Source organism: Arthrobacter zhaoxinii (assembly GCF_025244925.1).
In the GTDB taxonomy this organism is placed as follows: domain Bacteria; phylum Actinomycetota; class Actinomycetes; order Actinomycetales; family Micrococcaceae; genus Arthrobacter_B; species Arthrobacter_B zhaoxinii.
On record NZ_CP104275.1, the window covers coordinates 2,965,198 to 3,022,363 of the forward strand.

Below are 57,166 nucleotides of genomic sequence, written 5' to 3' on the forward strand. Positions count from 1 at the left end.
TGACTCAGGACGGCGGGCAGCCGCACGCTCCGGAAGCCCTGGCAGAGTCCCGGGAGCCCGCGGACGCCGGCCCGGACAAGGACCCGACCCCGGCACCGGCCCCCGATGCTGAGAAGGAACAGCCCACTCAGGACCCAGAACCGCACCCCCTGCATGGCATCGACGCGGCAGCTCCCATGACGGATGTCCCTGCCCCGCCCCCTGCCGACACCGACATTCCCCGGGAGCCGGAGGCCGCCACGGCCGCCGCGCCCAGCGGCGAAACGCGCCGGTCCCGCCGGCTGGCGGAAAGCCGGCGTGCAGCCGGAGCATCAGCAGCCTCCTCTCCCGGCACAGCCGCGGACAACGCCGCCGCCGGTCCCCGCAGCGACCGCAGGGACGCCGCGCCCGGCGCTACAGCAGCAGACCCTGCAGCCGCCGGCCGCAAAAGCGGGCGCAACACCCGGCTCCTGCTGGTGCTCGGCGGCGTTGTACTGGCCGCCGTCATCGCCATTCTGCTTTTCGTGTTTGTCTTCAACGGCAAGGAAGAAGGCGTCATTTCGGAGGACGTCAGCCCGTTGGAGCTGGAATCCGGAGCGTGCCTGCAGGACTGGGATGACGTGAACTCCAGCGCTACGGTCGTCACCTGCGACACACCGCACAATGCACAGCTGGTCGCCACCGAAAGCCTGCCCGAGGACGCGGACTTCCCCGGCACGGAGGCCCTGGAAGAGCAGGTCAATGAGGTCTGCGCCGCGGTGGACTACACCGACGCCGCCGCCGACCTCCCGGACCTGACACTCACCAAGTCCCTTCCGACGGAGCAGACGTGGGCCACCGGGGACCGCCGGGTCGACTGCTTTGTCTTCGCCCCCGAGGACCAGGAGCTCACTGAGTCGCTGGTACAGGAGTAAGCGCAGTCGACCATACAAAGGCGCGCGGCGGACATCATCCGCCGCGCGCCTTTTGACGTCCGGGCCTAGGCGACCGCTGCCACTGTCAGGCCGGGCTCGGCCACCAGCCCGTCGCCGTCCAGACCGTCTGCGGTCCGGTCCACCAGTACGGTGTCGCCGTCGCTGATCTTCCCGGCCAGGATGCCGCGGGCCAGCTGGTCGCCGATCTCCCGCTGCACCAGGCGGCGCAGCGGCCGCGCACCGTAGGCCGGATCATAGCCGGTCAGTCCCAGCCATTCCCGCGCCGCGTCGGTCACGTCCAGCACCAGCCGGCGCTCATGCAGCCGGCTCGCCAGGGCACGCACCTGAATGTCCACGATCCGGGTCAGGTCCTCCAGGCTCAGCGGATCAAACAGGATCACGTCGTCGAGCCGGTTGAGGAACTCCGGCTTGAAGTTCGCGTTGACCATGGACATCACCGATTCGCGCTTCTGCTCCTCGGTGAGTCCCGGGTCCACCAGGAACTGGGAACCAAGGTTGGACGTCAGGATCAGGATGACGTTGCGGAAATCCACTGTCCTGCCCTGGCCGTCGGTCAGCCGGCCGTCGTCGAGCACCTGAAGCAGGATGTCGAAGACATCCGGGTGCGCCTTTTCCACTTCATCGAGCAGGATCACCGAGTAGGGGCGGCGGCGTACCGCTTCGGTCAGCTGGCCGCCCTCTTCATATCCCACATATCCGGGAGGAGCACCGACCAGACGGGAGACCGCGTGCTTCTCGGAATACTCGCTCATATCGATGCGGACCATGGCACGCTCGTCGTCGAAGAGGAAGTCCGCCAGGGCCTTCGCGAGCTCGGTCTTGCCGACGCCGGTGGGCCCCAGGAACAGGAAGGAACCGGTGGGGCGGTCCGGATCGCTGACACCGGCCCGTGAGCGGCGGACGGCGTCGGAGACCGCGGCCACGGCCTTGCTCTGCCCGATCAGCCGGGAGCCGATGGCTTCCTCCATGTCCAGCAGTTTCTGGGATTCGCCCTGCAGCATGCGTCCGGAGGGGATGCCCGTCCAGGCGGAGACCACTTCCGCAATGTCGTCCGCGGTGACTTCCTCGGAGACCATCAGTTCCCGGGCTTCTTCGCCGAAGTTGCTCTCCTCGGCCTGCTGGGCGGCCTCCAGTTCCTTCTGCAGGGCCGGTATCTCGCCGTACAGGATGCGGGAGGCTTCGGTGAGGTCGCCGTCGCGCTGGAATTTCTCCGCCTCGCTGCGCCGCTCGTCAATCTGGGCCTTGATGTCGCCAACCCGGTTGAGCCCTGCCTTCTCGGCCTCCCACCGGGCGTTAAGCGCCGCCAGCTGCTCCTTCTTATTGGCCATGTCCTCGCGCAGCACGGCCAGCCGCTCCATCGAAGCCTCGTCCGATTCGTTGGCCAGTGCGAGTTCCTCCATGGTGAGCCGGTCCACGGCACGCCGGAGCTCGTCAATCTCTTCAGGGGCGGAATCGATCTCCATCCGCAGCCTGGACGCGGCCTCGTCGACCAGGTCAATTGCCTTGTCCGGCAGCTGGCGTCCGGTGATGTAGCGGTTGGACAGCGTGGCGGCGGCTACCAGTGCCGAGTCGGCAATGGCGACCTTGTGGTGCGCCTCGTAGCGCTCCTTCAGGCCGCGCAGGATGCCGATGGTGTCCGGGACGCTGGGTTCACCCACGTACACCTGCTGGAAACGCCGCTCCAGGGCGGCGTCCTTCTCGATGTTTTGGCGGTACTCGTCCAGGGTGGTGGCGCCGATCAGCCGGAGTTCCCCGCGTGCCAGCATCGGTTTGAGCATGTTGCCGGCGTCCATGGATCCTTCGGCGGCACCGGCACCCACAACGGTGTGCAGCTCATCGATGAAGGTGACAATCTGCCCTTCGGCGCTGGAGATTTCCTCCAGGACTGCCTTGAAGCGCTCTTCAAACTCACCGCGATATTTGGCTCCGGCAACCATGGACCCGAGATCCAGGGACAGCAGGGTCTTGCCGTTGAGGCTTTCCGGCACATCCCCCGCAACAATGCGCTGGGCGAGTCCCTCGACGACGGCGGTCTTGCCCACGCCGGGCTCGCCGATCAGCACGGGGTTGTTCTTGGTACGGCGGCTGAGCACCTGGATGACACGGCGGATTTCAGCGTCCCGGCCGATGACCGGGTCCAGCTTGCCCGAGCGGGCCATTTCCGTCAGGTCCGTACTGAATTTCTCCAGGGCCTGGAAGGTGTTCTCCGGATCAGCATTGGTCACTTTACGGTCTCCTCGTACTGATGGAAGCTCTGCGCTGAGGGCGTCATGCCTGGCGTTGTTGTCGCGGAGCGCTTTTCCTGCCGGCCCGTTGTCGAGGGACAACCCGAGCAGGAGGTGCTCCGTGGACACAAAGGCATCCCCCAGCTTCTCCGCTTCCTGCTGCGCCGCGTTGATGACCTGCAGCAGCGGACGGGAAAACTGCGGCTGCGCCACCGAGGAACCCGAGGAAGAGGGCAGCTGGTGGATGGCAGTGCTGGCCGCTGCACTGACGGTATCCACGTTGACGCCGGCTGCCTTGAGGAGTGCGACGGCGACTCCCTGCCGCTGGTCCATCAACGCCTTCAGCAGGTGTGCCGGTTCGATCTGCGGATTGCCCGCGGTGTTGGCGTTCATGGCCGCAGCCGAAAGCGCTTCCTGGCTCTTGTTCGTGAATTTAGTGTCCACGGGAACTCCTCAAAGACCTCAGCGAAGAATGCTTCAGTAAACAAAGTTGAGTCTAGTCAGCTCAACTTTTGAAGTAAAGTTGCCTCCGCGGGATCGGGCGTCCTAGGGAGTGTGCTCCTGATCGAAGTCGTCGGCGGTTCTGCGCCACCGTTCGTTGCGCGCCTCGAAGAGCTGTGCCAGCTCCCCGCCGGACTCGATTTCGAACCGGATGCCGGGCGGCTCTTCGGGGATGCTGCCCGCCAGGTATTCCTCCAGGACATCGAGGAAGTACTCCCACCCGGCGCCGCCGGTCCAGAGGCCGGCGCCCGGGGCGGCCGATACGGCAAACCCTTTCCGGACCGAGGCGTAGCGCAGCTCGAACCGGGTATATCCGTCCTCCCCGGTCAGATGGAACTCCACTTCGGCCGTTGTGTATCCTTCCCGGGCCCAGGACACGGTAAGGAGCCGGGGGCCGTCGCAGCGCAGAATCGCGCCGTGGGATCCATCCGGAAGGCTGTAGTTCCCGCCGCGCCGCAGATCCCCTTCCGGCAGCGCCACCCATTGGCCAAGGCGCTCCGGGTCCGCGACGGCAGACCAAACGTCTCCGATAGGAAAGGGAATATCCCGGGCCAGCACAATCATCAGCGCGTGGCCCGCCTGGATTTGCCGGCGGCCGTAGGACCGCACCGTTTTCTCAAGAATCATGTCCAGATCGGACATTTGCCCACTCCTGCCGTAGAACAACCGGCAACCGATCCGGTCCTCCAGCGGTCAAGGCGACCGTTCCGGCCGTCGGCAGGATGCCGGGGGAAGCGAGTTGTAGTCAAGCGCCATTTCCTGGCCGTTTCCCAAACCGTAGCAGGGAAACCAGGCCGTGCACAGGGTCGGCAAGCGGGGCCGCACAACGGCCTGCGCACCGCCGGAACGGGCATTCCACCTGTCCGAAGCCGTCAAAGCGGTAGCCTGTGCGGATGGGGAAAAACCGTACGTCCGTTTCCGTCCTTGCCGTGGCCGCCCTGGCGCTGACCCTGGTGTCCTGCTCGCCCGACAAACCGGCTCCGGATGATGCTGCCGCCGCCCTCGCTAAGGGCCTGAGCCAGCTGGACGTTTCCGCATCGGCCTTCACAGCGGGCTCACCCGACCAGGTGAACACCGAGTTGGCGGAGATGCTCGCAGACATGGGGCCGCTCCGTCCCTCCGTCACGGTGGCCGGCATCGATGAGGACTCCGAGGACGAGGACGCCGCCACTGCCCGTCTGGCCTACGACTGGGATGTGAACAGTGATTCGCAGCCGGACTGGTCCTATGAGAGCACTGCCCAGCTGCGCCGCGGCGAGGACGATCAGTGGCTCGTCGAGTGGGCGCCGTCCGTACTGGTCAGCTCCCTGGTCGACGGCGACCGGCTGGTCCGCACCACAACCTCCGGCGAACGCGCGGATATCCTGGACCGCAACGGAGTGCCGTTGATGAGTTCGAAGCCGGTGCTGCGCATCGGCATCAACAAGCCGGACCTCGCCGAGGAGCAGCTGGCCTCTTCGGCAGCGGCAATGGCCAGCCTGACGGGGCTGGATCCCGCCGAATATACTGCCCGGGTCCAGGCAGCCGGACCCGAAGCCTTTGTCGAGGCGATTGTCCAGCGCGAGGAGGCGGAGGGCCCGGCAACCGTCGCCGATGTCGACGCCATCCCCGGAGGACTGGCCCTCCCCGCCCAGCGGATCCTGGCTCCCACCCGCGGGTTCGCCCGCGCCCTCCTCGGCACGGTGGGCGAGGCCACGGCCGAGCTCATCGAGGAATCCGAAGGCCGGCTGTCCCCCGGTGACCAGACCGGTCTCGCCGGACTCCAGAAACAGTACGATCCGCAGTTGCAGGGCGCACCCGGAGTCACCGTCACCGTCGAAAACGCTGCCGGAACCAACGGCACCGCACTGACGAGCATCGACCCGCAGGGCGGCACAGCCCTGCAGACAACACTGGATCCGAAGCTGCAGCTACTGGCGGAGGACGTCCTGGAACAGGAGCCCTCCGCCTCCGCCATCGTGGCCATCCAGCCCTCCACCGGCGAGATCCTGACCGTGGCCAACGGCCCGGGCAGCGAGGGCCAGCAGACCGCGCTCCTCGGCCAGTACCCGCCCGGTTCCACCTTCAAGACGGCCACCGCCCTGGCCATGCTCCGCAGCGGCAGCGCACCGGGCAGTACGGTTGAGTGCCCTTCGGAACTCAACGTTGACGGCCGGAAGTTCACCAACGTGCCGGGTTACCCGGCCGCGGCCACCGGCAGCATCCCGCTACGCACCGCCTTCGCGAACTCCTGCAATACGGCCTTCCTGAATGCCCGGGACACCGTCTCGCAGCAAAGCCTCTCGGAAGCCGCCGCTGACCTGGGCATCGGCGTCGAGGCAGCCATCGGCACGGACGCCTTCCTGGGTTCCGTCCCGGCCGAGGCCGAAGGCACCGCCCACGCGGCCTCGCTGATCGGACAGGGCGAGGTCCTGGTGTCTCCGCTGGCCATGGCCGTTGCCGGCGCCTCGATCAGCAAGGGCGAGCGCGTATCGCCCACGCTGGTCCGGGAGGCCGCCGAAGGTCCGGAAGCCGCGCCGACGACGACGCCCGGCGCGGATGCGAAGACGCCCTCCTCCGGCAACCTCACCAAGGAGGAAGCGGCCTCCCTGCAGGAGATGATGCGCGCCGTCGTCGCCGAGGGCGGAGTGCAGATGCTGCTCGATGTGCCGGGGGACCCCGTGCTGGCGAAGACCGGGACCGCTGAATTCGGCAGCCAGACTCCGCCGGAAACCCACGCGTGGGTCCTGGCGATCCAGGGTGACCTGGCAGTTGCCGTGTTCGTGGAGCAGGGCGAGCGGGGTTCCACCTCAGGCGGTCCGCTGATGAAGGCCTTCCTCGAAGGTGCCCGGGGCTAGCCGGTGCAGGCCCTGGTCAGGAGGGCCACTGCTGCTGCGGAGCCACCCGCCCCTGGTAGCCGGGCTGCCGGTAGGCATTGCCGGCGTACGGGGTGATCTGCCAGGTGTCCGTCGGGACAATGACCTTGCCCAGCGGCATCAGCGAAATGGGCAGCATCTTCAGATTGGCAATGCCCAGCGGGATTCCGACGATGCTCACGAACATGGGGATGGCCGTGAGGATATGGCCGACCGCGATCCAGATGCCGGCCAGCAGCAGCCAGACGATGTTTCCCAGCAGGCTGAGGGGTCCGGTGAAGCCGCCCCGGTCCACCACCGTCCGCCCGAACGGCCAGAGCGCATAATTGGCGATGCGGAAGGACGCGATGCCGAACGGGATCGTGACGATCAGCAGGCAGCAGAGAACCCCTGCCAGCGCGTACCCAAGGGCAAGCCAGATGCCGCCGAACAAAAGCCAGATGACGTTCAGGATCGCTTTCATGGCTCCATTGTTCTCCACCGGGCACTGATAAGCCACGGCTTCGATGCCTGCATACCCGCCCGCCTGCTCCTGCCCTAGACTGGCGCCATGCCGATCAGCGATGAGACCACAGCAGACCACCTGACCTCCAGCCAGTGCTGGGCATACGTCCGGCAGGCCCGGTTCGCCCGGCTGGCCGTGGTGGTCGACGGGCACCCCGAGATATTTCCGGTCAATTTTGCCGTGGATCACGGCACGGTGGTGTTCCGGACCGCGGCGGGCACCAAGCTGTCCGGCGCCCTCTCCGGCAACCCGGTTGCCTTCGAAATCGACGGTTACGACGACAGCCTTTCATCGGCCTGGAGCGTGGTGCTGAAGGGCGGCGCCACCCTGCTGGAGGACTACGCGGAGATCATGGACTCGGAGGATCTCGCATTGTTCCCCTGGCAGGCCGGCGCCAAGAACGCGTTTGTCCGCATCGAACCGGAGGTCACGGCCGGCCGCCGGTTCCTCATCTCCAACGCAGCACGGCGGAATGTGCTGCGCGGCATGGGTCTTTACACCGAATAGGGCCACCACTGACAGCACAAAAAAGAGGCACCGCATCAACAGTGGATGCGGTGCCTCTTTTCGCTGAGCTAAGGCTTAGCGGGAACGGCGTTCGTTCGATGCCGGCGCGGTGGCGCGGCGGGGACCGGCTGCACGTGCCGGGCGGCCGGAGGCTGCACCGCCTGAACGCTGGCCTGCACCGGCGCCCTCGGCGCGCTGGCCGGTGGCCGGGCGGCGGTTGCGTCCGGATGCGGTGGCAGCCGAGGCGCTGTTGCGGCGGCCGTCGGCGGACCGTGCCGGACGCTGCGTACGCACGTCGTCGACGGCGCGGTCATTGCGCTCGTTGCGTTCGCTGCGTTCCATGCGGTCGGGACGTTCCGCCGACACGCGGCCGCGTCCGCCTGTGCCGCCGCGTCCGCCGGCGCGGGGTGCACCGGTGGAGCGGGCTGCACGCTTGCGCTGGGCATTGGCGCCGGTGGAGCGGCCGCCGCCCTGCTGCGGGGACTTGGCTGCAAGCTGCGCGGCGCGGACGTGCGGTTCCACAACGGCCGCGCGTTCGCCGACAAGCTTGGCGATGGACGGCGAATTGTGGCTGACCTTCTCGATGGAAACGTCGACGCCGGCAGCCTTCATCAGCTTCGACACCTCGCTCTTCTGCTCCGGGAGGGTCAGCGTCACCACGGTTCCGCTGGAGCCGGCGCGGGCCGTACGGCCTGAACGGTGCAGGTAGGCCTTGTGCTCCGTGGGCGGATCAATGTGGACCACGAGTTCAACGTCATCCACGTGGACGCCGCGGGCGGCGACGTCGGTGGCTACCAGGACGCGGACGTCGCCGGAAGCGAACTCCGCCAGGTTGCGGTCACGGGCATTCTGGGACAGGTTGCCGTGCAGGTCCACCGTGGGGATGCCGTTGTCCGTGAGGAACTGGGCCATCTTGCGGGCGTGGTGCTTGGTGCGCATGAACATGATGCGGCGGCCCTGGCCACCGGCCAGTTCCTTGACCAGCAGCTTCTTGGCCGTCTGGTCCTGGACCAGCAGCACGTGGTGCTCCATGGTGGACACCGCTGCCTGCGGCTCATCCACGGAGTGCGTCAGCGGGTTCGACAGGTAACGGCGGACCAGCTTGTCCACGCCGTTGTCCAGGGTGGCGGAGAACAGCATCCGCTGGCCCTTTTCCGGAGTGCGGTCCAGCAGGCGCTGGACAACCGGCAGGAAGCCGAGGTCTGCCATGTGGTCGGCCTCGTCCAGCACGGTGATCTCGACGGACTCGAGGCTGATGACCTTCTGCTTCATCAGGTCTTCGAGGCGGCCGGGGCAGGCGATGACGATGTCGACGCCGGCCTTGAGTGCCTTTTCCTGACGCTGCTGGGACACGCCGCCGTAGATCACGGTGGTGTTCAGGCCAAGCTCCTTGGCCAGGGGCTCAATGACGTTGTTGATCTGCGTGGCCAGCTCGCGGGTCGGCGCCAGGACCAGGCCCAGCGGGCGGTTCGGGCGGCGGCGGTAAGCGGCTTCATTCTCGGCCAGACGGGCAACGAGGGGAAGGGAGAACGCCAGCGTCTTGCCGGAACCGGTGCGGCCGCGGCCCAGGACGTCGCGGCCCTTAAGGGTGTCCGGGAGGGTTTCCACCTGGATGGGGAAGGCCTCGTCAATTCCGGCAGCGGCGAGGGAGGAAACAAGTGCCTTGGGCACACCAAGGGCAGCAAAAGTGGTCATTAAAGACAGGCAACTTTCGGTAAGAGGCCCCCGACGCCGTTTGGGCCGAGGGTTCGCCGAAGAAAAGTCAGACAGTGTCTACCGCACTGAAGCGGGACAAAAGAAAGCGTTCATCGACGCAGGCTGGACTGCTTACACACACTGTTCCACCCGCGGTTATTAGCCGGGATGGACAATGGCAGGACCAACATCTGCCTCCAGTTTACCGTAATGCGGAAACTTTCCTAATCGGGGGCGGGGGCTGCGGTGAAATCCGGACCCGCGGCAGCCGATAGCATTAACAATAATGACTACTGAACCAGCCCTGCCCGATGCCGCCGAGAGCCGGTCCGCCGACGTCGGCACAGACACCGGCTCAGAGCCGAATTTCCGCTCCCCGGTGTCCTTCGTCCGCCGCGGTTCACGTCTGCAGGGGCGCCGCCAGCAGGCGTGGGACGAGCTTTCGGACCGCTTCGTGATCGACGTGCCCCGCGATGAGGCCGACACCTCGGTATCCCCCGACTACGTGTTCGACGCCGCCGCCGAGTTCGGCCGCACCGCTCCCCTCGTCGTCGAAATCGGCTCGGGCCTCGGCGAAGCAGTTGCGCACGCCGCGGAGCAGAACCCGGACAAGGACTTCCTGGCCGTGGAGGTCTATCTCCCCGGCCTGGCGCAGACCCTGCAGCGGATCGGACAGAAGGGCCTGACGAATATCCGCGTGGTGCAGGCCAACGCGCCGGAGGTGCTGAGCACCATGCTCCCCGCCGGTTCCGTGGACGAGGTCTGGGTGTTCTTCCCCGACCCCTGGCACAAGACGCGCCACCACAAACGCCGCCTGGTCAAGGATTCCTTCGCCGAACTGGTGGCCCGGGTGCTGGTGCCCGGCGGCATCTGGCGTCTGGCCACCGATTGGTCCGACTACGCCGTGCAGATGCGCGAAGTCCTGGACGCGTCCGCACTGTTCCGCAACCTGCACGACGGCGAGCGTGCCGGTGAGGACAGCCCGCTCACCCGGGTGCACCGGGAGGGGCTCGAAAACAAGGCCCCGGACGACGACGTCGATGCCCGCGGGGGCTGGGCGCCCAGGTTTGAAGGCCGGACACTGACCAGCTTCGAAAACAAGGCCCACGAGGCCGGCCGGCTGATTTTCGACCTTGCTTACCGGAGGAACTGAACAAAATGACTGAACCGAACGACGCCCGTGTCGGCCTCTACATCGACTTCGACAACATCGTCATCTCGCGCTACCAGCAGTTGCACGGCCGCAATGCGTTCCAGCGCGACGGCATCCGCAATTTCGACAAGACGAACCGGGAGGCCGACCCGGAGGTTGCCGCCAAGCTCACGGCTGCCACGGTGGATTTCAACGCCATCATCGATTTTGCCGCGTCCTTCGGCACCCTGGTGGTCAACCGCGCCTACGCGGACTGGTCCGTGCCCGTCAACGCGAGCTACCAGCGCCAGCTGATGTCCCGTGCGGTGGACCTGACCCAGCTGTTCACCACCACCACGCGCGGCACCAAGAACGGCGCTGACATCCGGCTCGCCGTGGACGTGGTCGAAGACCTCTTCCGGCTGCCGGACCTGACCCACGTCATCATCGTGGCCGGCGACAGCGACTACATTGCCCTCGCACAGAAGTCCAAGCGCCTCGGCCGCTTTGTGGTCGGCATCGGCGTTGCCGGCTCGACCAGCACCTCCCTCGCCGCCGCCTGCGACGAATTCGAGGACTACGACTCCCTGCCCGGCATCGTGGCTGCCGCTGCTGCCCCGGCTGCGGCCGATTCGTCGGCCGAGAAGCGGCCGGCACCGACGGATTCGCAGCCCGATCCGGCCCCGGCCCGCAGGCTCACCACCGTTCCCATGTTCTCGCACACCGGCCAGGCTGCGTTCGACGAGCCGGAACCGGCCGACGACGTCGACCCGGGGGTGGTCGCGACCGAACTCCTCGTGCGGGCGCTGCAGATCGGCCATGCCAAGGGCGACGCCGACGAGTGGCTCAACACGGGCACGGTGAAGAACCAGATGCGCCGGATGGATCCGGCCTTCAACGAGAAGCCGCTGGGCTTCCGGTCATTCACCGACTTCCTCTCCTCCCACGGCGATCTCGTGGAGCTTGACGACGACGGTCCGCAGCGGCTCATCCGCCTCCGCCCGGAAGCCAAAGCCCGGCGTTGAGCTCAGAATCCCCCGAGTCCCTGCCGCAGGATCCCGCAGCCGTCGAGGAGCTGTGGGACCGCCGCTACGCCGGCAGCGACGGGTTGTGGAGCGGCCAGCCCAATGCCGTCCTGGTCAGCGAGACCCGGGGCCTCCCGCCCGGACGCGCCTTGGACGTCGGCTGCGGAGAGGGAGCCGACGCCCTGTGGCTGGCCCAACAGGGCTGGGACGTCACTGCACTGGACGTCTCCGGAGTCGCCCTCGCCCGGGCCGCCCGCCAGGCCAAACTGCGTTCGGTCCAGGTGAACTGGGTCCATGCCGGCTTGGTCGAGGCTGATCTTTCGCCGGCGTCCTTTGCCTTGGTTTCGGCGCAGTACCCCGTTCTCCTGCGGACCGACGGGAACGAAGCGGAACGTGCGCTGCTCCGAGCCGTCGCGCCCGGCGGGATTCTCCTATGGGTACACCATCCGCCGCCCACGGCGGAGGAAGCAGCGGCCCGTGGAATTGACCTCCGGGACTACGTGGGCCTTGCCGATGTGGCCGCACTGCTCGATGACGATTGGCGGATAGAGGTGGACGAGACCCGTCCGCGGCACGTTTCCGCCGGCGCCGGGGCGCACCACAAGGAGGATGTGGTGCTGCGGGCACGGCGCCTGCGCTGACGGCCCTCTGCAGGTCAGCCCCGTCAACATCAGCCGTGCTCATTGACAGCTGCATTACGTGACCGCAAGCATGTTGCCCGGCGCGGATGTACGTACAGCACTCAATGGGAGGGCACCATGGCCGGCCGGATTTCCATCGACCTTTATATGACGCTTGACGGCGTCGCCCAGGCTCCGGGCGGCCCGGAGGAAGACCTGGAGGGAGGCTTCGCCTTCGGCGGCTGGCAGGCTCCCCTGCTGGATGAAACCATCGGTGCGCAGGTGGACGAGGCCATCTCCTCCATGGACGCGCTGCTGCTGGGGAGGAAGACGTACGACATCTTCGCCGCCTACTGGCCCCACCAGCTGGACGGCGAGAATTCCGGCATTGCCCGCAAGTTCGATGCCGTCCCCAAATACGTCGCGTCCCGGGGAGCCCCGGATCTGGACCGGTGGCGGGACTCGCACCTCCTCGACGGGGACCTGGCGGCGGCACTGGCAGGTTTACGGCAGCGGCACCGGGAAATCCACGTCATCGGGAGCATCGAGTTCTGCCGCACCCTGGTCGCGGAGGGTATGTTCGATTCCCTGAATCTGTGGGTGAATCCGGTGGTTGTCGGCCCGGGAAAACGCCTGTTCCCTCCGGACGGCCCGCCCGCGGAACTGACGCTGCTCGGGGCACCGATAACTTCGGGAAAAGGTGCGGTACTGCTGCGCTACGGCTGGGCGGGACCGACGCCCGGAACCGGACTCGTCGGGGCCTGAGCCTTCCCGCTGCCGCAGTTATAGGTTCCCGCTGCGGCGAAGGGTGACAGGGTCGCCGATCCGCAGCATCCCTGTCCGCAGGACATGAGCCTGCAGACCGAATTCCGTAGAGTGGTGCCGGCCGAGAAGCGTCAGGGCCTTGGTCTCGGCCGGGACACCGGCCTGCGCCTGGTCGATCATCACGCAGCGCGGCATCCCCTCCCCCAGACGCAGAATAACCCCGCCTCCGAGGACCAGCTCGGCACCGACCCAGTCGTCCTCGCAGAATGCCGGCTGGGAACCGGTGTCGATGACGATGTTGGCGCGGAAGCGGCGGTCATCCACCGCACCACCGGCCATTGCCTCGAGGGCAGCCAGTGAGGATGTTGTCACCAGGTGCAGTGGCGTCTCGTCGTGGTGTCCGACAGCGGTTTCGGGCCGCAGTGTCAGTTCCCGGCCGAAAGCTGCGCTCAGCGCCCGGGAAGCGGCCGGATCATCCGCACGGTAGCTGAGACCGTCGGGGCTCAGCAGCAGCGGTGGTGCAGCGTCGGTGTCCATGCCGTTGTCCTCAACAACCGAGGACCACTGCATCAGGCCGGGCACGGGGCGGAAGCGACGGGTCCGCTTGCCGCTGGCGATGCCGCCGTCGTCGGTGTAGACGGCCCACCGGCGGTCATGCAGCAGCCCCCTGTCGGTCACAGCGGAGGTGCGCAGCGCCTGGCCGGCGGTCGACTTGACCGGATAGCGGTACAGCGCTTGAACATTACCTACCGGCGTTTCCTGCATTCCGGCATTGTGCCACAGGGGGAACTGCGTTGCCCGGAACCCCTGTGACGGCGGGTGCCTTATAGGGACTGGATGTAGCCGTCGTCGGCGTAGTCCCGTTCTGCGGACTTGCCGGCGGGAAGCGCGCGCAGCCGGCTCCGGCGTTCCATCAGCGAGACCAGGCCCAGCTGCTGCACGGCGGTGGCGGCCGCGGGCGGGCGCTGTCCACGGCTGAGGGTGACGACGTCGCCGGCCAGTCCTGCGGCGAAGACGCGGCTGCGGTCAGAGGAGCGCCGCTGCGCTTCGTCGAGTTGCGTGGAAAGCTCCGCTACCCGCTGGCGCAGGCCGGTGACCTGGTTCTGCAGCTCCATGATCCGCTTGATGCCCTCGAGGGAAACGCCCTCCTGGGAGAGCTTCTGGACCTCGCGCAGCAGTTCAATGTCGCGCTGGGAGTAACGGCGTGAGCGGCCGGGCGCCCGGCTGGGGCGCACAATCCCGAGCCGGTCGTACTGCCGGAGGGTCTGCGGATGCATTTCCGCGAGCTCAGCGGCAACGGAGATCACGAAAATAGGCGCATTGACGTCTATGCCCATTGTTCCTCCTTTACTGCTGTTGAAATGGTAACCCTGTCATAACCCTCCGGCCGGCGGAACCGGTGGGCTAGAGCCGTGCCTTGGCTGCCAACGCGATCCGGGGATCCTCGCCCTTGGTGGCGTCGGCAAACGCTTCCACGGCTTCCCGGGCATCCTTGCTCAGGTGCGAAGGTACGGCAACATCGATGGTCACCAGCAGGTCTCCGTTGCCCTTGGAGGTGTGCACGCCCCGCCCCTTGACCCGCAGGGTGCGGCCGGACGGCGTTCCCGCGGGGACTTTGAGCCGGACGGTGTCCGAGGTCAGCGTAGGCACCTCAATGGTGGCGCCCAGGGCGGCCTCCGGGAACGAGACCGGGACGTGGATCCGGATGTTGTTGCCCTCACGGGCGAAGAAGTCGTGCGGCGTGACGTGGACGGTGACCATCAGGTCCCCCGCACCCGCGGCACCGGGCTGGCCCTTGCCGCGCACCCGGATCTTCTGCCCGTCCTTGACCCCGGCAGGTACACGGACCTCAACCACTTCGCCGTTGGGTTCGCGCAGGCCGATCACGGTTCCGTTAATGGAACCGGCAAAGGAAATGGTGGTGCTGGCGGTACGGTCTGCACCCTTGGTGGGGGGCGGGGCGCCGAAGCCGCCGCCGCCGAATCCCCCGCCGCCGCCGAAGAGGTCGGCGAATTCGGGCGGGATGTTGCTGCCGCCGGCGTTGAAGGTAGTCCGCCGGCTGCCGCCGCGGGCGGTCTGGCCGAACAGGTCCCCGAAGATGTCCTCGAAGCCCGCTCCTCCGGCCCCGCCGCCGCCCGGCGCGCCGCCGGCTGTGAACCGTGCGCCGCTTCCCATGGCGCGGATGGCGTCATACTGCTGGCGTTCCTCCGCGTCGGAGAGGACCGAATAGGCCTCCGAGAGGTCCTTGAACATCCGCTCGGAGTTGGCGTCGCCCTGGTTCTGGTCGGGATGGTACTTCCGCGCCAGTTTGCGGTACGCCTTCTTGATGTCCGCGTCGGACGCATCCTTGGGAACACCCAGAATCTTGTAAAAGTCCTTATCGACCCAATCCTGACTAGCCAATTGGTGTCCCTTCCTCATGTGCCGATCCCGCTGCGTTGCCGTGGAAACACGGCTGCCGGGCCTGCTTGCCCCTGCTGCGGGACCTGCCGATGGAAAAATGTCCGGGGCCGCTGTGCTGCGGCCCCGGACACGGTATAGCTACTGTTCCGGTACCGAAACAATCACCTGCGCCGCACGCAGGACCCGCTCACCGGACTTGTAGCCGGCCCGCAGGATCTGCGTGACTGTATCGAACGTGACGTCCGCACTCTGCTGCTGGATGAGTGCCTCGTGGATGTTCGGATCGAACTCCACGCCGGTCTCATCGATGCGGCTGAGCCCGTACGTCTTCAGCGAGTTCTCCAGCTTGGCAGCGATCGCAGCGAAGGGTCCCTCCGCCAGGTCGCCGTGCTGGCGTGCCGCGTCGATGTCGTCCAGAACAGGCATCAGTGAGTTCAGCACACCGATGACTGCCATGTCCCGTGCGACGTCGCGGTCGCGTTCCACCCGCTTGCGGTAGTTCACGTACTCGGCCTGCAGGCGCAGCAGGTCGTTGCGCAGTTCCGCTGCCTCCGGTGAACCGGACGCGGCAGGCTGGGCCGGCACGTCGGCGTTGTTCAGGATCTGCTCCGCCTGGGAGAGTGCATCTCCGTCGGCCCCGGCGGCCGGGGCGGAAGCCGAAGCTTCCTCCCCTGCCGCGGCACCGTTGGCGGAATCCGCGGTCTCGCCCGAGCCGGGAGTGTCCTGGCCGTTTACAGGCTCTTCACCTTCGGGAGTGTTCCCGTGCTCGTTTTCCGCCGCCACGATTACTTCTTTTCTTCGTCGTCGACAACTTCGGCGTCAACGATGTCTTCGTCACCGGCGGCGCTGCCTGCAGCAGCACCGTCAGCCGGAGCACCGTCAGCAGCACCGGGGGCGCCTTCGGCACCGGCGGCGGAGGCGGAGGCGTAGATAGCTTCGCCCAGCTTGGTCTGGGAAGCCTGCAGCTTCTCAAACGCAGTCTTGACCTCGTCGTCGTTGTCCGTGCCCTCGAGCGCCTTCTTCAGCGCGTCGACGTCGGACTTGACCTCGGTCTTGACGTTGTCCGGCAGCTTGTCGTCATTGTCGGTGAGGAGCTTGTCCACCGAGTAGGCGAGCTGCTCGGCCGAGTTGCGGATGTCTGCTGCCTCGCGGCGCTTCTTGTCCTCGGCGGCGTGCTCTTCGGCTTCACGGACCATGCGGTCGATGTCTTCCTTGTTCAGGGAAGAACCGCCGGTGATGGTCATGGACTGCTCGGCGCCGGTGCCCTTGTCCTTGGCGGACACGTGCACAATGCCGTTGGCGTCGATGTCGAACGTGACCTCGATCTGCGGAACGCCGCGCGGAGCCGGAGCAATACCGGTCAGCTCGAACGTGCCCAGCGGCTTGTTGTCGCGGGTGAACTCACGCTCGCCCTGGAAGACCTGGATGGCCACGGACGGCTGGTTGTCATCCGCGGTGGTGAAGGTCTCGCTGCGCTTGGTCGGGATGGCCGTGTTGCGCTCGATCAGCTTGGTCATCACACCGCCCTTGGTTTCAATGCCGAGGGACAGCGGGGTGACGTCGATGAGCAGGACGTCCTTGCGCTCGCCCTTCAGCACACCGGCCTGCAGGGCTGCGCCAACGGCTACAACCTCGTCCGGGTTCACGCCCTTGTTCGGCTCCTGGCCGCCGGCCAGTTCCTTCACCAGTTCGGAGACGGCAGGCATGCGGGTGGAACCGCCCACGAGGATGATGTGGTCGATGTCGGAAACCTTGATGCCGGCTTCGCTGATGACATCCTGGAACGGCTTCTTGGTGCGGTCCAGCAGGTCCTTGGTCAGGTCCTGGAACTTGGCGCGCGACAGGTGCTCGTCCAGGTGGACCGGGCCTTCGGGGGTGACCGAGAGGTACTGCAGGGAGATGTTGGTGGAGGTGGCCGAGGAGAGTTCCTTCTTGGCCTGCTCCGCTGCTTCCTTCAGGCGCTGCAGGGCGATCTTGTCCTTGGACAGATCCGCACCCTTGGCCTTGGCCTGGCTCAGCAGGTAATCGACAATCCGCTGGTCCCAGTCGTCGCCGCCGAGGCGGTTGTCACCGGCCGTGGAGCGGACCTGGATGGTGGAGAATTCGTCTTCGTCCTTGCCGACTTCCAGCAGGGAGACGTCGAAGGTGCCGCCGCCGAGGTCGAAGACGAGGATGAGCTCGTCTTCCTTGCCCTTGTCCAGGCCGTAGGCCAGGGCAGCTGCGGTGGGCTCGTTGACGATGCGCAGCACGTTCAGGCCGGCAATCTCGCCGGCTTCCTTGGTGGCCTGGCGCTCGGCATCGTTGAAGTAGGCGGGAACGGTGACCACGGCGTCCGTGACCTTCTCACCGAGGTAGGCCTCGGCGTCGTTCTTCAGCTTCATCAGGATGCGGGCGGAGATTTCCTGGGCGGTGTACTTCTTGCCGTCCACGTCTACGTTCCAGTCGGTGCCCATGTGGCGCTTGACGGAAGCGATGGTGCGGTCAATGTTGTTGACTGCCTGGCGCTTGGCGATCTCGCCGACCAGGACTTCGCCGGACTTGGCGAAGGCTACGACGGACGGAGTGGTGCGGCCGCCTTCGGCGTTGGCGATAACCGTGGGCTCGCCGCCTTCCAGAACCGAAACAACCGAGTTGGTAGTACCGAGGTCAATACCTACTGCACGTGACATATTTGCTTCCTCTTTCCTTGGAAAACCCGCATCCCGTGGCTTCGCCGCCTTGCCTGACCAGTAGGCCGGCTCCGCGGACTGCCATGGAGAGCGATTGAGCGTTCTACACTCAACTTTACTCGGCAGTATTTCTTTGTCAACAAACTTGAGCCACCAACGCTCAACTTTGACCCGGGCAGCTGCGGAACACGGCCGCCGCCGTTTCCCGCTCTCCGGCCCGGCGGGCGGTAGGGTCCTGCCATGGCTTCCGAAACCTATTCCCACGGCCATCACCGCAGCGTGGTGGATGCCCATGCCGTCCGCACCGCGCAGGACTGCGCTGCGTATCTGCTGCCGGAGCTGACGTCCGGGATGAGCGTGCTCGACGTCGGCTGCGGACCGGGCAGCATCACCGCCGACTTTGCGGCGCTCGTGGCTCCGGGACCGGTGGTGGGCCTGGATTCCTCGGAAGACGTCCTTGTCTCCGCCCGGTCCCGGGCGGCCGGACGGGGTCTGGCCAATGCCTCCTTTACCGCCGGCAATGTCTACGACCTCGACTTCCCGGACGAAACCTTCGACATTGTCCACGCCCACCAGGTGCTCCAGCACCTGATGGATCCGGTGGCCGCGCTGCGGGAAATGCGCCGGGTTGCCAGGCCGGGCGGGCTGGTGGCGGTGCGCGACGCCGATTTCTCCGGCATGATCTGGCATCCGCCCACGCCGGAGCTGGCTCAATGGATGGCGGTCTACCAGGAGATAGCCCGCGGGAATTCCGCCGAGCCCGATGCCGGCAGGCACCTGCTCGGATGGGCACTCGAGGCCGGCTTCACCGACATCGCCCCGTCCTCGTCCAACTGGCTCTACGCAGCGCCGGAAGAGCGGCGCCGGCACGCGGACTCCTGGTCCGAACGCGTACTGCACTCCGCCTTCGCCGAACAGGCGCAGGAGCGCGGGCTGGCGGACCGGCAGCTGCTGGAACGGCTTGCCGCGGGCTGGAAGGAGTGGGCCGCAGCCCCGGACGGCTGGTTCCTGATTCCCTGCGGGGAGCTGCTTCTTCGGGCCTGACCCTTTCTGGCTAGGGTTAAGGAATGTTCCGAATCCTGACCGCGTGTACGGGCGGCATCCCCGATGCCCGCTAAACCCGGCGCGCCCCTGCTCATTGCGGTGGACGGCTTCTCCGGCGCCGGCAAAACGACCCTGGCCACCGGGATTGCCGCTGCCCTGGCCCGCTGCGGCTCCGTGCGGCTGTTCCATCTGGAGGACGTCTATCCCGGCTGGGACGGACTGGAATCGGGAATGACCTACTACCGCGAGGAGATCCTGCGGCCGCTCGCCGAAGGACGCTCCGCCCGGTGGCAGGCCTGGGACTGGAACGCCGGCCGCTGCGGCCGCTGGCACACCACGGAACCTGCCGACGTCGTGGTCTTCGAAGGCGTAGGTGCCGCGCACCGCGGGGCCCGTGCCCTGCTGGACACCACGGTCTGGGTGGAGGGTGAGGAAAACGTCCGGCGCCGCTGCGCGCTGGACCGTGACGGGGGAACCTACGCACCGCACTGGGAGCGCTGGGCGGCGCAGGAACGCCGCTGGGCTGCCGACGACGACGCCGCCTCCGCCGCGGATCTCACCGTGCGTCTGGTGGGTCCGGGGACAGACGCCGCGGCCGCACTGAAGACCGTCCTGGCGCGGCTGCAGCCCGAACGGCCGCCGACGGATGTGCGGGCTGAGTAAGGAAACCTACTGCAGGGTCGCGGTCAGCCGGGCCACGTTGTCGATGTACCGCTGCCACACCGGCCGGCCCACCCAGTTCTCCAGGATGAGTTCCTTGGACAGCGCCCGGTAGGTGTCTTCGATGCGGCGCATCTGCTCGACGATGGTGCCGTCAAACATCATGACCGACACTTCCAGGTTCAGCGAGAAGGAGCGCATGTCCATGTTGCTGGACCCGAGGACGGCCACCTCGTTGTCGATGGTGAAGTGCTTGGCGTGCAGCACCAGCGGCTTGGGGTACTGGTAGATCCGGACTCCGGCCCGCAGCAGCGCCTCGTAGTAGGAGCGCTGCGCGTGGTCCACCAGGAACTGGTCCCCTTTTTCGGACACAAACAGTTCCACTTCGACCCCGCGCTGCGCCGCCGTCGTGACGGCATAGAGCAGGGTGTCATCAGGGACGAAGTACGGGCTGGTGATGGAGATGCGGTCGCTGGCCGAGTAGATAAGGGAGGCGAAGAGGCGCAGGTTGTTTTCGGTGCTGAACCCGGGACCGCTGGGCACCACCTGGCAGGTCACGTTGCCCGGATCGAAGGACCAGTCGTACAGGTTCAGTTCCCGTTCCAGGTTTTCGTCCGTCTCCGCGTTCCAGTCGGTGGCGAAAACAACGTTGAGTTCATCCACCACCGCTCCTTCCACCCGGGCCATCAGCTCCACCCATTTCCGGCCCGACCGGCGGTTCCGTCGTTTGTTGTACCCCGGCTCCACCAGGTTCTGCGAACCGGTGAAGCCGACTGCTCCGTCCACCACCAGGATCTTGCGGTGGTTGCGCAGGTCCGGCCGGCGCCAGCGCCCGCGGAAGGGATTGACCGGCAGCATCCGACGCCACTGGATGTCGCTGCCGCGCAGTTCGGCCAGCAGCTTCCGGTAGCCGGGGATGCGGATCGTGCCGATGTGGTCAAACAGGAGCCGGACCGTGACGCCGCGTCCGGCTGCGTCACTCAGGGCACGGAAGAAGTCCCGGGTGACGGCGTCGTAGCCCATGATGTAAAACTCCACGTGGACGTACCGTTTGGCGCTCTTCACCGCCTCGGTCATCTCTGAAATGGACTCGGTGTAGTCCCGCTGCAGGTCAACCTTGTTGCCGTCCATGGTGGGAAACGAGCCCAGCCGGCGGTTAAGCTGCGCGGCATTCAAGACCCACTCGGGGCCGTCGTAGTTGGTGCCCTCGGCTTCCAGCTCGTTGGTGTTCTCGCGGACCAGGCGGCTGATTTCGGCCTGCCGCTTCACCCGGTGCTCGGAAAGCCGGCTGTTACCGAAGAACGAAAAGAGGATGATGCCCGGGATCGGCAGGAAGAAAATGCACAACAGCCAGGCCATCGCCGTCGTGGGACGGCGGTTGCCGGGGACCACGCCCAGGGCGATGATCCGGATCGCGTAATCCACCGTGGTCAGCACCACGGCTGTCCACCCGGAAAGATCAAAACCGGTCAGAGACCACCACACACCCTTGCTCCTCCCGATGCCGCCTTCAAGACAGCCTATCGGTCCTGCGGCAGGTGCCGTGCCTGCGCGGCTACGCTGGGCCCATGACTGTTCTGGTTTTCCTGGATTCCGCCTTCCCCGACGGGCGTCCGGCCGATGCCGGCGTGCCCCAGCTGATGATCAATGACCTGGGGGTGACGCGCGGAGACGGCATCTTCGAATCCCTGCTGGCCGTGGACTCGGTGCCCCGCAAGCCGGATGCCCACCTGGACCGGCTGGCATCCTCCGCACAGCTGCTGGAACTGGACATTCCCCCGCGGGAGGCCTGGGAACGTGCCATCGCCACTGCGCTGGCACTGCATGCAGAAGCTGAGGCCGACGACGCCGGCCACGCCGGCCGCGCAGCGGTGAAACTTGTGGTGACCCGCGGCGTTGAGGGTGCCGCCGCACCCACCGCGTGGGTGCAGGTGACCGTTGCCCCCGATGCCGCGGCGCAGCGCGAGGCGGGCATCAAGGTCCTGCTCCTGGACCGCGGTTACGACAGCCTGTCCGCCGCCCGCGCGCCGTGGCTGCTGCTCGGCGCCAAGACGTTGTCCTACGCCGTGAACATGGCGGCCCTCCGCTACGCACGGCAGCACGGTGCCGACGACGCCATCTTCACCTCCTCCGACGGCAAGGTGCTCGAGGGACCCACGTCCACGGTGGTGCTCGCCCGCGAACGGAACGGCGTCCGCACCCTGCTGACCCCCGAACGCAGGAGCGGCATCCTGGCCGGAACCACGCAGGATGCCCTGTTCAAGGCCGCCGAGGCAGCCGGCTGGGAACTGGGGTACGGGCCGCTGGTGCCCGAGGACCTGTTCGCCGCCGACGGCGTCTGGCTGGTCTCCAGCATCCGGCTGCTGGTGCCGGTGCGCTCCATCGACGGCCGCGAGCTGCCGTTCTCCGCGGCACTGAACAGCGAACTGGCCCGGCTGGCGGACGCGGCCCTCTAACCCGGCGGGAGACTCGTCCCGGGAAGGCCTCAGGTCAGGATGAAGTTGAACGTCCCGGCCGCCGCCGCGGCTGCCACAGCCGCGGCCGAGACAACCACCCCCGCCGCCAAAACGATGCCGTCGATGCTGCTGAAGGTCGAGGTCCGTGCCCAGGTGCGCTCCGCTGCTCCGAAGCCGCGCGCTTCCATCGCCGTCGCGAGCCGGGTGGCCCGGCGGATCGCCTGGACCAGCAGCGCCAGGGACTGCCCGGCGAAACCCCGGAGACGGGCCGCTCCCCCGGCGTCGGGTCCGGCGCCGCGGGCGTGACGGGCCAGGCCGATGGTGCGCCATTCCTCCACGAGCAGTCCCACCAGGCGCATGGCGGCCAACGCCCCGAGCACAAAGCGGTGCGGCAGGCGCAGCTTCTGTGCCAGGGCATCGGCCAGGTCGGTGGGGTCGGTGGTGGTCAGCAGGTAGATTCCCGGCAGGGCAATCGCCAGGCCGCGCAGCCCGATGGCGATGCCCGCGCCCACTGACCCGGAGGTGAACATCAGCGGGCCTGCGTCCAACAGCACCGTTCCGGTCTTTTCCGCCAGCAGCGCAGTGCCCCACGCGCCAATCAGTGCCGCGGCCAGCAGCGGCCAGATCCGCCGCACCAGCGTAGACACCCGGATGTGCAGCAGCGGCAGCAGGGCCAGTTCGGCGGTGAGGACGACGGCGGCGCTCACCCAGTCCACCGTGATCAGCACCGCCAGTGTCAGGAGTATCGCCGAGGCGAGCTTGGACAGCGGGTTGGCACGGGCGAGGAAAGTCCCTGCGGGACGGGCAGGCGCCCCGGCCACCGCGGCGCTCACTGCCGCACCTGCGCATTGCGTGCCGTACCCGCACCGTCGGCAGGACCGGCCGGAGCCGCGCCGTCGGCGGGAGTACCGGCAGCGGCTGCCAGCACCCCGTCCGCCGCCCGCAGGTTCCGGGAGGCGAGGGCCTCGATAAACTCGGCGTCGTGCGTAACGGAAACCACGCAGCACCCCTCGGCCAGCTGCCCGCGCAGCAGTGCCACGAGTTCCGCCCAGGTCCGGGCATCCTGCCCGAAGGTCGGTTCATCCAGCAGCAGGATGGACGGTTCCGTGGCCAGCATGGTGGCTACGGACAGCCGCCGCTTCTCCCCGCCCGAGAGCGTGAACGGGTTGGCTTCGAGCAGCCCGTCCAGCCGGAGCCGTTCGGCCAGCAGCTGCACCTTGGCCAGCACCTGCCCGTCCGTGTCCTGCTTCAGCCGCCGGGGCCCGAACGCGAGCTCATCCCGCACGGTGTTGGTCAGGAACTGGTGTTCGGGTTCCTGGAAGACGGTGCCGATGCGGCCCACAAGCTGTGCCGAGGTCCAGCGGCCCGGTTCCGGGCGGGCGGTTCCGGCCAGCGCCGGCGCTGCGGCCAGGGTGCCTTTCCGCGGCCGGAGCAGTCCGCCCAGGGTCAGGGCAAGCGTGGACTTGCCGGCTCCGTTGGGTCCCGTGATGCCGACGGCGGTTCCGGCGGCCAGGGCCAGGTCTGCTCCGGACAGCACGGCGGGACCGCGGCCGGAACGGGCAACGGCCAGTCCCCGGGCCTCCAGCAGCAGGGGGCCGGCTGCGGGAGGGGTCCAGGGGCCGCCCGGGATTTCCGGGGCGGTACCGGGAAGCCAGACGCCGGATTCGGCCAGGGTGCTCCGGTGCCCCGGATCCCCCAGTACCTGTTCCGGCGGACCGTCCGCGAGGACCCCTCCTCCGGCGGCAAGGACCACTACCCGGTCCACGACGCCGGCCCAGACATCCACCCGGTGCTCAACCACAATCAGCGTGGCACCCGTGCGGTCGAGCACCCGGGTCACGGCGTCGCGGATTTCGCCCACACCGTCCGGGTCCAGATTGGCGGTGGGCTCGTCGAGCAGCAGCAGGCCCGGCTCCATGGCCATGACGGATGCCAGCGCCAGGCGCTGCTTCTGCCCGCCCGAGAGCGCGGCCGTGGAGCGGTCCAGCGGAACCTCCAGTCCGACGTCGGCCAGTGCCGAACGCACCCGCGGCCAGATCTCCTCGGCCGGGACCGCGAGGTTCTCCGCACCGAACGCCACTTCGTCCCCTACCCGGGACAGGACGGTCTGGGACTCCGGATCCTGCAGGACCAGCCCGGTCCTGCCGCGGGCAGCCGGGTCCGCCGGGTGGACGCCGTCGAGCGTTAGCGTCCCGTGTTCCTCCCCGCCGGTGTCCGGGCCCAGCACACCGGCCAGGGCGTGCAGGAGCGTGGACTTTCCGGCGCCCGACGCTCCCAGCAGCAGGACGCGCTCGCCAGGGGAAATAGCCAGGTCAAGCCCGGACACCGCCGGGCCGGTCCGTCCCCCGTGCCGCCAACCCCACCCCTGCGCCGCCACCGCAGCCGGGCCCGAACGCCGCCGGGATTCCGGGAACCCGTCCGGGAGCGGGGCAGCGGACTCTGAAGCAGGCGGGCGGCTACGGCCGCCCTTCCTGCGGAAAAGCACCGTCACGCCGTACCTGTCCGGCCCGACGCGAACGGTGCAAGGGCACCCGTCCGGGCCAGGGCACGGACCGCCAGCCAGGACAGCCCGCCGGCAATAACCGCGCCGGAGACGCAGGTGAGCAGGACGTACAGCAGCTGCCACTGCGCTGCCCACTCCACGTTGTACAGGATGTTTTCGCTGAGGCCGAGGAACAGGCCGGAGCCCAGCCCGGCCAGCAGTGCCACGGGAAGGGAGAACCGCCGGTACAGGAACAGCAGGAACACCAGTTCGGCGCCCAGGCCCTGCAGGAAGCCCGAAAGCAGGACGGAGAGGCCGAACTGCGTGCCCAGCACGCCCGACACGGCCGCGGCCAGCATTTCGCAGTAGATCGCTGCACCGGGTTTGCGGATGACGAGCCCGCCCAGCACCCCGGCAATCAGCCAGCCGCCGGTGTAGAGCCCGGCGAGCGGCGGAAACACCGCGGTGAGTGCGCTGATCCCGGCATACCCCAGGGACCAGGCCCAGAAGATGACGCCCACAGCCACGGCAAGGACGGAAGCGACAACTATGTCCACCACCCGCCAGGAACGCCGTGAAGCTGCAGGCCGGGTGCGGCGGAGTGCCGCGGATTGGTCTTTCATGAATGTCCTCCTGATGTCAGGAGGGGAGGGTGATGCTGCACCGGTAAACCGGCACCCTTCCCCGTGGACCGTTGCCGGTCAACGGGGAATGTCCCTGAGCTCTCGACTCCCTTCGCCGGTACTAACCGGATCAGGTTCGAGGGTCTGCGGATATCCGCACTCTCAGCGCCTTATCCTTTGCGGTCCGAAGACCTGCTGCGGGACGGCGCTCCCCTGTCGTATGTTTGCGATTCCACTCTACACACGCACCCCGGATCCGGCGACGGGCAAACCGGTACCGTAGGGTTAGGAAAAACGCCCGAAGCTAGGAGTATTCATGAACCTGATCCTCAAACTGCTTGGAACCGGAGCGAGCATCCTCTCCGGTATCGTCGCCGCCAAGGTGCTGGACTTCGCCTGGACCAAGGCCACCGGCAACGAGCCGCCCAAGGACGCCGAAGGCAGCCTGGAGAACAGCCTCCGTTCCGCCGTGGCCTTCGCCGTGGTTTCCGGTGCCGTCAGCCAGGTCATCCGCGTGCTGACCAACCGCGGCACGCAGCGCGCCATTCAGCGCTACCAGAAGACGCCGGAAATCGTCTAAGCCTTCGATTTTCCTGCCTCCGCCCCCGGGTGGAGGAGCTGCGCTCAGCCCTCGGGGTTTTTCCCCCGGCGCTGGGCGTCGCTGTTTAACGCGTCCCCCGCGGTTCCGCGGGCACGCAGCAGCTCGTCGTCGTCGAGCTCCCCGGTGTAGCCGTGCCGCGGATCATCGTCCACGCGCGGATCATCGTCTTCGTCTTCCAGGGCATCCTCTTCGGCTTCCCGGAGCAGGCGCTGGGCACGTTCGACGACGTCGTCGAGCTCGTCGATGATCAGCAGCTCGGGCCGCAGGTGCTTGGTCCGGTAGCCGGCGCGGCCGACCATGTGGGCGGAGACGGGGGCCGTCAGGAGCATGAAGATCCACACCACGGCCAGGACCGGCAGCAGCTTCCAGCTCCGGAATTCCACGGCCATCGCCAGCAGGAACAGCAGCAGCCCGAGAACCTGGGGCTTGGTGGCTGCGTGCATGCGGCTGAGCAGGTCCGGGAACCGGATCAGGCCGATGGCCGCGGCCAGGGACATCAGGGCACCGCCGAGCATCAGCACGGCCGTGATCACGTCATAAACGGTTTCTTCCACGGTCCTACCGCCTGTCCGTCACGAAGCGGGCAACCGTCACGGACCCGATGAAGCCGATGAGGGAAATGGCAACCAGCAGGGCCAGATAGTCCAGGTTGCGGTAAACGATCATGTCCGTCATCAGGGCGGCACCCACAATCGCCAGCAGTACGTCCGAGGCCAGCACCCGGTCAAGGATCGAGGGGCCGCGGGCAATCCGGTAAATGGCACCGGCACCGGCCACGGCCAGCATGACGGACACCGCCACCACTACTGCGCCCATCATGCCCGGCCTCCAATCTTTCGTTCCCGTGTCTGCACGGTTTCGGCACGCAGTGCGGCCAGCTCCTCTTTGGTTCCCAGCGTCCGGATCAGCCAGGCCTCCGCATCCAGCGCATCGGCCCGCACCTTTTCCGCCTGCTCCGCCGTGGACACGTTCAGTGCGTGCAGATACAGGGTCGAGGTGGAACGGTCGACGTCGACAATCAGCGAGCCCGGAATCAGCGACAGTACGTGGCCGGTGGCAGTGACCAGCAGGTCCGACCTGCTGCGCAGCTTCACCCCGATCACTCCGTTGCGGATCCGCGGACCGCGGAAGACCGCCAGCCAGAACACGTGGAAGCTGGCCTGTACCAGCTGCCAGAGGAAGCGTCCGGCGAAGATCATCCCGTAGAACGGGTTGAACCTGCCGCTGAGTTCCACGGGCGGGAGGTAGAAGATGTTCGCTACGAAGAACGCGATCACTGCCCCGAAGACCAGGTTGCCGGCACTGAAGTCCTGCCACAGCGCTCCCCACAGGAACACCAGCCAGATCAGCAGGGGCAGCTCCTGCAGCAGGGGAACGCGGGAGCGGTTACGCATGCGTGCTTCCTTGGTCACTGGGCTGCCCCCTCGCCTAGGACGGCCTCAATGTAAGGGGTGCGGTCCAGCAGGTCCCGTGCGGTTCCATCGCTAAGCGCAAACAGCGGTCCGGCGGCCACTGTCAGGGCAACGCCCAAGGCCACCAGGCCCACCGTCGGGTACACCATGGTCCGCGGCAGCAGATCCACGGAGTCCCGTCCGGAGAACCGGCCGGTGGAATGCTCGGTGACATTCTCCGAGCTGCGCAGGCTGGAGCCGTCCGCACTCGTTGCCAGCAGGATCGGATCCGGGTGCACGGCATCCTCGGGGGTCCGCCAGAAGGCCCGGTTCCAGACCCGTGCCATGACCAGCAGGGTCAGCAGGCTGGTGGCTGCACCGGCACCCACCAGAACGTAGGCCAGCGGGGTGCCGAGCCCCACACCGGCCTGCATGAGGCCGAGCTTGCCCAGGAAGCCGGAGAACGGCGGGATGCCGGCCAGGTTGATGGCCGGAATGAAGTACAGCACGGCCAGCAGGGGTGACAGCCGGGCCAGCCCGCCGAGCCGGTCCATGTTTGCCGTGCCCCCGCGGCGTTCGATCAGACCCGTGACCAGGAACAACGAGGTCTGCACCGTAATGTGGTGCACCACGTAGAACACGGTGGAACCGATGCCCGCCACGGAGGCCACCGCGAGGCCGAACACCATGTAGCCGATGTGGCTGACCAGGGTGAAGGAGAGCATTCGTTTGATATCGGTCTGGGCCAGGGCACCCAGAATGCCCACCAGCATGGTCAGTCCCGCCACCACCATCAGCAGGGTATTGATCCGGTCTCCGGGGAAGAGCAGGGTTTCGGTGCGGACCATGGCGTAGACACCCACCTTGGTCAGCAGGCCGGCGAACACTGCAGTGACCGGGGCCGGCGCGGTGGGATAGGAGTCGGGCAGCCAGAATGACAGCGGGAAGATCGCGGCCTTGATGCCGAATGCCACCAGCAGCATCAGGTGCAGCATCAACTGTGTCGCCGGGTCCAGGTCACCGAGTTTCAGCGCCAGGTCCGCCATGTTCACCGTGCCGGTGGCCGCGTAGATCATCGCGATGGAAATCAGGAACAGCAGCGAGGACACCACGCTGACCACCACGTAGGTCACACCTGCCCGGATCCGCGGCGTGGTGCCGCCCAGGGTCATCAGCACGTAACTGGCGGTCAGCAGAATCTCGAAGCCGACATACAGGTTGAACAGATCCCCGGCAAGGAAGGCGTTGGACACCCCGGCCACCAGGATCAGGTAGGTGGGGTGGAAGATGGAAATCGGTCCGTCTTCGTCGCCGTCGGCCATACCCTGGCCGGCGGCGTAAATCAGGACGGAGAGGCTGATCGCTGACGAGACCACCAGCATCAGCGCGGAGAACTGGTCCACCACCATGGTGATGCCGAACGGCGGAAGCCAGGCGCCCAGGTTCACGGCCTGCGCACCGGATTCCCAGACAGACCCCAGCAGGATGACTTCCAGCATCAGGGTGACGCTGAGGATGCTGATGCTCACTACCCGCTGGGAGCGCTGGTGGCGGATCAGGATGAACGCGAGGGCGGCACCGAAGACCGGGAGCACCACCGCCAGCGGAGCAAGGCTGGCTGTGTTCATCGGGTCACCTCCGGTTCGTTTGGTGTGTTGCCGCGCTGGGAGCCGGGAGCCTCTTCGGCTTCCTCCGGCGGTGTGAATTCCGTGGTGTCCTCCGGAACGTCTGCGTCATCTTCGGCATCGAAGCTGCTCTGGCTTGCTACCCGGCGGTCCTCGAGGTCGTCCTGGACCTCGTCCTGCCGGCCCAGGATCCAGGACCGGTAGATGATGCCGAGCATAAAGGCGGTGACCGAGAAGGAAATCACGATCGAGGTCAGGATGAACGCCTGCGGGAGCGGATCGTTGTAGGCATCCGCGGCGATGTCCTTGTTGAAGATCGGCGCCAGCCCGGCAGGTCCGCCCGTGGCCAGGAGCAGGATGTTCGTGGCGTTGGTCAGCATGGCCAGGCCAAGCACCACCCGGGTCAGGCTTCGCTCAAGCAGCAGATAGATGCCGGCCGCGTACAGGCACCCCATCACCAGGAGGAGGGTGAGGTTCACAGTCACCGGGCCACCTCTTCCTCTTCGGGACGGGAGCCGGCCTCGGGGCTGGTCGCAATATCCAGGATCTGGGGTTCCTCCACAATGCTGTCGTCTTCGGCGTCGGCGTCGTCATCGGCGTCGGCCTCGCTGCGCTCGTCGATCTCGGAACCCAGGCTGCGCAGGACATCCAGCACCAGTCCCACGACCACCAGGTAGACGCCGATGTCGAAGATCGTGGAGGTGACGAATTTGATTTCCCCGAAGACCGGCCAGGTGAACTTCAGGATGGCGCTCTGCAGGATCTGCCCGCCGAAGAACAGCGGTGCCGCGGCCGACAGGGCGATGACGCCCAAGCCGCCGCCCAGGAGCGTGCCTGCGCTGACCGGGCTGGCCTCTGCCAGCTCGAAACGCCCGCCGGCCAGATAGCGGATGGTCAGTGCAAGTCCCGCCATCAGCCCGCCGGCGAAGCCGCCGCCCGGCAGGTTGTGGCCGGCAATCAGCAGGTAGACCGAGAACAGGATCACGGAGTGGAACAGCAGCCGGGTAATCACCTCGAAGATGATGGACCGGCGCTCGGGTGCCAGCGTCCGGCCGGCCACCAGCCAGGCGTCACGGCCGGCGCTGGAGAATTTCCGGGCCAGGGCGAGGGTGGCCTGGCGGCGGCCGGTGGGGGCAAACCGCTCCTGTCCCCGATCCACGGAACCGGTGGCCACTCCTTCGGCCCGGCGCCGCTTGTCGCCGCGTCCGCGGACGAAGATCAGGGAGGCAAGACCCGTGGCCGCGATGGCGAGCACGGTGATTTCACCAAACGTGTCCCAGGCGCGGATGTCCACCAGGGTGACGTTGACAATGTTGGAGCCGCCGCCGCCCTCGTAGGCCAGCTGCGGGAAATCGAGGGAGACGGGGGCGGCCACGCGGGAGGCCATGGCGGTCATGGCAAACACAACCATGCTGGCGCCGAAGGCGATGCCGAGCAGGGCCCTCAGCAGCCGGTGGCGCTTGGGTTCACGCTTCCACAGCCGGGCCGGCAGGGACCGCAGTGCCAGCACGAACGCCACCAGCACAATGGTCTCGACGAGCATCTGCGTCAGGGCGAGGTCCGGGGCACCCTGCAGGGCGAAGATCAGGGCGATGCCGTAGCCGCTGACCGAAACCATCAGCACGGCGAGGAAGCGCTTGGTGGCGCGGGCGGCGGCCACGGCACCCAGGACTACAGCTGCGCCGATCACGGCCTGCAGCGGGGTGTCGAACCAGCGGAAGCTTTCCGGCAACGGAGCGGACCGGAGGAACAGTGCCGTCAACGGGGTCACTATCGCCATGGCCAGGATGACGAACAGGTAGAACGTCAGTGAGCCGCGCTGCGTCCGGCCGGTGATCCACACGGCGACGTCGTCGAGCACGCCGATGCTGCCGCGGTAGGACCGTTCTGCGTCGAGCGGGAAGGCGACGGTCCGCTGGAAGGACTCCACCCGGCGGCGCAGCAGGAACAGGGCGGCACCGGCGACGAGGGTAAGCACGGTCAGGCCGAGAGCCGGCGTCAGGCCGTGCCACAGAGCCAGGTGCGTGGGCTTACCCTCCGCCGGGAAAAGGTCTGCATAGGAAGCGATCACCGAATCCAGCGGCGCAGGCCAGAGCCCGAAGGCGACGGTCGCCGCGGCAAGGATGGCCGGAGCTGCCAGGAAGGACCAGGAAACGGACTTGAAGGGAGTGGCTTTGCAGCCTTCCTTGGCAGCGAAGGCGCCCCAGACGAAGCGGGCACTGTAGGCAAAGGTAAGGATGGACCCGGTCACTACGCCGGCCAGCAGGGCCCAGGCAGCGAAGGTGCCCTGCTGCTCGCCGTAATGCACGAAGGTCTCGTAGACGGATTCCTTCGCCACAAAGCCCAGCAGCGGGGGCACGCCGGCCATGGACGCTGCACCGATCACGGCGACGACGGCGAGTTTCGGTGCTGCGCGGAAGATTCCGGACAGTTTGCGGATGTCACGGGTGCCGGCCTGGTGGTCAATGATTCCAACCACCAGGAACAGCGTGGCCTTGAAGAACCCGTGGGCCAGGAGCAGGCCCATGCCGGCGACGGCGGCTTCCCGGCTGCCCAGCCCGACCACCAGCGTGAGGAAACCGAGCTGGCTGACGGTGCCGTAGGCGAGGATCAGCTTGATATCGAACTGGCGCAGGGCACGCCAGCCGCCCAGCAGCATGGTCGTCAGTCCCAGGACCAGCACGATGGGGTGCCACAGCAGCGTCTCGGAGAACCCGGGTGCGAGCCTGGCGATCAGGTAGATGCCCGCCTTCACCATCGCCGCGGCGTGCAGGTAGGCACTGACCGGGGTGGGAGCAGCCATGGCTGCGGGCAGCCAGAAGTGGAAGGGCACCAAAGCGGATTTGGAGACGGCGCCGATCAGCAGAAGCGCAATGGCAACATTGACCAGTGTCCCGGAAGCGACCAGTTCGGGTGCCAGCACCAGAATTTCGGAGATCCGGTAGGTTCCGGCGACGGTGCCGAGCACGATCATGCCGACCAGCATCGCCAGGCCGCCGAAGGTGGTGACGATCAATGCCTGCAGAGCTGCGCGGCGGGCGGAGAGCCGGTGCGCGGAGTACCCGATCAGCAGGTAGGACAGGATGGTGGTCAGTTCCCAGAAGATGAACAGCAGAATCAGGTCATCTGACGTAACCAGGCCGAACATGGCGGCGGCAAACGCCAGCAGCTGTGCGCCGAAGCTGCCCATCTTTGGATCATTGGGCCGGAAGTACCGGGCGCAGTAGAAAAGGACCAGCGCGCCTACACCGAGGATCAGGATGGACAGGACCGCTGAGAGCGTGTCCATCCGGAAGGCAAGCTCCACCCGGAGCTCGGGAATCCAGGGGATGGTGACCGACGGCGGCGCGTTCGGGGCGCCGGAGGCCAGTGTTTGGTCTGCACCGGTATACCGGGGGAACGTGGCCATCAGCCAGATGAATGCCGCAGCGGGGAAGGCCGCCAGAATGTAAAACGCAGACCGTCCGACCTTCCGGAACAACAAGGGCGCAACCAATGCCACCGCAAACAAAACGGTGAGCACAAACAGCACTATGATCTCCCGGGCTTTTTATCGATGTTGCAGCGTCAGACAGCTGTAGTTATCAAGGGGGCGGTCAAGGTCGGTCTATCCATTCTACCCATGGCATACACGTGCCCTCCTATTCGGGCCGGTCGGCGGCAGATGCAGGAAACGGCGGTTTAGGCGTCGAATACCGTTCCGGGCCGCGGGAGCCGCTAGGCTCGGCGGCATGAGTCTCAGCACAGAAAAAACGTCTCCGGACCGCCGGGCGACAAGCGCCCCGGCCCCTGCACGCTGGAAGCAGGTGGCGGCATGGGCTGCCTGGGACTGGGGCTCCGCTTCCTTCAACGCCGTGATGACCACCTTCGTGTTCACGGTCTACCTGACGTCCGAGCAGTTCGGGGACAAGGACCATAATTCCGCCGTTCTCGGCGCCGGCCTCGCCATTGCCGGCGTGGCCGTGGCTGTCCTCGCACCGGTGACCGGACAGCGGTCGGACGCCGGCGGACGCCGGCGCAAATGGCTGACCGTCAACACCCTGCTGACCTGCGCCCTGGTCGCAGCGTGCTGGTTTGTCGTCCCCTCCCCCAACTACCTGATCCTGGGTGTGGCCCTGATTGCCGCAGCGAACCTGTTCTTCGAGTTCGCGGGCGTGAACTACAACGCCATGCTCAGCCAGATCTCCACACGGGCCACGGTCGGAAAAATCAGCGGCCTGGGCTGGGCCATGGGCTACGTAGGCGGAATCGCCGCCCTGGCGCTGGTGCTCGTAGGGTTCGTACAGCCCGACGTCGGCTGGTTCGGAGTCACTTCCGAAGACGGACTGAACATCCGTGCCGTGGCGCTGTTCTCGGCAGTCTGGTTCCTGCTCTTCGCACTGCCGCTGATGTTTGCCGTGCCCGAAGTCCCCCGCCAGGATGCAGTGGCCCGGCTGGGAATCCTCGCCTCGTACAAGCTTTTGTTCCACCGCATCCAGGTCCTCTTCCGGACCGACCCGCACACCATTTACTTCCTGCTTGCCAGCGCCGTCTTCCGGGACGGACTCGCGGCAGTGTTCACCTTCGGCGGCGTTATCGCGGCCGGCACCTTCGGGTGGGAACTGTCGGAAGTGATTATGTTCGCCATCTTCGGCAACGTGGTGGCCGCCGTCGGATCCGTGATCGGCGGGTTCCTCGATGACCGGTCAGGACCCAAGGCCGTGATCGTCGGTTCGCTGATCGGGCTGATCCTCGCCGGCACTGCCGTGGTGGTATTCGGTCCCAAGGACCAGGACCTGCTGGGGCTCCAGTGGACCGGCGACACCACCTTCTGGATCTTCGGCCTGCTGCTGTGCCTGTTCGTAGGCCCGGCCCAGTCCGCCTCCCGGGCGTTCCTGGCCCGGCTCGCCACGGAGGGCAAGGAAGGCGAGCTGTTCGGCCTCTACGCCACCACCGGGCGGGCGGTCAGCTTCCTGGCCCCCACCTTGTTCTCGGCCTGCATCGTGATTTTCGGTTCGCAGCGCTACGGCATCATCGGCATCATGGCCGTGCTGCTGGTTGGCTTGCTCGTCCTGCTCCCGGTCCGCTCCCCCGAGGCACGGAAGGCCGCGGCCGCCGACCTGGAGTAAGTCCGGCGCGCGGGTCCGGCCTATGGGCCTGGCTCCGGTTCCGGCCTGCAGGCCTGGCTCCGGCGGCAACGAAATTCCTTCGCTCGCAGAGCTCGCTTGGAATATTAAAGCCGCCTCCGCCAGGCCCTCCAGCCGGACGGTCACGCCGCCTCCGTCAGGCCCCCCAGCCGGACGGTCCCGCCGCCTCCGCCAGGCCCTGCAGCCGAACGGTCCCGCCTTAGGAGGCGCTGACCGCATCCTCGTCATTAGCGGCGGCGCCGATGTCGGTGCGGTGGAAATTTAGGTGGCTGCGCGACGCCGTCGGGCCCCGCTGGCCCTGGTAACGGTTGCCGTAGCGGCCGGAGCCGTACGCGTGCTCAGCCGGGGAGCTGAGCCGGAAGAAGCACAACTGGCCGATCTTGGAACCGGGCCACAGCTTGATGGGCAGCGTTGCCATGTTGGAGAGCTCCAGCGTGACGTGCCCGGAGAAGCCCGGGTCAATGAAGCCGGCGGTGGAGTGCGTGAGCAGCCCGAGGCGCCCCAGGGAGGACTTGCCCTCCAGGCGGGCGGCAATGTCATCCGGCAGGGTGACCTGCTCGTAGGTGGAGCCCAGGACAAATTCGCCGGGGTGGAGGATGAAAGGCTCGTCCGGAGCCACTTCCACCAGCCGGGTCAGTTCCGGTTGGTCCTGGGAAGGATCAATGTGGGCGTACTTATGGTTGTCGAAGAGCCGGAAGAAGCGGTCGATGCGCACATCGACGCTGGAAGGCTGAACCATTGCGGGGTCGTAAGGGTCCAGGGCAATCCGGTTGTCGGCAATCTCGGCTCGGATGTCGCGGTCAGAAATCAGCACTCTTCAAAAATAGCGCATGCCCCTAGCGGCCGATTTCCGTCCGCACCGCATAGAGCTCCGGGAAAAACGTGAGTTCGAGGGCACGCCGCAGGAAGCCGGCGCCGCTGGAACCGCCGGTTCCGCGCTTCATCCCGATGGTGCGTTCCACGGTCTTCACGTGTCGGAAACGCCACAACTGGAAATTGTCCTCGAGGTCCACCAGCTCCTCACAGGCCTCGTACACGTCCCAGTTCGCGGCCGGGTTCTCGTAGACGTATTTGTAGACCGCCAGCAGCGACTCGTTATGCACATGGGCCTGCGTCACGTCGCGGGCCAGCAGCGCCGGCTCCACCGCGTAGCCGCGGCGGGCGAGGTAACGGATGAATTCGTCGTAGATGCTGGTCTCGGCAAGCAGGCCGGACAGCAGCTCCTGAGCTGCCGGATCTGCCGCAAACACGGCGATCATGGCCTCGTTCTTGTTGCCCAGCAGGAACTCGACGGCACGGTACTGATAGGACTGGAAACCGCTGGAGGCACCAAGGTCGTCACGGAATTCCGAGTATTCGGACGGGGTCAGGGTCGCCAGCACGGACCACTGTTCGGTCAGCGAGCGCTGGATGTGCTTGATCCGGGCAATGCCCTTCATGGCCGACCGCAGGTCATCCGCCGCCAGCCGGGCGCGCACGGCGAGCAGCTCGTGCAGCACAAGCTTGAGCCACAGCTCCGAGGTCTGGTGCTGGATGATGAACAGCATCTCGTCGTGGTGCTCCGGACGGCTCACCGGATGCTGGGCAGCGAGCAGATCATCCAGGGCAAGGTAGGACCCGTAGCTCATCTTGTCGCTGAAATCCCGTTCAATGCCTGCTTCGAGGCTGCGGGTGTTCTCGTTCGGACTCATGCCCACCACGGTATCCGCTCGGTATGCCAGACTTGGAGTTTTGGCACCGATCCCTCCGAAGGAGTCCCCATGGAACCGGACAACACCCCCGAGATCCCGACAATGCCGCTGGCCCATGACGACGTCGAAGCACCCGGCGCGGCTCTTGAAGAAGCCATCACCGCCGGCCGCGAGGGCCGGATCACCAACCGGGAGGTGATGTCCGTCATCTGGACCTCGGAGCTGCTCAGCGTTGGCCGCCTCACGAAGGACGATGATCCCTCCACGTTCCAGGCCGTGGTCCTGAAGGCCCCGGATGCCGACTACTCCGTGGCCGCCACCTTCACCTCCGCGGACCGCATCCCCGCACAGCTGCGCGAAGCAGCACCGGTGGTCGTCAAGGCCACCGGCGAAGCCACCATCCGCAGCATTGCCCCGGGATACGGCATGTCCGTGAATCCGGGACACGAGGTGGGACTGGAAATCGGCCCGGACGTGGTGGCGTCACTCGTGGCCGCGTACGAAAAGACCGCCGAACAGGCACAGGAGTCGGCCCGTCCCGAGGAGGACTAGTCCGACCGCGGAAGGGCCTAAAACAGCCGGTTAGGTTGCGTTATGGCCGTTTGATGCCGTTTTTACCCGCCTGACCCTTGAAGTGTCGGTGCCGGAGCCTACGCTGGGGAGCCTCACCACAGAGGGAGGGCTGTACCGTGACCAACTCGAGCGTGACTTCGTCGATCTGTTCCATAGTTCCGCCGTATCTGCTTGCCCGGCTGGCCGCCGCCGAAGACCCCGCCAAGGCAACGGCGGCGAAGGCGGCCCGCCGGGCACTCACCGGGATTGAGGGGGTGGAATCGGCACGTTCAGTGCGGCATTCGGCACCGTCCCGCGGGTCCGGTACCGCACTCACTCCGTCGCTGCGCCGCACCATCTCGGATGCCCTGGGACTGGAGGAACTGCCGGGCACGGTGGTGCGCTCCGAGGGCGGACCGGCCACGGGCGACCCCGCCGTGGACGAAACCTATGACGGCCTCGGGGCCACCTACCACCTCTTCAGCGACGCCTACGGCCGTTCCTCGCTCGACGGCGCGGGCCGGGCACTGGAGGCCACGGTCCACTACGGCCGCGCGTACGACAACGCCTTCTGGGACGGCACGCGCATGGTGCTCGGTGACGGCGACGGTGAGGTCTTCGAACGCTTCAGCAAATCCCTCACGGTAATCGCCCACGAGCTGGCCCACGGCATCATCCAGTACACGGCGCAGCTTGATTACCGTGACCAGGCCGGGGCGCTCAACGAATCCGTGGCGGATGTCTTCGGCGTCCTGGTGGAGCAGAAGCTGCGGGGCGAGACCGCAGAGCAGGCCGGCTGGCTGGTAGGCGAGGGATTGTTTACGGCGCAGGTGCAGGGGCGGGCACTGCGGTCGCTGAAGGCTCCCGGCACGGCCTACGACGACGACGTGCTCGGCAAGGACCCGCAGCCGGCATCCATGGAGGACTTCGTGAAGACCTCCGCCGACAACGGCGGCGTCCACATCAACTCGGGAATCCCCAACCATGCCTTCTACCTGGTGGCCCGGGCCCTGGGCGGGTATGCCTGGGAGCGCGCCGGGCGGATCTGGTACGACACCATCACTGAACGCAATTTCCCCGCCGATGCCACCTTCGCTGTCTTTGCCGCCGCCACTGTTACGGCAGCGGAAAAACGCTACGGAGCGGGGACTGAGGAAAGTACTGCTGTTCAGTCCGCGTGGAAAGAGGTTAACGTCTTGGTATGAGACTGGTGGTAGTGCGCAGCGGCGGCTTTGCGGGCATGCAGCGCACCTGGAGCACGCAGGTCAGCTCCGAAGAGGCGCAGGAGCGGTGGCTGCCGCTCCTCAGCGATCCGCCCGAAGCCCCGGACAGCGAACCGGACCGGTTCACCTACGAAATTTCGGTGGGACCTGCGGCCGTCACCATCCCCGAACGACAGGTGAAGGGGAGGTGGCGAGAACTTGTGGAGCGTGCGCGGGCCGGCGCCGATTCGGACGCCGGCGAGGCGCCGGGCGGATAATCATCCGGGCCCTTGCCGCGCGGTCCTTGAACCCTCCGGCAGCACTGCACCCGGATTAGGCAACCCGTCGGTTCCATGTAAAGTAAGGGATTGTGCCGGATCTGCTCCGGCCGCTGCGGGCGTAGCTCAATGGTAGAGCGCTAGCTTCCCAAGCTTGATACGCGGGTTCGATTCCCGTCGCCCGCTCCATTTTGGAGCAACGTCCCTCCCCCTCCCTTTGCGCTTTCGCTGTCAGCGTGTCAACCCCCTGCTCGAAGTCCGGTGTAACCGGCGTAGACTTGTCCGCGATGAACCGGAAAATGTTTAAGTCCAAAATCCACCGCGCCACGGTCACCCATGCCGACCTCCACTACGTGGGGTCCGTCACGGTTGACCTCGACCTCCTTGAGGCCGCGGACATCCTGCCCGGAGAGCTCGTCTCGATCGTCGACGTCGACAACGGCGCCCGGCTGGAGACGTACACCATCGCCGGCGAGCGCGGCTCGGGGGTGCTCGGCATCAACGGTGCCGCGGCGCATCTGGTGCATGTGGGCGACACGGTCATCCTCATCACCTACGCAGACATGACCACCGAAGAGGCCCGCAGCTTTGTGCCCACGGTTGTCCACGTTGATTCCGCCAACCGGATCCTTGAACTGGGAACCGACCCGGCCGAAGCCGTGACCGAAGGCACCGAGCGTCCTCCGCTGGCCCTGGACAACACCCAGGTCATGGGCAGCAACCCGGGCGTACCCGCCGAAGCCAGATAGCAGCATCCGGTGCTGGGGGTACTCACCGGGTTCGCAGTTGTCTGGATCATCATCCTCACCGGGTACTGCATCGGCAGGCTCGGCGTGCTGGGGGAAAATGCCCAGACCGTCCTAAGCCGGCTGGCGTTCTTTGTCGCATCCCCCGCCCTCCTCCTCATCACCCTGAGCGATGCGGACCTGGGCACTGTTTTTTCGCTTCCCCTGCTGGTGGCGGCCGCCAGCGCGCTGGCCACGGCGGTCCTGTATGTGCTGGCAACCCGCTGGTGGCTGCGCCGTCCGCTGCCCGAGATCCTCATCTCGGCCATGTCCTCCTCCCTGGTCAATGCCGCCAATCTCGGCCTGCCCATCTGTGTGTACGTCCTGGGGGACGCCGCCTATATCGCGCCCGTGCTGATTTTCCAGCTCGCCTTTTTCACGCCGTTCTTTTTGATGATGCTGGATTCAGCCACCAGCGGCCAGCGGACCTCACTTCGGGTTTTTGCCGGCCAGGTGGTGCGCAACCCCATCATCGTCGGCTCGCTGCTCGGTCTGCTGCTGGCCGCCACCGGCACGCAGCTGCCCGAAATCATCCATGAACCGGTATCCCTGATCGGCGGAGCCGCAGTTCCCGCCATGCTGCTGGCTTTCGGACTCTCCCTGGTGGGTTCCCGGCCGCTGACTGCCGACGGCGGCCGGCGGGCCGACGTCGTCCTCGCCTCCGCGTTCAAGCTCGTGGTCCAGCCGCTGCTGGCTTTCCTGCTGGCCCGCTTCCTCCTGGGCATGGAGGGACATCTGCTCTTCGCCGTCGTCGTGACCGCTGCCCTGCCCACCGCGCAGAATGTGTTCGTTGTCGCTGCCCGCTACGACGAAGGCCTGCTGGTGGCAAAGGACACCGTGCTGCTCACCACCATCGCCTCGCTTCCGGTCCTGATCCTGGCGGCAGCTCTGCTGGCCTGAGGGTCTACCCGGCTCGACCCCTTTTAATGTGGCGTAAATTACGTTCAAGGCATATGGTCAAACGAAGGCTGCCTAGCGTGCAGTCCGTCTTCTGCAACGCCGCAGGGGACGCTTACGACGAGGTGGAGGCACAGTACCGATGCCAAAGGACGCAAGATACTGGGGGCGTACCCGGAAAAGGACACGGGCTGCTGCCGGCCTTACGCTGGCTCTGGGCGCAACTCTCCTATCCGGCTGCGGAACCGACGAGGGTGCAGCACCCACATTGACCTGGTACATCAACCCGGATGCCGGCGGCCAGGCAGAACTGGCCGAGCAGTGCACCGAGGCCTCCGGGGGTGCGTACACCATCGAGACGTCCCTGCTGCCCAATGATGCCGCTTCCCAGCGCGAACAGCTGGCCCGGAGATTGGCTGCCGGGGACAAGAGCATGGACATCATGAGTCTCGACCCGCCCAACGTGCCGGAGTACGCGGAACCCGGCTATCTTGCACCGGTCCCCGACGACGTTGCCCAGCGCACCACCGAAGGTGTCCTGGAAGGCGCTCTCGAAGGCGCCAAGTGGAAAGACAAAGTGGTGGCTGTCCCGTTCTGGGCCAACACCCAGATCCTTTGGTACCGCAAATCCGTGGCTGAAGCGGCCCAGCTGGATATGACCAAGCCCGTGACCTGGGACCAGATCATCGAAGCCGCCGAGAGCCAGGACAAGTACATCGGCGTGCAGGGCGCACGCGCCGAGTCCATGACCGTGTGGGTCAACGCCCTGGTGGCGTCGGCCGGCGGCCGGATCGTCGAGAACCCGGACGCTTCCGCGGATGAAATCCAGCTGGGACTGGACTCCGAGGCCGGGAAGCAGGCCGCCGAGGTGGTCTCCACGATCGGCAAGGAAGGCCTGGGCGGTCCCGGACTGCCTACGCAGACGGAAAACACGTCCATGATCCAATTCCAGGGCGACCAGGGTTCATTCATGGTCAACTACCCCTTCGTCTGGCCGGCAACCAACGCCTCGGTCGAGGAAGGCGCCCTGCCGGAGTCCCTCATCGACGACATCGGCTGGGCCCTCTACCCGGCCATGAACGAGGGCGAGGATACTGCTCCCCCGCTGGGCGGCATCAACCTGGGCGTGGGATCCAGCAGCCAGCACCCCGACCTGGCGTTCGAGGCCATTGAATGCATCGTTTCGCCTGAGAACCAGGCCCAGTACTTCACAACCAACGGCAACCCGCCGTCGAACGAAGAGGCCTACAACTCCCCCGGAATCGAGGAGACCTTCCCGATGGCACCCACTATCCGGGACTCGCTCGAGCTGGCCGTTCCCCGGCCGCAGACCCCGTACTACAACGAAATCTCCACCGGCATCCAGCAGACCTGGACTCCGCCGAGCGAGGTCAACCCCGACACCACCCCGGCCGAGAGCCAGGAATTCATCCTCGAAGTCCTTAGAGGGGAGAAACTGCTGTGAGCACTTCCGTTGAAGCGGTCCGGGAAGCCCCGGCCAAGGCAGCTCCGTCCAAACAGCCCCTCAGCGACCGCGCCAAAGCGGAGCGGCGGCTGGGATTCTGGCTCGCCGGTCCCGCGTTCATCATCATGCTGGCGGTTACCGCCTACCCGATTCTCCTGGCGCTCTGGGAATCGCTGTTCAAGTACCGCCTGACCGCCCCGGCGGACCGTGAGTTCGTGGGACTGGGCAACTACGCCACCATCCTTTCGGACGGCCTGTTCTGGCGGGATCTGGGTGTCACGGTGCTGATTACGGTCATCACGGTCGTGATTGAGCTGATTCTCGGCTTTGCCCTGGCCCTGGTGATGAACAGTGCGCTGAAGGCCGTCCGCGGCTGGCTGCGCACCGCGATCCTCGTGCCGTACGGCATCATTACCGTGGTTTCCGCCTTCGCCTGGTTCTACGCCTTCGACATCAACTCCGGGTACATCAACAGCTGGTTCAGCTGGGTGCCGGGCATCGATGCGGACCTGAACTGGTTCGCCGACACCTGGACGGCACTCTCCGTCATCATGGCCTCGGAAATCTGGAAGACCACCCCGTTCATCTCCCTGCTGCTGCTCGCGGGACTGGCCCAGGTTCCGGGTGAGTTGACGGAAGCGGCAGAAGTTGACGGCGCATCCTGGTGGCAGCGGATGTCCAAGGTGATCATCCCGAACATGAAGGCCGCCATCATGGTGGCGGTGCTGTTCCGGGCCCTGGACGCCTTCCGCATCTTCGACAACGTGTACATCATGACCAACGGCGCGTACGGCACCGAGGTGCTTTCGCTGCTGGCCTACCGGACCTCGATTACCCGCCTGGAAATCGGCATGGGCTCGGCCGTCTCGGTCCTGCTGTTCATCTGCGTGATCATCATCTGTTTCATCGCCATCAAACTGTTCAAAGTGGACCTTTCCGGCGCACGAGGGGGTAAATAAGTGAAGTCCTCACCTGCCAAACGGCGGACGATTTGGACCATTATTTCGGTTTTGGTCGTCCTGTATGCACTGTTCCCGGTGGCGTCGATTCTCGCGACCTCGTTCAAGCTGCCCAGCGACCTGACGTCCGGGACCTTCCTCCCGACCAACTGGTCATGGAGCAACTACGAGCAGATCCTGGTCGGCGATGCGCAGGGACTGTTCCTGAGCAGCCTGCGCAACTCCATCGGCATCTGCCTGATCGCCACCTTCATCGCGGTTATCCTGGCTACCCTGTGCGCCTATGCCATTGCCCGCCTGGACTTCCCGGGCAAGAAACTGGTGCTGACCACGGCGCTGGGCGTCTCGATCTTCCCGGTGATCTCCATCGTGACGCCGCTGTTCAACCTGTGGCGCAACATCGGGCTCTATGACACCTGGCCGGGCCTGATCATCCCCTACCTCTCCCTGACGCTGCCGATCTCCATCTGGACCCTGGCGGCATTCTTCCGGCAGATCCCGTGGGAGCTGGAGCAGGCAGCCCAGGTGGACGGCGCCACCACGTGGCAGGCGTTCCGCAAGGCCATCGTTCCCCTGGCGGCACCCGGCGTCTTCACCACCGCGATCATTGCGTTCTTCATCGCCTGGAATGACTTCGTGTACGGCATCTCGCTGACCTCCACGGAGGCAGCGCGGCCGGTCCCGGCGGCCCTGGCGTTCTTCACCGGCGCCTCGCAGTTCGAGGAGCCGACCGGAGCCATCTCCGCCGCGGCGATCATCGTCACCATTCCCGTAGTTGTCCTGGTGCTCGCATTCCAGCGCCAAATCGTCTCCGGCCTAACCCAGGGCGCCGTCAAGGGCTAGTCCCTTACGGCACCCGGCGAAAGAAAAGGATCCCTAACCATGGCATCTATTACCCTTAACCACCTCGTCAAGAAGTACGGCGACGGTTTCCCGGCCGTCAACGATGTCAGCCTGGATATTGCCGACGGAGAGTTCATCATTCTGGTGGGCCCCTCCGGCTGCGGCAAGTCGACACTGCTGCGCATGATCGTGGGCCTCGAGGACATTACCTCCGGTGATCTGCTGATCAACGGAGAGCGCGTCAATGACAAGGCACCCCGCGACCGCAACCTGGCCATGGTGTTCCAGAACTACGCGCTCTACCCGCACCTGACCGTGTACGAAAACATCGCCTTCCCGCTGCGCCTGAACAAGGGCAAGTACAACGACGAGCAGGTCCGCAAGCTCGTGACCGACGCAGCAACCACGCTGGAACTGACGGACCACCTGGACCGGAAACCGGCCAACCTCTCCGGCGGCCAGCGGCAGCGGGTGGCCATGGGCCGGGCCATCGTCCGGCAGGCCGATGCCTTCCTCTTTGACGAGCCGCTCTCCAACCTGGACGCCAAACTGCGCGGCCAGATGCGTGCCGAGATTGCGCAGATGCAGCGCCGTCTGGGCACCACCAGCGTCTACGTGACCCACGACCAGACCGAGGCCATGACGCTGGGAGACCGGGTGGCAGTGCTGAAGAAGGGCATCCTGCAGCAGGTCGCTTCCCCGCGCGAGCTCTACGAACAGCCCATCAACCTATTCGTGGCGGGCTTCATCGGTTCCCCGTCCATGAACTTCCTGCCCGCCACGCTGGAGAACGGAGTGCTGAAGACCGCCGTCGGCGACCTCCGCATTCCCGAGGAAAAGGCAGCGAAGGCCGCCGGCAAGCAGGTTGTCCTGGTGGGCATCCGTCCCGAGTTCTTCGAGGATGCTTCGCTGGTGGAGGAACACAAGCTGCAGCACGGCTCCACGTTCACGGCACCGATCACGCACACGGAGTGGCTGGGCAACGAACAGTACGGCTACATCCACTTCGATCCCACCCCCGAGGTGCGTGAGCTGCTGAACAACCTCGCGCGGGACATGGATGCCGACGAACTGCGCCCGCAGGTGGTGGTGACGCTCGACGCCGCCAGCCGGATCCGCGGCGGCCGCGACGCCGAACTGTGGCTGGACACCCGCAAGGTGCACCTCTTCGACCCGGAGACCGGCGAGAACCTGACCCGCGATGCGGCTGCCGGTGCGGAGCTGACGGAGGAAGCGAACGCCCACCGTGCCGAGGAGATCGCCGCTGCACACGAGTCGGTCCCGGCGGCCGCTTCCTAGCCGCCCTGTCAGGGACACAGGTGCCCGGCCCGGGCGCCTGACACGAAGGCCGGAGCGGGGAACCGATCCGGCCTTCGTTCTTCCGTGCAGGTAACGTAAGACCGGTGCAGGGAACATCACCGGTAATCAAGGCAGTAGCCTCCTGGCTGCTTGCCCTCATGCTCACGATCGCGGCCGCCGTCGTCGTGATCTATTTCGTGAACGCGAAGACGTACGGCCCCGAGAAGCACGTGGAAAGCTACCTGCAGACGCTGGCCGACGGCGAGGGCGGGCAGGCGCTCGGAATGCTCAACGCGCAGGTCCCGGAGGCCAATGCGGCACTGCTCGACGGCGACGCGCTCCGTGCCTCGGTGAAGGGGCTGGAGGTGCGCAATATCGGCGAGGCCGAGGATATCGGCGGGGACCGGGTCGAAGTGGCGCTGGACTACGCCTACGGACAGTCCGAGGGAACCACCCGCTTCGTGCTGGAAAACACCGGAAAACGCTGGCTGTTTTTCGACACCTGGGACTTTGTGCCGGCAGCGCTGCCCACCGTGCAGGTGAGTGCTCCGTCGCTGCGGGAAGCGACCCTCAACGGCGTCCGGGTGACCCTTCCGGAGGGTGCCAATACCTTCGCGGCCTTTCCCGTCTCGCGGGTGGCGGCCTCCTACAAAAGCCAATACCTGGCCGCGCCGGAGCAGACCACGCTGGTGACGGCCGAGGAGGATCCCCAGCTCGCCCTCGTGCCGGAGGCAACCAAGGAACTCGTCACCAAGATCGATACCGGTATCCGCGAATACCTCGACGGCTGCACGGCTGCCGACCGCCTGGCTCCGCCGGGCTGCCCGTTCTACCACCTCACCAACAACCGTGTGGAACAGCCCATCCGGTGGAGCATTACGGACTACCCCGAGGTCGAGCTGACGCAGGCCGAGGGGCGCTGGGTGCTCAGCCCGCTGAGCGCGACCGCCCGCGTCACCGCCACCCAGGTTGATCTCTTCAGCGGCGACAAGAGCCCGCTCGTGGCCGAGGAGTCGTTTACCTTCAACGCCTCGCTGCGGGTGGACGGCGACGACGTCACGCTGAGCCCGCACGTGCAGTAACCGTCCCTTTTGAGACGAGTTCGGCGGCGGCACGGGGTTTTTCCCGTGCCGCCGCCGAAGTGCGTTAAGGCGGTTTCGTCAGCGCTATCCGCCCTCCCGGAACCGCCGGGGCTGCTTAGTCCAGTCCGCGCAGGTCCAGGACCAGCTCGGACTCGCCGCCGGCCTGAAGCACCACCGGAATGCCCCAGTCCTGCTGGTACATGTGGCACGCCGCGTGGTCCGGGATGTCGCCGCCCGGTTCCCCGTCGCAGGCCGCCGCCCGGGCGGTGATGTGGAGGACGCCGTCCGTCACCGTGTCGGAAAGGACGAGCTCGCGGGTGAGGCCGGTGGCCGTGCCGCCGCCGGAAACCAGCAGTTCCTCCGGCGAAGCGGAGATCTTCAGCTGGGTGGGATCGCCCCAGCGGTCATCGAGCTTCTGGCCCTTGGGTGCGGCAAAGCGCACGGTGAGGGACATGAGGCCGGATTCGACGGCGGTCCGGGGCCGCTGCGTCTGCCGGGCGCCCTCGTCCACGGACTGGGCTTCCTTCGGAATCGGCAGCCGGACCAGCTGGTGGCGGTTGGACTCCACCACAATCAGCAGCGGTTCGGCAGCACCGGTGTCCACCAGGACATCCGAGGGCTCGGAAAGCCCGCGGGCCAGGGTGGAGACGGTGCCGGTGACCGGATCGTAGCGCCGCACGGCGCCGTTGTAGGTGTCCGCAATGGCCACGGAGCCGTCCGGCAGCACTGCGACGCCCAGCGGGTGCTGCAGCCGGGCCTCCGCGGCGGCGCCGTCGCGGAAACCGAAGTCGAAGAGGCCGGTGCCGACGGCGGTGTCCACGTGGACGCTTCCGGTGCCGTCCAGGACCAGCCGGCGCAGGGCGGAGGTTTCGGAGTCGGCGACCCAGAGGTTGCCGTCACCGTCTTCGGCCAGCCCGGAGGACTGGGCAAACCACGCGGCGGAGGCTTCGCCGTCGAGCAGTCCTTCCAGACCCGTGCCGGCGAGGACCGACACGGACCCGGTGACCGGATCGAAGCCGAAGATCTGGTGCGTGCCGGCCATGGCAATGACCAGCCGCTGCAGTTTCGAGGACCAGACCAAGTCCCACGGGGAGGACAGCGAAACGTTCAGGGGATCGGCACCGAGCAGGTCCGAGGAATCGGAGGGGGAACTATCCCCCGCGCTTTCACCGGACCCGGCGGATGCCGCGCCTGCCTTGGTCTGGTTCCCGGCATCCAGCAGCCGCTGCACGCCGTTGCCGGCGATGGTCTGCACGGCACCCGTGGCAAGGTTCACGGAGCGCAGGCGGTGGTTGACCGTGTCCGCCACGACGACGTCGTACCCGGCTTTTTCAGCCACGTCGGCGGGCAGCAGTGCCACGCCCTGGGGTTCGTTGAAGCGGGCGGTGTCGGCATTCCCGTCCTGCCAGCCCTTGACGCCGTCACCGATGGTCCGGCGCACGCCGGCCAAGTCCGCGTCGAGCTCCACGAGGCGGTGGTGGCCGGTATCGGCCACCAGGAAGGTGCCGCCCGGCAGGGCCGTCACCTTGCCCGGGAAGCGGAGGTCCCCGGCACTGGGTTCCGCGGGCACATAGGGGCCGTCGCCGCGGTGCAGCGTTCCCTTGGCCTCGTGCTCCTCCATGAGCTCGGCCACCAGCGATTCCAGGCCTGCTGCGTGCCCTTCACCGGACAGGTGCGCCACGATGTACCCCTCGGGGTCCAGGACCACCAGGGTGGGCCAGGCCCGGGCGGTGTAGGCCTGCCAGGTGAGCAGCTCCGGGTCATCCAGGACGGGATGGTGGATTTCGTAGCGTTCGACGGCGGCGGCGAGGGCCACCGGATCCGCTTCGTGCTCGAACTTGGGGGAATGGACTCCCACGGTGACCAGCACGTCCGAGTATTTCTCTTCCAGGGGCCGGAGCTCGTCCAGCACGTGCAGGCAGTTGATGCAGCAGAAGGTCCAGAAATCCAGCAACACGATCTTGCCGCGGAGATCCTCCAGGTTCAGCTGCCGGCCGCCGGTGTTCAGCCAGTTGCGGCCCTCAAGCTCCGAGGCCCGCACCCGGTATCCGGCGCGCACGGTTTCAGTCATTAACGATCTCCTTGATCCGGGGTCCCGGCGTCACGCTGCGCCAGGTTTGCAAACATGTTGTTGTAAGCGGTTAGATCGGCGTCGTTATTCCGCTCGGCTGCGCGGTCCGAGCGGCGGGTCTCCCGTGCATCGCTCTTGGACCACTGGTAAGCCACACCGATCGCAACGAAGAGGGTCGGGATTTCACCGATTCCCCACATCAGGGATCCGCCCAACTGCTGGTCCGCCAGAGCCGACAGGCCCCATTCCCGGCCCATGTTGCCGAAGTAGGAAGCCTGGATGAGGGCCGTTCCCCCCATCACCGCCACACCGAAGAACGCGTGGAAGGCCATGGTGGCCAGCAGGATCACCAGCCGCAGCGGGTACGGCGCACGGCCGGGCACCGGATCGATGCCGATCATCGTCAGGATGAAGATGTAGCCGGTGAGCAGGAAGTGCACCACCATCAGTTCGTGCCCCACGTGCTCGCGCAAAGCAAAGCCGAAGAGGTCTGAATAGTAGAAGACCACAATGGAGCCGGCGAAGTTGACCGCCGCGAAAATCGGATTCGTGATGATCTTCGAGAAGCGTGAATGCACCCCGATGAGGATCCATTCACGGATCCCCCGGGTGCCGTCGGTGCGCGGGGTCAGGGCCTTGAGGGCCAGGGTGACAGGCGCGCCGAGCACCAGGAACAGCGGCACCACCATGGTCAGGGCCATATGCCCCAGCATGTGGGTGCTGAACAGGACCATGCCGTAGATCGCCGGGGCACCGGAGGTGATGTATCCCAGCGCGAGCAGGCCGACCAGCCAGCAGACCGCACGCAGGACCGGCCACTTGTCCCCGCGGCGTCGGACCTTCACCAGGCCGATGAGGTAAGCGGTGGCCAGGGTCAGGATGACCGCCACCCACAGCCAGTCCGGCCGCCATTCGGTGAGGTAGCGTTCGCCGGTCAGCTCCGGCGGAAGGTCGTACCCGGTCAGGATGCGCGCAGGCGAGGCATCCGTGGGAGGTTCCTCCGAGCGCGGCGGTGCGGTGCGGCCCAGAGCGGCTGCCACGCCGGACACGGCTCCCATGATGGCCAGCTCCACGGTGATGAGCTGCCAGAGCACGCGCTGGGCGGACAGACCGCCCTGCGGAACACCGCGGTTGCCTTCCGGAGCCGGGGTCCGGGACGGATTGGCGCCGGCAAGGCGGGGAATGACCCAGCGGCGGTGCATGAGCCCCAGGACGCCCAGCAGGAGCGTCAGGCCGGCTTTGATGAGCACGAGGGTTCCCCACGGCGTGCCGAGCTGTTCCAGCGAGCTGATCCGCAGGGAGGCGTTCACGACGCCGGAGAGGAACACGAGGGCAAAGGCGAAGCCCGCGAGGGCGGAGAACCGGGTAAGTACCACCCCGGTAATGGACCCGAGCTGCCGGGAGATGACGGCCAGGACAAGGATTCCGCCGATCCACAGGCACACACCCAGCAGGTGCAGGCCGATGGAGTTTACGGCGGCGGCGTGGTCGTCCCCGCCGGCGGAGTGGCCCGTGAGCGCCATGGGCAGCAGGGCGCCGAGGGAAAGGACCAGGGTAAAGGCCAGCATGCCCACGGACCGCACGCCGAAGGTCAGGGCGGTCACCACGGCGGCAATGATGCTCACGGCGAGCCACGCCCTGCCCGTGGCGAAGTCCGTCAGGAAGGATCCCAGCCCAGCTGTGTAGGCGGGGTCAAAGCCCAGCGGCAGACCGGAGACGTCCGAATAGGTGAAGACCATCACGGCCAGGGCGGAGAGCGTCCAGGCAACGGCCGCCGCGGAGGCCAGGGCCAGGGCACGGGTAAAGGCGGGATGCTCCGGCTCCGTGGACGCGGGCCGGCCGGAAGCGGATTTACGGACCCGTCGAAAGTTCAGGTTCTTGGGGAGGATCGCCACGGCAAACACCAGGGAGCCGATCACGGCGGCCATGGAGACATTCTGCAGCGCCTTGGCAACCGGAAGGCCCCAGCGGGTCAGTGTTCCCGCTCCCCCCAGCTGGGTGACGCCGGCCGCGCCGGAAAACAGCAGGGCCGCGGAGAGGCTTATGAACACGAGCACGAAGGACGCTGCGAGCCAGCCGTTGCGCACAGCCGGAACGGCTTTGCCGTCCTCGTCTGCTGCGCGCGGGGCGCCCCCTTTGCCGGGCTGCGGAAGCAGGTCAGTCCCGGCGGAGCGGGCGGACTGGGTTTTCACGGATTTGGGCACAGTATCTATTCTCTACCCGCTGTAAAAATAGGGCCAATCATGGGTGCCGGCTCGTGGTCCGCCTCGGGGCTTCGGGGCTTTTTTTGGGGGTGGTGGGGTGGTTACTCTGGCTGGCCTTTGGCAGGACGGAGTGCGGGGGCCGGGCGCGGGGTCCCGCGGCACGGGATCCCACCAAGTGGTGCGGCTGTTGCAGGTGGGGTCCCAAGCGGGAACAGAAACCCCACCCGATGGGACGCTGTGCTGCGGCCAGCACCTCAGCGCGCACAGCATCCCACGAAATGGTGCCGCTGTTGCAGATGAGGCCCCACGAGGGAACAGAAACCCCACCCGATGGGACGCTCTGCTGCGGCGGGGTTGCGTGGGGCGGCGGGAACCTGCGGCCAGCCCTTCAGCGCGCACGGCATCCCACCAAGTGGTGCTGCTGTTGCAGATGAGGTCCCACGAGGCAACAGAAACCCCATCCGGTGGGACGCTCTGCGGCGGCGGGGTTGCGCGGGGCGGCGGGAACCAGCTGCGGCCGGCCGGGATGGGCGGTGCGCGGGAGCCTGGTGCACTGCCAGGCCTCCGGAGTGCTGCCTGCACCGTGGGGATGGAAAAGCACGGTCTGTGCAGGCAAATCTGGTGGGCCCCAAACGCGGGAAGGCCGGCATCCTCAGATGCCGGCCTTCTCAAAGCTGCGGCAGTGGCCGCTGCGTGATGCTACTTCTTGGTGGAGACAGCAGCCTTCAGCTTGGAGCCGGCGGTCAGCTTGACGCTGTGGCCTGCCGGGATCTGAATGGTTTCGCCGGTCTGCGGGTTGCGGCCCGTACGTGCAGCGCGGTCGGTGCGCTCAACTGCCAGCCAACCCGGGATGGTGATCTTCTCGCCCTTGGCAACGGATTCTACGAAGATGTCGAAGACGGCATCCAGCACGCCGTTGACTGCGGTCTGGCTGTTGCCGGACTTTTCTGCAACTGCGGCAACAAGTTCACTGCGGTTCATAGCCAATTTATGTCCTCCTGGACTCTGGGTAACTCGAGCGGATCGCGGATGCGAAACCACCTCTGTTCGAAAACTTACCAGCTTGGACCCCCAACTCCGGCAAAATCCCCTGTATTTAGCGGATTTTTCCCGATTTTCAGGCCGAAAAGTGGCTTTTTGCACCCAGGAACCGGCCAACTCGCCTGAAGGCTGGCGACGTGCTACACAGATGGCCCCGATCAGCCTGCGCATAGGCGTGGATGCGCAGGATCCCGGCACTATCAGTCGCGGGATAACCGGCATGCCTGCGCAGAAATTCCGCCCTATGGTGCGGTGGTTAAAGTGGCTCCCCGATAACGGCAGCACCCGTGGGGGGGGGAATTCCTGCTCGGGGCGGTCTTTCAGTTCCGGATTCCGGCGTTCATGGTGCAGTAACCCGTTCATAGTGCAGTAAATGCTGTCTGGCAGGCCCGCAGGCAGCATCTGCTGCGCTATGAATCGGATGCACCACGGCAGGCGAAAAGGACGGGGCGCAGACCGGGCACGGAACGGGCACTCCAATAGGCCGGCCCCCCAGTCACCCCGAGCACGCCAGCAGGCCAGCAGGCCAGCCACCAACCACCCCGGTCACCCCCAGGCCATCAGCCACCCCCCCCCCCCACCAGGACAGCAAAAAGGACGGCCCCCGAAGGGACCGTCCTTTTCAAAGCGGTAGGCAGTGCTTACCAGCTGGACTTCTTGATGCCCGGCAGTTCGCCTGCGTGGGCCATGTTGCGGAAACGCACACGCGAGATACCGAACTTCTGGAGGGTACCGCGGGGGCGGCCGTCAATCTGGTCACGGTTGCGAAGGCGGACCGGGGAAGCGTTGCGCGGGAGCTTCTGCAGGCCGAGGCGTGCAGCTTCGCGGGCTTCGTCGGTAGCGTTTGCGTCGACCAGGGTCTTCTTCAGTTCGAGGCGCTTGGCAGCGTAACGCTCAACAATAACCTTGCGCTGCTCGTTGCGGGCAATCTTGGACTTCTTTGCCATTCTTAGCGCTCCTCACGGAAATCGACGTGCTGGCGGATCTTGGGATCGTACTTCTTCAGAACCATACGATCCGGATCGTTACGACGGTTCTTGCGAGTTACGTAGGTGTAGCCGGTGCCCGCAGTGGACTTCAGCTTGATGATCGGACGTACGTCCTTGTCCTTAGCCACTAGAGCTTCACACCCTTCGCGATCAGATCGGTAACAACAGCGTCGATACCGCGGACGTCAATCGTCTTGATGCCACGTGCAGAAACCTGCAGCGTTACGTTGCGGCGCAGGGACGGAACCCAGTAGCGCTTCTTCTGAATATTCGGGTCGAACCGACGCTTGTTGCGGCGGTGCGAGTGCGAAATGCTGTGACCAAAGCCGGGGATGGCTCCGGTTACCTGGCAGTAAGCTGCCATGATCTCTCCTCCAGTTGTAGTAAATATGACGGTCCTCAAAAAACAGACACAAGGCCAAAGCGCCTAAGCACCTGCCATAAAGAGCGTCCCGCCACCAGTTTTGACACCGTTATTACTGCGACTTTCCGGAGGTTAACCTGGCGGGGTGAGATCCAGCCGAAGTGCCTCGCCGCGGGGAAGACGGTGAAGTTCAGGCAGCCGAACGGGGAAACCCGGCTCGACAGCCCTCAATTCTAGGTTTATACGGGTGGCCGTGCAAATATCTTCCTACCCGCGCGAAGCGGAACAGGTTAACACACGCACGACTTAACGCCTCTCTATCCTAGGGCCAACGGGCGTTTCGTTCAAACTCGGGGGTACCTGCGTGCCGGGCATCACGACGACGGCGGGTCCACCTTCGAATCGCGTCCCACCACTGCCACCCCGTTTTCCGGATCCAGCTCCGCGCCGTCCAGTTCCCGGCCACCGCCGATCACCGCCAAGGAGTCCACAATCAGGTTTGCGATGCGTGCACCGGACCGGACCACCACACCGTCCAGCAGGACGCAGGAGTCCACTTCGGCGCCGGCTTCCACCACGGCTCCTGCACTGAGCACACTGCGGCGGACGGTGCCTTCCACCCTCGCCCCCGGAGACAGCAGGCTTCCGGCCGCGATGCCGTCCGGCCCAACATAAGCGGGGAGCCGCCGAGGGCTGGCGGAAAGGATCGGCCAGCGGGGGTCATCGAAGTCCAAGCCGCGTCCGTCAATCAGGTCCTGATGCGCCTGGTGGTAGCTGCGCGGGGTCCCCATGTCCCGCCAGTAGCCTGGCAGCCGGTATTCCACGACCTTTTCCTGCTCCACCAGGTAGGGAATGAGCTGGTCGCCGTAGTCTTCGAGCTGGCCGTCCCGCTTCACCAGGGTATCCAGCGCGTTGAGCAGGACGTCGGTGTCGTAGAGGAAGATCTCCGCTGCCACCAGGTCCGTCTTCGGCTTCGAGGGCTTGTACTCGAATCCGGTCACCAGTCCATCGGTTACCTCAACCACTCCGTGGTCACCCGGGTTGTTGTTGATCCTGGTGGTAACCAGGGTCAGGGCGGCCCCGTTTTCCTGGTGCGCCTGGACGACGTCGCGGTAATCCAGGCGGTAAAGGTGGTCGGCACTGAGGACGAGGACGAGGTCCGGATCAAACTCACGGATGTAGTCCACCTGGCGGTACAGGGCGTCGGCGTTGCCCTGGGCGAACCCTTCGCCGTCACCGCCCTGATAGGGCGGGAGCACCCGCAGTCCGCCCTGGGTGCGGTCCAGATCCCAGGGCCGGCCGCTGACCAGTTGGTCATTGAGGGACTGGGGCTTGTACTGCTCGACAATCCACACGTCGCCGAAGCCGCTGTTGTGGAGGTTGGAGAGGGAAATGTCAATCAGGTTGTAGGACCCGGCGACCGGGATGGCCGGTTTAGCCCGGTGATCCGTCAGGCTGCCCAACCGACCGCCGGCACCGCCGGCGAGAATTACGGTCAGGATTCGGGGTACGCGCATACTGTTGGTGCCTCTCATCGTGCCCTGGATACGGTTCATTAGTTCGCTACACCCACGCTAACAAGGGCAGGCACCCGGGCAACAAGTTGACTAACGGGCTACGGCGCCTGATCCGGGCCGAGGATGCCGTTGCACGGGTCGAGACGGGCGAGGATCTTCTTCCCCACGCGCTCCAGATCGGCGACGTCCTCGTCGGAGAGCCCGTCAAAGACTGCCTGCCGAACGGTTTTCACGTGATCCGGCGCCAGCCCCTCAAGAGCGGTCATACCCTCATCCGTCAGGGCCGCCGTCGTCACCCGCGCGTCTGACGGTGAGGGGGTCCGGGACATCCAGCCGCGCTGTTCGAGTTTCTTGACCACGTGGGACAGCCTGGACAGGGAGGCATTGGACCGCGCCGCCAGTTCGCTCATGGGCAGGGACCTGCCCTCCGCCTCGGAAACCATGGCCAGGACGTGGTAGTCGAAGAGGGTGATCCGGGCGCGGCGGAACAGATCGGCGTCGAGCGTGGCGGGCAGGAGGCCCGACACCGCATACAGCGCCAGCCAGGCCTGGCGCTCTCGCGGGTTTAGCCAGCGCGGGGCGTTGTCAGTCATGCCGGCAGTCCTCTCATTCAAGCTTTACGGTTCAATGATTGCAGGCTCAGGCTGCCGCTCCAACCGGTGCCTCGACGGCAGAAGCCGGCCGGACGCGTGTCCGGCCGGCTTCTGTGAGGCGGTGTTGCTAGTGCGGTTGATGCTTAGCGGCTGGCGCCGGGCTCAACGCGGTTGTCAGTCGACTCAACGCCGCTGGGCTCGCCGGCCGGAGCCTGCTGGCTGCCGAGCGTGTCGAACGGCAGCGCGTCGACGTCGAGCAGCGGGTTCTCGTCCTGGCCGGCCACCAGTTCGCGTGCCTCGGCGTGGGTGTCCACGCTGGGCATGGAACCGGGCATCGGCCGGTTGGCTGATTCCTTCATGAATATGACCGCGATGGCTCCGGCCACGGAGGTGAACATCAGCCAGTACGCCGGAGCCATGTCATTGTCCGTGAGGGTAATCAGGCCCTGCATGATCAGCGGAGCAGTACCGCCGAAGATGGCCACGGCCATGTTGTAGGAGATCCCCATGGCGCCGTAGCGGCTGGAGGTCTGGAACAGGGAGGGCAGCGTGGCGGCCAGGTTGCCGACATAGAAGGTCACCGGGATGGCGAGCAGCACCAGGCCCAGCAGCGTAGTGGCAACCGGTCCCTGGTCAATCAGGATAAAGGCAGGAATAGCCAGCACGATGGTGGATCCCGCACCGATCCACAGCACGGGGCGGCGGCCGATCCGGTCCGACAGCTTGCCGGCGAGCGGAATGCACAGGGCCATCAGCACCAGGACGGGGATGGTCAGCAGGGTGCCGTGGACCGGGTCGTAGCCCTTGGAATCGGTCAGGTAGGACGGCATGTAGGACGTCAGGGCGTAGCCCACCGAGTTGACGGCGGCCACGAGGACCATGGCCAGCACGATCGGGCGCCAGTAGGCACGGAAGATTCCCACGGTGCCGAGGGAATCGGTTTCGTCACCGGCCTTGGCGCTGGCTTCCTGGGCGTCCATGGTGGCCTGGAAGGCCGGGGACTCCTCGATTTTTAGCCGGAAGTAAATGGCGATGATGCCCAGCGGCCCGGCGACGAGGAACGGGATCCGCCAGCCCCAGTCCAGCATGGTCTGCTCGGACAGCGTCAGCTGCATCACCGAGACAACGGCGGCACCCAGGGCAAAGCCCATGTAGCTGCCCAGGTCCAGGATGCTGGCCAGGAAACCGCGCCGCTTGTCGGAGGCGTATTCCGAGACGAAGGTGGTGGCACCGGCGTACTCGCCGCCGGTGGAGAAGCCCTGCAGCAGCTTCATCAGGACCAGCAGGATGGGAGCCCAGATGCCGATGGTGTTGTAGCTGGGCAGCACGCCGATGGCGCATGTGGAAGCCGCCATCATGATCAGGGTGATGGCGAGGGTTTTCTGCCGGCCAATACGGTCGCCGAGGCGGCCGAAGACGACGCCGCCCAGCGGACGGGCGATGAAGGTGGCTGCGAAGACGCCCAGGCTGAAGAGCAGCTGTGCGTCCTTGTCGGCGTCAGACAGGAACACGGCGCCCATGGTGACGGCGAGGTAGCCGTAAACACCGACGTCGAACCATTCCATGGTGTTGCCGACGACGGTTCCGCCGACGGCCTTCTTCATCATGGATTTGTCGACGACATTGACATCGTCCACCTCGAGGCGGCGGCGCCGCAGGCTGGGCCTGCGGATCTTACGGGCCGCCTGTGCGGACGGTGACGCCGGGGTTCCGGAAGCGTGGGGCGGTGCATCTTTCGACATGTGGGCCTTCCCTTGATCGATGGCTGCTGACAGCAGCAACCGCCCGAGCACCACACGGTGCCGGGCGACATACAAGTTTAGGAAAGGCACGGCGCATCCACCGAATCGGGGAACCGCATTTTCCGCGTCAGGGCAGGAGGTAACGCCGGTTTCGGTATACAAACAACGTACTTACCGAGGCATATGTGATTTCCCGCACGACCGGCTATGAAGCGGGCAGCGGCGGGTGCGTCAGCTCGGGATAGCGCGGGCAGAGGTTGTCTCCGGAGGACACTCCGCGCAGCCGGCGGCTGACCCACGGGCCGAGGTATTCGCGGGCCCACTGGGCGTCCCGGCGCAGCTGCTCCACACGGTTGCGCGCGGGCTGCTCCTCCAGTTCCGGAATATCAATGGCATCCGTGCCGCGGAGCACTTCCAGCACCTTCTTTGCGGTGAGCATGTGCCCGGCCGGGGACATGTGCAGCCGGTCAACGGCCCAGTACCGCTCGTCCTGGAGGTTCTTCATGCGCCAGTAGTCCACCAGCACGGCGTCGTTCTTCTCCACCGCTTCGCGCACCAGTTCGTTGTAGATCGCAGTGCGTCCGCGGGTGCGGCCGAAGACCGGGGAGTTGCCGGAATCGAACCCCGTGAAGACAAGCACTGCGGCACCGCTGGAGCACAGCTTGGCAATCCCGGCGTCGTAGGCGGCCACAATGGCGTCAATGTCCACCTTGGGACGCAGGATGTCATTGCCGCCGGCATAGATGGTCACCAGGGTGGGCGACAGAGCAATGGCCGCATCCACCTGCTCGTTCAGGACCTGGTGCAGCTTCTTGCCGCGGATGGCGAGGTTCGCATACCCCCAGGACTTGTCCGCCAGCACCAACTGCTCGGCCACGCGGTCCGCCCAGCCGCGCACACCGTTCGGGCGGGTCTCGTCCTCATCCCCCACGCCTTCCGTAAACGAATCTCCCAGGGCCACGTATCGCTGCGTAAAAGTCACCCCCACAGATTACAAGCATCCGGCACAGACCCGCGTTCAAACCGGACCGCGGGCGGGAGCCGCCGCCGGGGCGCCGACCGGGCTAGACTCGGAGCCGGAACTAAAGTACGCATGCTTACGATAAGGACACCATGAGCAGCCCAGCCACCCCGTCACGCCAACGTGCCGCTGTCATTGTGAACCCCATCAAGAAGACGGATTTCGACGTCCGCGTCCGGGTGGCCGAGATCTGCGCCGACGAAGGCTGGGATGAGCCGCTGTTCTTCGACACCGAGGAAGCAGACCCGGGGCATTCCATGGCGCGCAAGGCCATGGAGGCCGGCGTCGATCTGGTGATCGCCGCCGGCGGCGACGGTACCGTCCGCTGCGTGGCCGCTGAGCTGGCCGGCACCACGTTCCCCATGGGCCTGCTGCCGCTGGGCACCGGTAACCTGCTGGCCCGCAACCTGGACATCGGCGTCGACGACCCGGAGCAGGCGGTCCGCGCCGCCCTGAACGGCACCGAGCGGCGCATCGACGTCGTCCACGTGACCGTTGACGAGGCAGTGGACAGCGACACCTTCCTGGTGATGGCCGGGCTGGGGTACGACGCCGGCATGATGGCGGACACCAAGGATGCGCTCAAGGACAAGATCGGCTGGCTGGCCTACGTCGACGCCGGCATCCGGAACCTGCCCGGCAAACCCGTGAAGACCACCATCTCGATTGACGGCGGCAAGCCGATCCACCGCCGGCTGCGCAGCGTCATGGGCGGAAACTGCGGCAAGATCACCGGCGGCCTGGAAA

The 57,166-nt window shown here is 66.3% G+C and carries 52 protein-coding genes, 1 tRNA gene, 2 pseudogenes and 1 riboswitch (2 of these 56 running past the window's edge); of the genes and pseudogenes, 24 read left to right on the plus strand and 31 right to left on the minus strand.

What is annotated here, in order from left to right; all coding sequences use genetic code 11:
* Window positions 1–893, plus strand: the 3' portion of a protein-coding gene (locus tag N2K95_RS13815) for a septum formation family protein (RefSeq protein ID WP_260651997.1). Its footprint begins 469 nt before the window's first position; 893 of the gene's 1,362 nt are visible here — the last part of the coding sequence; the start codon falls outside the window, past its left edge; its stop codon occupies window positions 891–893.
* A 65-nt stretch (window positions 894–958) separates the two neighbouring features.
* On the opposite strand, the gene clpB is transcribed toward N2K95_RS13815, so the two are convergent.
* Both clpB and N2K95_RS13825 read right to left on the minus strand, forming a co-directional pair.
* On the minus strand, window positions 959–3,583 hold the full coding sequence (gene clpB, locus N2K95_RS13820; RefSeq protein WP_260651998.1) for an ATP-dependent chaperone ClpB: 2,625 nt from the start codon (window positions 3,581–3,583) through the stop codon (window positions 959–961).
* 102 nt (window positions 3,584–3,685) lie between these two features.
* On the minus strand, window positions 3,686–4,282 hold the full coding sequence (locus N2K95_RS13825) for an SRPBCC domain-containing protein (RefSeq protein WP_260651999.1): 597 nt from the start codon (window positions 4,280–4,282) through the stop codon (window positions 3,686–3,688).
* A 251-nt stretch (window positions 4,283–4,533) separates the two neighbouring features.
* Here N2K95_RS13825 and N2K95_RS13830 point away from each other — a divergent pair, with 251 nt between their 5' ends.
* Window positions 4,534–6,477, plus strand: a complete 1,944-nt coding sequence (locus N2K95_RS13830) for a penicillin-binding transpeptidase domain-containing protein (protein WP_260652000.1) — start codon at window positions 4,534–4,536, stop codon at window positions 6,475–6,477.
* 16 nt (window positions 6,478–6,493) lie between these two features.
* On the opposite strand, the gene N2K95_RS13835 is transcribed toward N2K95_RS13830, so the two are convergent.
* Window positions 6,494–6,958, minus strand: coding sequence for a YccF domain-containing protein (locus N2K95_RS13835; protein ID WP_260652001.1), 465 nt, complete (start codon window positions 6,956–6,958; stop codon window positions 6,494–6,496).
* An 87-nt stretch (window positions 6,959–7,045) separates the two neighbouring features.
* On the opposite strand from N2K95_RS13835, the gene N2K95_RS13840 reads away from it, so the two are divergent.
* Window positions 7,046–7,507 carry a pyridoxamine 5'-phosphate oxidase family protein gene (locus N2K95_RS13840; RefSeq protein WP_260652002.1) on the plus strand — a complete coding sequence of 154 codons (462 nt, stop codon included), beginning with the start codon at window positions 7,046–7,048 and terminating at the stop codon, window positions 7,505–7,507.
* Between the two features lie 75 nt (window positions 7,508–7,582).
* Here N2K95_RS13840 and N2K95_RS13845 read toward each other — a convergent pair whose 3' ends face one another.
* Window positions 7,583–9,202, minus strand: a complete 1,620-nt coding sequence (locus N2K95_RS13845) for a DEAD/DEAH box helicase (protein WP_255790823.1) — start codon at window positions 9,200–9,202, stop codon at window positions 7,583–7,585.
* Window positions 9,203–9,488: 286 nt separating this feature from the next.
* Between N2K95_RS13845 and trmB the strand changes: the two genes are divergently transcribed.
* From trmB to N2K95_RS13865, 4 genes are all read left to right on the plus strand, one after another.
* Complete coding sequence (gene trmB, locus N2K95_RS13850; RefSeq protein WP_260652003.1) at window positions 9,489–10,355, plus strand: tRNA (guanosine(46)-N7)-methyltransferase TrmB; 867 nt, start codon at window positions 9,489–9,491, stop codon at window positions 10,353–10,355.
* A gap of 5 nt (window positions 10,356–10,360) precedes the next feature.
* Window positions 10,361–11,359, plus strand: a complete 999-nt coding sequence (locus tag N2K95_RS13855) for an NYN domain-containing protein (protein WP_260652004.1) — start codon at window positions 10,361–10,363, stop codon at window positions 11,357–11,359.
* Entirely contained in the window at window positions 11,356–12,000 is a 645-nt protein-coding gene (locus N2K95_RS13860; protein WP_260652005.1) for a class I SAM-dependent methyltransferase, read from the plus strand. Before N2K95_RS13855 ends, N2K95_RS13860 begins: the two co-directional genes overlap by 4 nt.
* A gap of 117 nt (window positions 12,001–12,117) precedes the next feature.
* Window positions 12,118–12,744, plus strand: a complete 627-nt coding sequence (locus N2K95_RS13865) for a dihydrofolate reductase family protein (protein WP_260652006.1) — start codon at window positions 12,118–12,120, stop codon at window positions 12,742–12,744.
* Window positions 12,745–12,762: 18 nt separating this feature from the next.
* Here the strand turns inward: N2K95_RS13865 and N2K95_RS13870 are convergent, their stop codons facing one another.
* The 5 genes and pseudogenes from N2K95_RS13870 to dnaK form a co-directional block, all read right to left on the minus strand.
* Window positions 12,763–13,509, minus strand: a complete 747-nt coding sequence (locus N2K95_RS13870; protein WP_260652007.1) for an MOSC domain-containing protein — start codon at window positions 13,507–13,509, stop codon at window positions 12,763–12,765.
* A gap of 173 nt (window positions 13,510–13,682) precedes the next feature.
* A pseudogene (locus N2K95_RS13875) lies at window positions 13,683–14,081 on the minus strand (heat shock protein transcriptional repressor HspR); the annotation flags it as partial.
* A 67-nt stretch (window positions 14,082–14,148) separates the two neighbouring features.
* Window positions 14,149–15,147 (minus strand): DnaJ C-terminal domain-containing protein, encoded by a 999-nt coding sequence (locus tag N2K95_RS13880; protein WP_255790828.1) that lies wholly within the window; start codon window positions 15,145–15,147, stop codon window positions 14,149–14,151.
* 138 nt (window positions 15,148–15,285) lie between these two features.
* Window positions 15,286–15,930 carry a nucleotide exchange factor GrpE gene (locus N2K95_RS13885; RefSeq protein WP_255790829.1) on the minus strand — a complete coding sequence of 215 codons (645 nt, stop codon included), beginning with the start codon at window positions 15,928–15,930 and terminating at the stop codon, window positions 15,286–15,288.
* Window positions 15,931–15,932: 2 nt separating this feature from the next.
* Window positions 15,933–17,816, minus strand: a complete 1,884-nt coding sequence (gene dnaK / locus N2K95_RS13890) for a molecular chaperone DnaK (protein ID WP_260652008.1) — start codon at window positions 17,814–17,816, stop codon at window positions 15,933–15,935.
* 240 nt (window positions 17,817–18,056) lie between these two features.
* Here dnaK and N2K95_RS13895 point away from each other — a divergent pair, with 240 nt between their 5' ends.
* Together N2K95_RS13895 and N2K95_RS13900 are read left to right on the plus strand one after the other, a co-directional pair.
* A complete protein-coding gene (locus N2K95_RS13895) occupies window positions 18,057–18,860 on the plus strand; it encodes a methyltransferase domain-containing protein (RefSeq protein WP_260652009.1) in 804 nt (267 codons plus the stop codon).
* Between the two features lie 63 nt (window positions 18,861–18,923).
* Window positions 18,924–19,523, plus strand: coding sequence for a nucleoside/nucleotide kinase family protein (locus tag N2K95_RS13900; RefSeq protein ID WP_260652010.1), 600 nt, complete (start codon window positions 18,924–18,926; stop codon window positions 19,521–19,523).
* Between the two features lie 6 nt (window positions 19,524–19,529).
* Here the strand turns inward: N2K95_RS13900 and cls are convergent, their stop codons facing one another.
* Window positions 19,530–21,005, minus strand: a complete 1,476-nt coding sequence (gene cls, locus N2K95_RS13905) for a cardiolipin synthase (RefSeq protein ID WP_407080088.1) — start codon at window positions 21,003–21,005, stop codon at window positions 19,530–19,532.
* Between the two features lie 83 nt (window positions 21,006–21,088).
* On the opposite strand from cls, the gene N2K95_RS13910 reads away from it, so the two are divergent.
* Window positions 21,089–21,976, plus strand: a complete 888-nt coding sequence (locus tag N2K95_RS13910) for an aminodeoxychorismate lyase (RefSeq protein ID WP_260652011.1) — start codon at window positions 21,089–21,091, stop codon at window positions 21,974–21,976.
* A gap of 29 nt (window positions 21,977–22,005) precedes the next feature.
* Here the strand turns inward: N2K95_RS13910 and N2K95_RS13915 are convergent, their stop codons facing one another.
* From N2K95_RS13915 to N2K95_RS13925, 3 genes are all read right to left on the minus strand, one after another.
* Window positions 22,006–22,809 carry an energy-coupling factor transporter transmembrane component T family protein gene (locus tag N2K95_RS13915; protein WP_260652012.1) on the minus strand — a complete coding sequence of 268 codons (804 nt, stop codon included), beginning with the start codon at window positions 22,807–22,809 and terminating at the stop codon, window positions 22,006–22,008.
* Window positions 22,806–24,302, minus strand: a complete 1,497-nt coding sequence (locus N2K95_RS13920; RefSeq protein ID WP_313771100.1) for an ABC transporter ATP-binding protein — start codon at window positions 24,300–24,302, stop codon at window positions 22,806–22,808. The genes N2K95_RS13915 and N2K95_RS13920 overlap by 4 nt, the downstream gene beginning before the upstream one ends.
* A gap of 161 nt (window positions 24,303–24,463) precedes the next feature.
* Window positions 24,464–25,081: an ECF transporter S component gene (locus N2K95_RS13925; RefSeq protein WP_260652014.1), complete on the minus strand. Its 618-nt coding sequence runs from the start codon at window positions 25,079–25,081 to the stop codon at window positions 24,464–24,466.
* A gap of 90 nt (window positions 25,082–25,171) precedes the next feature.
* A riboswitch (TPP riboswitch) is annotated at window positions 25,172–25,306 on the minus strand.
* Between the two features lie 91 nt (window positions 25,307–25,397).
* Here N2K95_RS13925 and N2K95_RS13930 point away from each other — a divergent pair.
* Window positions 25,398–25,661 (plus strand): DUF4235 domain-containing protein, encoded by a 264-nt coding sequence (locus N2K95_RS13930; RefSeq protein ID WP_227919224.1) that lies wholly within the window; start codon window positions 25,398–25,400, stop codon window positions 25,659–25,661.
* Window positions 25,662–25,852: 191 nt separating this feature from the next.
* Here N2K95_RS13930 and mnhG read toward each other — a convergent pair.
* The 6 genes and pseudogenes from mnhG to N2K95_RS13960 form a co-directional block, all read right to left on the minus strand.
* A pseudogene (mnhG, locus tag N2K95_RS13935) lies at window positions 25,853–26,197 on the minus strand (monovalent cation/H(+) antiporter subunit G); the annotation flags it as partial.
* 43 nt (window positions 26,198–26,240) lie between these two features.
* The gene (locus N2K95_RS13940) at window positions 26,241–26,501 is read right to left on the minus strand and encodes a monovalent cation/H+ antiporter complex subunit F (RefSeq protein WP_255790837.1); all 261 of its coding nucleotides are present in this window, start codon (window positions 26,499–26,501) and stop codon (window positions 26,241–26,243) included.
* Complete coding sequence (locus N2K95_RS13945; RefSeq protein WP_260652015.1) at window positions 26,498–27,076, minus strand: Na+/H+ antiporter subunit E; 579 nt, start codon at window positions 27,074–27,076, stop codon at window positions 26,498–26,500. The genes N2K95_RS13940 and N2K95_RS13945 overlap by 4 nt, the downstream gene beginning before the upstream one ends.
* A 14-nt stretch (window positions 27,077–27,090) precedes the next feature.
* Complete coding sequence (locus N2K95_RS13950; protein WP_260652016.1) at window positions 27,091–28,701, minus strand: Na+/H+ antiporter subunit D; 1,611 nt, start codon at window positions 28,699–28,701, stop codon at window positions 27,091–27,093.
* Window positions 28,698–29,183: a Na(+)/H(+) antiporter subunit C gene (locus tag N2K95_RS13955; protein WP_255790840.1), complete on the minus strand. Its 486-nt coding sequence runs from the start codon at window positions 29,181–29,183 to the stop codon at window positions 28,698–28,700. Before N2K95_RS13955 ends, N2K95_RS13950 begins: the two co-directional genes overlap by 4 nt.
* Window positions 29,180–32,230: a Na+/H+ antiporter subunit A gene (locus N2K95_RS13960; protein WP_260652017.1), complete on the minus strand. Its 3,051-nt coding sequence runs from the start codon at window positions 32,228–32,230 to the stop codon at window positions 29,180–29,182. The genes N2K95_RS13955 and N2K95_RS13960 overlap by 4 nt, the downstream gene beginning before the upstream one ends.
* 199 nt (window positions 32,231–32,429) lie before the next feature.
* Between N2K95_RS13960 and N2K95_RS13965 the strand changes: the two genes are divergently transcribed.
* Window positions 32,430–33,806 (plus strand): MFS transporter, encoded by a 1,377-nt coding sequence (locus N2K95_RS13965; RefSeq protein WP_260652018.1) that lies wholly within the window; start codon window positions 32,430–32,432, stop codon window positions 33,804–33,806.
* A gap of 217 nt (window positions 33,807–34,023) precedes the next feature.
* On the opposite strand, the gene dcd is transcribed toward N2K95_RS13965, so the two are convergent.
* Together dcd and N2K95_RS13975 are read right to left on the minus strand one after the other, a co-directional pair.
* The gene (dcd, locus tag N2K95_RS13970) at window positions 34,024–34,638 is read right to left on the minus strand and encodes a dCTP deaminase (RefSeq protein ID WP_260652019.1); all 615 of its coding nucleotides are present in this window, start codon (window positions 34,636–34,638) and stop codon (window positions 34,024–34,026) included.
* 22 nt (window positions 34,639–34,660) lie between these two features.
* Window positions 34,661–35,515, minus strand: a complete 855-nt coding sequence (locus N2K95_RS13975; RefSeq protein ID WP_260652020.1) for a tryptophan 2,3-dioxygenase — start codon at window positions 35,513–35,515, stop codon at window positions 34,661–34,663.
* 69 nt (window positions 35,516–35,584) lie between these two features.
* Here N2K95_RS13975 and N2K95_RS13980 point away from each other — a divergent pair, with 69 nt between their 5' ends.
* The 11 genes from N2K95_RS13980 to N2K95_RS14030 all read left to right on the plus strand — a co-directional run bounded on the left by N2K95_RS13980 (window position 35,585) and on the right by N2K95_RS14030 (window position 44,877).
* The gene (locus N2K95_RS13980) at window positions 35,585–36,067 is read left to right on the plus strand and encodes an SseB family protein (protein WP_260652021.1); all 483 of its coding nucleotides are present in this window, start codon (window positions 35,585–35,587) and stop codon (window positions 36,065–36,067) included.
* A gap of 137 nt (window positions 36,068–36,204) precedes the next feature.
* Window positions 36,205–37,272 carry a M4 family metallopeptidase gene (locus tag N2K95_RS13985; protein WP_260652022.1) on the plus strand — a complete coding sequence of 356 codons (1,068 nt, stop codon included), beginning with the start codon at window positions 36,205–36,207 and terminating at the stop codon, window positions 37,270–37,272.
* Entirely contained in the window at window positions 37,269–37,547 is a 279-nt protein-coding gene (locus N2K95_RS13990) for a protealysin inhibitor emfourin (RefSeq protein ID WP_255790848.1), read from the plus strand. Before N2K95_RS13985 ends, N2K95_RS13990 begins: the two co-directional genes overlap by 4 nt.
* 115 nt (window positions 37,548–37,662) lie before the next feature.
* Window positions 37,663–37,736: transfer RNA gene (locus N2K95_RS13995), tRNA-Gly, on the plus strand.
* Between the two features lie 98 nt (window positions 37,737–37,834).
* Window positions 37,835–38,296 carry an aspartate 1-decarboxylase gene (gene panD / locus N2K95_RS14000; protein WP_260652023.1) on the plus strand — a complete coding sequence of 154 codons (462 nt, stop codon included), beginning with the start codon at window positions 37,835–37,837 and terminating at the stop codon, window positions 38,294–38,296.
* Between the two features lie 9 nt (window positions 38,297–38,305).
* A complete protein-coding gene (locus N2K95_RS14005; protein WP_260652024.1) occupies window positions 38,306–39,232 on the plus strand; it encodes an AEC family transporter in 927 nt (308 codons plus the stop codon).
* A gap of 139 nt (window positions 39,233–39,371) precedes the next feature.
* Window positions 39,372–40,694, plus strand: a complete 1,323-nt coding sequence (locus N2K95_RS14010; RefSeq protein WP_260652025.1) for an extracellular solute-binding protein — start codon at window positions 39,372–39,374, stop codon at window positions 40,692–40,694.
* Entirely contained in the window at window positions 40,691–41,653 is a 963-nt protein-coding gene (locus tag N2K95_RS14015; RefSeq protein WP_260652026.1) for a carbohydrate ABC transporter permease, read from the plus strand. Before N2K95_RS14010 ends, N2K95_RS14015 begins: the two co-directional genes overlap by 4 nt.
* Before the next feature lie 42 nt (window positions 41,654–41,695).
* Window positions 41,696–42,496, plus strand: a complete 801-nt coding sequence (locus N2K95_RS14020) for a carbohydrate ABC transporter permease (RefSeq protein WP_407080150.1) — start codon at window positions 41,696–41,698, stop codon at window positions 42,494–42,496.
* A 39-nt stretch (window positions 42,497–42,535) separates the two neighbouring features.
* Complete coding sequence (locus N2K95_RS14025) at window positions 42,536–43,795, plus strand: ABC transporter ATP-binding protein (protein ID WP_255790853.1); 1,260 nt, start codon at window positions 42,536–42,538, stop codon at window positions 43,793–43,795.
* Window positions 43,796–43,899: 104 nt separating this feature from the next.
* Window positions 43,900–44,877 carry a zinc ribbon domain-containing protein gene (locus tag N2K95_RS14030; protein WP_260652027.1) on the plus strand — a complete coding sequence of 326 codons (978 nt, stop codon included), beginning with the start codon at window positions 43,900–43,902 and terminating at the stop codon, window positions 44,875–44,877.
* Window positions 44,878–44,992: 115 nt separating this feature from the next.
* Here N2K95_RS14030 and N2K95_RS14035 read toward each other — a convergent pair whose 3' ends face one another.
* The 10 genes from N2K95_RS14035 to N2K95_RS14080 form a co-directional block, all read right to left on the minus strand.
* Complete coding sequence (locus N2K95_RS14035; protein ID WP_260652028.1) at window positions 44,993–46,948, minus strand: NHL domain-containing thioredoxin family protein; 1,956 nt, start codon at window positions 46,946–46,948, stop codon at window positions 44,993–44,995.
* On the minus strand, window positions 46,948–49,152 hold the full coding sequence (locus N2K95_RS14040; RefSeq protein ID WP_407080089.1) for a cytochrome c oxidase assembly protein: 2,205 nt from the start codon (window positions 49,150–49,152) through the stop codon (window positions 46,948–46,950). The genes N2K95_RS14035 and N2K95_RS14040 overlap by 1 nt, the downstream gene beginning before the upstream one ends.
* Window positions 49,153–49,851: 699 nt before the next feature.
* A complete protein-coding gene (locus N2K95_RS14045) occupies window positions 49,852–50,139 on the minus strand; it encodes an HU family DNA-binding protein (RefSeq protein WP_304659010.1) in 288 nt (95 codons plus the stop codon).
* A 695-nt stretch (window positions 50,140–50,834) separates the two neighbouring features.
* Window positions 50,835–51,140: a 30S ribosomal protein S14 gene (gene rpsN / locus N2K95_RS14050; protein WP_227919276.1), complete on the minus strand. Its 306-nt coding sequence runs from the start codon at window positions 51,138–51,140 to the stop codon at window positions 50,835–50,837.
* A gap of 2 nt (window positions 51,141–51,142) precedes the next feature.
* On the minus strand, window positions 51,143–51,310 hold the full coding sequence (gene rpmG / locus N2K95_RS14055; RefSeq protein WP_227919278.1) for a 50S ribosomal protein L33: 168 nt from the start codon (window positions 51,308–51,310) through the stop codon (window positions 51,143–51,145).
* Window positions 51,310–51,546 (minus strand): 50S ribosomal protein L28, encoded by a 237-nt coding sequence (gene rpmB, locus N2K95_RS14060; RefSeq protein WP_229946774.1) that lies wholly within the window; start codon window positions 51,544–51,546, stop codon window positions 51,310–51,312. Before rpmB ends, rpmG begins: the two co-directional genes overlap by 1 nt.
* 374 nt (window positions 51,547–51,920) lie before the next feature.
* Window positions 51,921–53,063 (minus strand): glucose-1-phosphate adenylyltransferase family protein, encoded by a 1,143-nt coding sequence (locus tag N2K95_RS14065; RefSeq protein ID WP_260652029.1) that lies wholly within the window; start codon window positions 53,061–53,063, stop codon window positions 51,921–51,923.
* Window positions 53,064–53,161: 98 nt separating this feature from the next.
* The gene (locus N2K95_RS14070; protein WP_260652030.1) at window positions 53,162–53,656 is read right to left on the minus strand and encodes a MarR family winged helix-turn-helix transcriptional regulator; all 495 of its coding nucleotides are present in this window, start codon (window positions 53,654–53,656) and stop codon (window positions 53,162–53,164) included.
* Between the two features lie 143 nt (window positions 53,657–53,799).
* A complete protein-coding gene (locus tag N2K95_RS14075; RefSeq protein WP_260652031.1) occupies window positions 53,800–55,398 on the minus strand; it encodes an MFS transporter in 1,599 nt (532 codons plus the stop codon).
* Between the two features lie 205 nt (window positions 55,399–55,603).
* Window positions 55,604–56,380 (minus strand): SGNH/GDSL hydrolase family protein, encoded by a 777-nt coding sequence (locus N2K95_RS14080; RefSeq protein WP_260652032.1) that lies wholly within the window; start codon window positions 56,378–56,380, stop codon window positions 55,604–55,606.
* Between the two features lie 131 nt (window positions 56,381–56,511).
* Between N2K95_RS14080 and N2K95_RS14085 the strand changes: the two genes are divergently transcribed.
* On the plus strand, window positions 56,512–57,166 hold the 5' portion of the coding sequence (locus N2K95_RS14085; RefSeq protein WP_260652033.1) for a diacylglycerol/lipid kinase family protein. It continues 308 nt past the right edge of the window; the window shows 655 of its 963 coding nt (coding positions 1–655); it begins with the start codon at window positions 56,512–56,514; the stop codon falls past the right edge of the window.

Coding starts and splice junctions, on each gene's coding strand:
- N2K95_RS13825 (WP_260651999.1), bottom strand. CDS start 4,282: ATGTCCGATCTGGACATGATTCTTGAGAAAACGGTGCGGTCCTACGGC.
- N2K95_RS13830 (WP_260652000.1), top strand. CDS start 4,534: ATGGGGAAAAACCGTACGTCCGTTTCCGTCCTTGCCGTGGCCGCCCTG.
- N2K95_RS13835 (WP_260652001.1), bottom strand. CDS start 6,958: ATGAAAGCGATCCTGAACGTCATCTGGCTTTTGTTCGGCGGCATCTGG.
- N2K95_RS13840 (WP_260652002.1), top strand. CDS start 7,046: ATGCCGATCAGCGATGAGACCACAGCAGACCACCTGACCTCCAGCCAG.
- N2K95_RS13845 (WP_255790823.1), bottom strand. CDS start 9,202: ATGACCACTTTTGCTGCCCTTGGTGTGCCCAAGGCACTTGTTTCCTCC.
- trmB (WP_260652003.1), top strand. CDS start 9,489: ATGACTACTGAACCAGCCCTGCCCGATGCCGCCGAGAGCCGGTCCGCC.
- N2K95_RS13855 (WP_260652004.1), top strand. CDS start 10,361: ATGACTGAACCGAACGACGCCCGTGTCGGCCTCTACATCGACTTCGAC.
- N2K95_RS13865 (WP_260652006.1), top strand. CDS start 12,118: ATGGCCGGCCGGATTTCCATCGACCTTTATATGACGCTTGACGGCGTC.
- N2K95_RS13870 (WP_260652007.1), bottom strand. CDS start 13,509: ATGCAGGAAACGCCGGTAGGTAATGTTCAAGCGCTGTACCGCTATCCG.
- dnaK (WP_260652008.1), bottom strand. CDS start 17,816: ATGTCACGTGCAGTAGGTATTGACCTCGGTACTACCAACTCGGTTGTT.
- N2K95_RS13895 (WP_260652009.1), top strand. CDS start 18,057: ATGGCTTCCGAAACCTATTCCCACGGCCATCACCGCAGCGTGGTGGAT.
- N2K95_RS13900 (WP_260652010.1), top strand. CDS start 18,924: ATGCCCGCTAAACCCGGCGCGCCCCTGCTCATTGCGGTGGACGGCTTC.
- N2K95_RS13910 (WP_260652011.1), top strand. CDS start 21,089: ATGACTGTTCTGGTTTTCCTGGATTCCGCCTTCCCCGACGGGCGTCCG.
- N2K95_RS13925 (WP_260652014.1), bottom strand. CDS start 25,081: ATGAAAGACCAATCCGCGGCACTCCGCCGCACCCGGCCTGCAGCTTCA.
- N2K95_RS13930 (WP_227919224.1), top strand. CDS start 25,398: ATGAACCTGATCCTCAAACTGCTTGGAACCGGAGCGAGCATCCTCTCC.
- N2K95_RS13940 (WP_255790837.1), bottom strand. CDS start 26,501: ATGATGGGCGCAGTAGTGGTGGCGGTGTCCGTCATGCTGGCCGTGGCC.
- N2K95_RS13945 (WP_260652015.1), bottom strand. CDS start 27,076: ATGCGTAACCGCTCCCGCGTTCCCCTGCTGCAGGAGCTGCCCCTGCTG.
- N2K95_RS13950 (WP_260652016.1), bottom strand. CDS start 28,701: ATGAACACAGCCAGCCTTGCTCCGCTGGCGGTGGTGCTCCCGGTCTTC.
- N2K95_RS13965 (WP_260652018.1), top strand. CDS start 32,430: ATGAGTCTCAGCACAGAAAAAACGTCTCCGGACCGCCGGGCGACAAGC.
- N2K95_RS13975 (WP_260652020.1), bottom strand. CDS start 35,515: ATGAGTCCGAACGAGAACACCCGCAGCCTCGAAGCAGGCATTGAACGG.
- N2K95_RS13980 (WP_260652021.1), top strand. CDS start 35,585: ATGGAACCGGACAACACCCCCGAGATCCCGACAATGCCGCTGGCCCAT.
- N2K95_RS13990 (WP_255790848.1), top strand. CDS start 37,269: ATGAGACTGGTGGTAGTGCGCAGCGGCGGCTTTGCGGGCATGCAGCGC.
- panD (WP_260652023.1), top strand. CDS start 37,835: ATGAACCGGAAAATGTTTAAGTCCAAAATCCACCGCGCCACGGTCACC.
- N2K95_RS14010 (WP_260652025.1), top strand. CDS start 39,372: ATGCCAAAGGACGCAAGATACTGGGGGCGTACCCGGAAAAGGACACGG.
- N2K95_RS14025 (WP_255790853.1), top strand. CDS start 42,536: ATGGCATCTATTACCCTTAACCACCTCGTCAAGAAGTACGGCGACGGT.
- N2K95_RS14035 (WP_260652028.1), bottom strand. CDS start 46,948: ATGACTGAAACCGTGCGCGCCGGATACCGGGTGCGGGCCTCGGAGCTT.
- rpsN (WP_227919276.1), bottom strand. CDS start 51,140: ATGGCAAAGAAGTCCAAGATTGCCCGCAACGAGCAGCGCAAGGTTATT.
- rpmB (WP_229946774.1), bottom strand. CDS start 51,546: ATGGCAGCTTACTGCCAGGTAACCGGAGCCATCCCCGGCTTTGGTCAC.
- N2K95_RS14065 (WP_260652029.1), bottom strand. CDS start 53,063: ATGCGCGTACCCCGAATCCTGACCGTAATTCTCGCCGGCGGTGCCGGC.
- N2K95_RS14070 (WP_260652030.1), bottom strand. CDS start 53,656: ATGACTGACAACGCCCCGCGCTGGCTAAACCCGCGAGAGCGCCAGGCC.
- N2K95_RS14075 (WP_260652031.1), bottom strand. CDS start 55,398: ATGTCGAAAGATGCACCGCCCCACGCTTCCGGAACCCCGGCGTCACCG.